Origin of the sequence: Lactonifactor sp. BIOML-A5 (genome assembly GCF_009677585.1) — a bacterium.
GTDB lineage: Bacteria > Bacillota > Clostridia > Lachnospirales > Lachnospiraceae > Lactonifactor.
Window position 1 is genome coordinate 115343 of record NZ_WKYV01000002.1, and the last position, 57671, is coordinate 173013.

Annotated in this window: 46 protein-coding genes (2 of these 46 running past the window's edge); 6 read left to right on the forward strand and 40 right to left on the reverse strand. The window is 47.5% G+C overall.

Annotation, left to right across the window (positions count from 1 at the left end; all coding sequences use genetic code 11):
• From GKG41_RS02025 to GKG41_RS02110, 18 genes are all read right to left on the reverse strand, one after another.
• A protein-coding gene (locus tag GKG41_RS02025; RefSeq protein ID WP_154256738.1) for a DUF6198 family protein crosses the window boundary here: on the reverse strand, positions 1-136 show its beginning. 551 nt of this gene lie to the left of the window's left edge; the window shows 136 of its 687 coding nt (coding positions 1-136); its start codon is at positions 134-136; the stop codon falls past the left edge of the window.
• Between the two features lie 9 nt (positions 137-145).
• Positions 146-901 carry a creatininase gene (locus tag GKG41_RS02030; protein WP_154256740.1) on the reverse strand — a complete coding sequence of 252 codons (756 nt, stop codon included), beginning with the start codon at positions 899-901 and terminating at the stop codon, positions 146-148.
• Positions 902-923: 22 nt separating this feature from the next.
• Complete coding sequence (locus GKG41_RS02035; RefSeq protein ID WP_154256742.1) at positions 924-2759, reverse strand: hypothetical protein; 1836 nt, start codon at positions 2757-2759, stop codon at positions 924-926.
• A complete protein-coding gene (locus tag GKG41_RS02040) occupies positions 2728-3744 on the reverse strand; it encodes a glycosyltransferase family 2 protein (protein ID WP_154256743.1) in 1017 nt (338 codons plus the stop codon). The genes GKG41_RS02035 and GKG41_RS02040 overlap by 32 nt, the downstream gene beginning before the upstream one ends.
• Positions 3741-4667, reverse strand: coding sequence for an NAD(P)-dependent oxidoreductase (locus GKG41_RS02045; protein ID WP_154256745.1), 927 nt, complete (start codon positions 4665-4667; stop codon positions 3741-3743). Before GKG41_RS02045 ends, GKG41_RS02040 begins: the two co-directional genes overlap by 4 nt.
• Positions 4664-6505 carry a thiamine pyrophosphate-binding protein gene (locus GKG41_RS02050; protein WP_154256747.1) on the reverse strand — a complete coding sequence of 614 codons (1842 nt, stop codon included), beginning with the start codon at positions 6503-6505 and terminating at the stop codon, positions 4664-4666. The genes GKG41_RS02045 and GKG41_RS02050 overlap by 4 nt, the downstream gene beginning before the upstream one ends.
• Before the next feature lie 12 nt (positions 6506-6517).
• Positions 6518-7831, reverse strand: a complete 1314-nt coding sequence (locus tag GKG41_RS02055; protein WP_154256749.1) for a phenylacetate--CoA ligase family protein — start codon at positions 7829-7831, stop codon at positions 6518-6520.
• Positions 7832-7833: 2 nt separating this feature from the next.
• Positions 7834-9030, reverse strand: a complete 1197-nt coding sequence (locus GKG41_RS02060) for a hypothetical protein (RefSeq protein WP_154256751.1) — start codon at positions 9028-9030, stop codon at positions 7834-7836.
• Between the two features lie 25 nt (positions 9031-9055).
• Positions 9056-10369, reverse strand: coding sequence for a phenylacetate--CoA ligase family protein (locus tag GKG41_RS02065; protein WP_154256753.1), 1314 nt, complete (start codon positions 10367-10369; stop codon positions 9056-9058).
• Positions 10359-11720, reverse strand: coding sequence for a lipopolysaccharide biosynthesis protein RfbH (gene rfbH / locus GKG41_RS02070; RefSeq protein ID WP_154256755.1), 1362 nt, complete (start codon positions 11718-11720; stop codon positions 10359-10361). The genes GKG41_RS02065 and rfbH overlap by 11 nt, the downstream gene beginning before the upstream one ends.
• Complete coding sequence (gene rfbG / locus GKG41_RS02075) at positions 11705-12784, reverse strand: CDP-glucose 4,6-dehydratase (RefSeq protein WP_154256757.1); 1080 nt, start codon at positions 12782-12784, stop codon at positions 11705-11707. Before rfbG ends, rfbH begins: the two co-directional genes overlap by 16 nt.
• Positions 12784-13560: a glucose-1-phosphate cytidylyltransferase gene (rfbF, locus tag GKG41_RS02080; protein WP_154256759.1), complete on the reverse strand. Its 777-nt coding sequence runs from the start codon at positions 13558-13560 to the stop codon at positions 12784-12786. Before rfbF ends, rfbG begins: the two co-directional genes overlap by 1 nt.
• Positions 13561-13899: 339 nt before the next feature.
• Entirely contained in the window at positions 13900-15384 is a 1485-nt protein-coding gene (locus GKG41_RS02085) for a glycoside hydrolase family 32 protein (protein WP_154256761.1), read from the reverse strand.
• Positions 15385-15398: 14 nt separating this feature from the next.
• Positions 15399-16742, reverse strand: a complete 1344-nt coding sequence (locus GKG41_RS02090) for a glycoside hydrolase family 172 protein (protein WP_154256763.1) — start codon at positions 16740-16742, stop codon at positions 15399-15401.
• Between the two features lie 22 nt (positions 16743-16764).
• Positions 16765-17595: a carbohydrate ABC transporter permease gene (locus GKG41_RS02095; RefSeq protein WP_154256765.1), complete on the reverse strand. Its 831-nt coding sequence runs from the start codon at positions 17593-17595 to the stop codon at positions 16765-16767.
• Positions 17596-17598: 3 nt separating this feature from the next.
• Positions 17599-18471 (reverse strand): sugar ABC transporter permease, encoded by an 873-nt coding sequence (locus tag GKG41_RS02100; RefSeq protein ID WP_154256767.1) that lies wholly within the window; start codon positions 18469-18471, stop codon positions 17599-17601.
• Positions 18472-18546: 75 nt separating this feature from the next.
• Positions 18547-19869, reverse strand: a complete 1323-nt coding sequence (locus tag GKG41_RS02105; protein WP_154256769.1) for an extracellular solute-binding protein — start codon at positions 19867-19869, stop codon at positions 18547-18549.
• Between the two features lie 248 nt (positions 19870-20117).
• Complete coding sequence (locus tag GKG41_RS02110; RefSeq protein ID WP_154256771.1) at positions 20118-21101, reverse strand: LacI family DNA-binding transcriptional regulator; 984 nt, start codon at positions 21099-21101, stop codon at positions 20118-20120.
• A 281-nt stretch (positions 21102-21382) separates the two neighbouring features.
• Here GKG41_RS02110 and GKG41_RS02115 point away from each other — a divergent pair, with 281 nt between their 5' ends.
• Positions 21383-22828, forward strand: coding sequence for an HD domain-containing protein (locus GKG41_RS02115; RefSeq protein WP_154256773.1), 1446 nt, complete (start codon positions 21383-21385; stop codon positions 22826-22828).
• A 98-nt stretch (positions 22829-22926) separates the two neighbouring features.
• Here the strand turns inward: GKG41_RS02115 and GKG41_RS23690 are convergent, their stop codons facing one another.
• From GKG41_RS23690 to GKG41_RS02125, 3 genes are all read right to left on the reverse strand, one after another.
• Positions 22927-23058, reverse strand: coding sequence for a hypothetical protein (locus GKG41_RS23690; RefSeq protein ID WP_279235161.1), 132 nt, complete (start codon positions 23056-23058; stop codon positions 22927-22929).
• 19 nt (positions 23059-23077) lie between these two features.
• Complete coding sequence (locus tag GKG41_RS02120; protein ID WP_154256775.1) at positions 23078-23593, reverse strand: hypothetical protein; 516 nt, start codon at positions 23591-23593, stop codon at positions 23078-23080.
• A 122-nt stretch (positions 23594-23715) separates the two neighbouring features.
• Positions 23716-24210 carry a hypothetical protein gene (locus GKG41_RS02125; protein ID WP_154256777.1) on the reverse strand — a complete coding sequence of 165 codons (495 nt, stop codon included), beginning with the start codon at positions 24208-24210 and terminating at the stop codon, positions 23716-23718.
• Between the two features lie 169 nt (positions 24211-24379).
• Here GKG41_RS02125 and GKG41_RS02130 point away from each other — a divergent pair, with 169 nt between their 5' ends.
• Complete coding sequence (locus GKG41_RS02130; protein ID WP_154256779.1) at positions 24380-24964, forward strand: TetR/AcrR family transcriptional regulator; 585 nt, start codon at positions 24380-24382, stop codon at positions 24962-24964.
• A gap of 7 nt (positions 24965-24971) precedes the next feature.
• The gene (locus GKG41_RS02135) at positions 24972-25748 is read left to right on the forward strand and encodes a nucleoside phosphorylase (protein WP_154256781.1); all 777 of its coding nucleotides are present in this window, start codon (positions 24972-24974) and stop codon (positions 25746-25748) included.
• On the opposite strand, the gene GKG41_RS02140 is transcribed toward GKG41_RS02135, so the two are convergent.
• The 3 genes from GKG41_RS02140 to GKG41_RS02150 all read right to left on the reverse strand — a co-directional run bounded on the left by GKG41_RS02140 (position 25745) and on the right by GKG41_RS02150 (position 29812).
• Positions 25745-26386: a Crp/Fnr family transcriptional regulator gene (locus GKG41_RS02140; RefSeq protein WP_154256783.1), complete on the reverse strand. Its 642-nt coding sequence runs from the start codon at positions 26384-26386 to the stop codon at positions 25745-25747. The genes GKG41_RS02135 and GKG41_RS02140 overlap by 4 nt on opposite strands.
• A 343-nt stretch (positions 26387-26729) precedes the next feature.
• Positions 26730-28544, reverse strand: coding sequence for an aryl-sulfate sulfotransferase (locus tag GKG41_RS02145; protein ID WP_154256786.1), 1815 nt, complete (start codon positions 28542-28544; stop codon positions 26730-26732).
• A 50-nt stretch (positions 28545-28594) separates the two neighbouring features.
• The gene (locus GKG41_RS02150) at positions 28595-29812 is read right to left on the reverse strand and encodes an FAD-dependent oxidoreductase (RefSeq protein ID WP_347563264.1); all 1218 of its coding nucleotides are present in this window, start codon (positions 29810-29812) and stop codon (positions 28595-28597) included.
• Between the two features lie 130 nt (positions 29813-29942).
• Between GKG41_RS02150 and GKG41_RS02155 the strand changes: the two genes are divergently transcribed.
• Positions 29943-30089 carry a hypothetical protein gene (locus GKG41_RS02155; RefSeq protein WP_154256788.1) on the forward strand — a complete coding sequence of 49 codons (147 nt, stop codon included), beginning with the start codon at positions 29943-29945 and terminating at the stop codon, positions 30087-30089.
• Between the two features lie 48 nt (positions 30090-30137).
• Here GKG41_RS02155 and GKG41_RS02160 read toward each other — a convergent pair whose 3' ends face one another.
• From GKG41_RS02160 to GKG41_RS02210, 11 genes are all read right to left on the reverse strand, one after another.
• On the reverse strand, positions 30138-30521 hold the full coding sequence (locus tag GKG41_RS02160; RefSeq protein ID WP_154256790.1) for a DUF1801 domain-containing protein: 384 nt from the start codon (positions 30519-30521) through the stop codon (positions 30138-30140).
• Between the two features lie 163 nt (positions 30522-30684).
• Entirely contained in the window at positions 30685-30882 is a 198-nt protein-coding gene (locus GKG41_RS02165) for an HPr family phosphocarrier protein (protein WP_072850517.1), read from the reverse strand.
• Between the two features lie 211 nt (positions 30883-31093).
• Positions 31094-37651, reverse strand: coding sequence for a bacterial Ig-like domain-containing protein (locus tag GKG41_RS02170; protein WP_173015505.1), 6558 nt, complete (start codon positions 37649-37651; stop codon positions 31094-31096).
• Positions 37652-37677: 26 nt separating this feature from the next.
• Positions 37678-39681, reverse strand: a complete 2004-nt coding sequence (locus tag GKG41_RS02175) for a glycoside hydrolase family 31 protein (RefSeq protein WP_154256794.1) — start codon at positions 39679-39681, stop codon at positions 37678-37680.
• Positions 39682-39719: 38 nt separating this feature from the next.
• Positions 39720-40568, reverse strand: a complete 849-nt coding sequence (locus GKG41_RS02180) for a carbohydrate ABC transporter permease (RefSeq protein ID WP_154256797.1) — start codon at positions 40566-40568, stop codon at positions 39720-39722.
• Complete coding sequence (locus GKG41_RS02185) at positions 40568-41467, reverse strand: sugar ABC transporter permease (protein WP_154256799.1); 900 nt, start codon at positions 41465-41467, stop codon at positions 40568-40570. Before GKG41_RS02185 ends, GKG41_RS02180 begins: the two co-directional genes overlap by 1 nt.
• 82 nt (positions 41468-41549) lie before the next feature.
• Positions 41550-42824: an ABC transporter substrate-binding protein gene (locus GKG41_RS02190; protein WP_154256801.1), complete on the reverse strand. Its 1275-nt coding sequence runs from the start codon at positions 42822-42824 to the stop codon at positions 41550-41552.
• 160 nt (positions 42825-42984) lie between these two features.
• Entirely contained in the window at positions 42985-44520 is a 1536-nt protein-coding gene (locus tag GKG41_RS02195; protein WP_154256803.1) for a response regulator, read from the reverse strand.
• 33 nt (positions 44521-44553) lie between these two features.
• On the reverse strand, positions 44554-46368 hold the full coding sequence (locus tag GKG41_RS02200) for a sensor histidine kinase (protein ID WP_154256805.1): 1815 nt from the start codon (positions 46366-46368) through the stop codon (positions 44554-44556).
• Positions 46369-46629: 261 nt separating this feature from the next.
• A complete protein-coding gene (locus tag GKG41_RS02205) occupies positions 46630-47271 on the reverse strand; it encodes a TetR/AcrR family transcriptional regulator (RefSeq protein WP_072854108.1) in 642 nt (213 codons plus the stop codon).
• Positions 47272-47421: 150 nt separating this feature from the next.
• On the reverse strand, positions 47422-48831 hold the full coding sequence (locus GKG41_RS02210; RefSeq protein ID WP_154256807.1) for a trimethylamine methyltransferase family protein: 1410 nt from the start codon (positions 48829-48831) through the stop codon (positions 47422-47424).
• A 587-nt stretch (positions 48832-49418) separates the two neighbouring features.
• Here GKG41_RS02210 and GKG41_RS02215 point away from each other — a divergent pair.
• On the forward strand, positions 49419-50669 hold the full coding sequence (locus GKG41_RS02215) for an MFS transporter (RefSeq protein ID WP_173015506.1): 1251 nt from the start codon (positions 49419-49421) through the stop codon (positions 50667-50669).
• Positions 50670-50995: 326 nt separating this feature from the next.
• Entirely contained in the window at positions 50996-52246 is a 1251-nt protein-coding gene (locus GKG41_RS02220; protein ID WP_154256811.1) for a CapA family protein, read from the forward strand.
• Between the two features lie 50 nt (positions 52247-52296).
• Here the strand turns inward: GKG41_RS02220 and GKG41_RS02225 are convergent, their stop codons facing one another.
• The 5 genes from GKG41_RS02225 to GKG41_RS02245 form a co-directional block, all read right to left on the reverse strand.
• Positions 52297-52821 (reverse strand): nucleoside recognition domain-containing protein, encoded by a 525-nt coding sequence (locus GKG41_RS02225; protein ID WP_154256813.1) that lies wholly within the window; start codon positions 52819-52821, stop codon positions 52297-52299.
• A gap of 66 nt (positions 52822-52887) precedes the next feature.
• Positions 52888-53919, reverse strand: a complete 1032-nt coding sequence (locus GKG41_RS02230) for a DnaJ C-terminal domain-containing protein (protein WP_154256815.1) — start codon at positions 53917-53919, stop codon at positions 52888-52890.
• 239 nt (positions 53920-54158) lie between these two features.
• Positions 54159-56732, reverse strand: a complete 2574-nt coding sequence (locus GKG41_RS02235) for an ABC transporter permease (RefSeq protein ID WP_154256816.1) — start codon at positions 56730-56732, stop codon at positions 54159-54161.
• A complete protein-coding gene (locus GKG41_RS02240) occupies positions 56729-57409 on the reverse strand; it encodes an ABC transporter ATP-binding protein (protein ID WP_154256831.1) in 681 nt (226 codons plus the stop codon). Before GKG41_RS02240 ends, GKG41_RS02235 begins: the two co-directional genes overlap by 4 nt.
• A gap of 89 nt (positions 57410-57498) precedes the next feature.
• Positions 57499-57671, reverse strand: partial view of a HAMP domain-containing sensor histidine kinase gene (locus GKG41_RS02245; protein ID WP_154256833.1) — the 3' portion only. Its footprint extends 781 nt past the window's final position; 173 of the gene's 954 nt are visible here — the last part of the coding sequence; its start codon lies beyond the right edge, outside the window; it ends in the stop codon at positions 57499-57501.

A 57671-nucleotide genomic window follows, 5' to 3' on the forward strand; every position in this document is an offset into this window, starting at 1 on the left:
GGCTTAAAACGTATGGAATGCTGGAGATAGGAGAGGTTCCCAGATCCGCCTTTGTAATACAGCTTACGCCCAGTGAAGCGAAGAACAGACCTGCCAGGAAAAATAAATAACGTTTTATTAGTTCTCTCTTTTCCATTTATCCCCCTCAATCCCCGGGCATTTCTTTAAGGCAGATATTTACCAGTTCCGGTATCACAGCCGCTACGATCTGCTCTCCTTTTTCCGATGATGAGGAATAGGCACTGGCCAGAGCACCTGTCTCCGGGACATCCCCCTTTTTCAGAGGGTACCTGAAATAGGGCAGTGCCTCTGCCGGCTCCGCCTCCGTCATCCGCTCCAAATGGCAGAGCTGAGGCGCAAAATACATCATCAGGGAAGTCTCTGTCACCGCCGCATGTTCAAATGCCCAGCCAGGAAACGGTACCTGGTCAAATATCTTTTCGATCACTTCCTCGGACAGAGGATCCCACCAGTTAGATTCCACAAGCAAGGCAGCTCCCTTGGTATCTCTGTTGACAAGATCCATTGCCTCTACAAGAAAAGCCTCATTTTCGAAATGGGCGTTCATAATAAAAATTTTTGTAAATCCGTCTCTGACCAGCTCCATCAGCACATCATAAACCAGGCGAATTACGGTCTCGCCATTTAAGTCAATAGTCCCCGGAAATAAGGGTCCTCCCCCGCTCAGCGGTTTTGACTTATACCCATAAGACAAGGGCGGCATCACCACACCGTCTATTTTTTCTGCCAGCCGCAGGGCAAACTGCTCTGCAATCACTGCGTCCGTGCAGATAGGCAGATGCAGGGCATGCTGTTCCACAGCCCCAACCGGCAGGATGACTACCCTGTCCTTTTTCGCCGCAAATTCCGGCCAGGTCATTTCTTCCATACGATATGTCATAGCTTTTTCCCCCAATCCTTTCCTATTTGTCAATCCCCCGTATTTTCATAATCAGCTGCTGATCCGTGGGGTTTCCGTTTTCATCCAGGGCCACTTCGGTCTCATCCTCCCCTGCCTCCTTATAGTAGCCTGAGATACACCCGATCTCCACTGCGGGACTGGTAAGCTCCAGCTCATACAGCTGCCCTTTTTCCACCTCCACTGGCCCCTCAATCACAGAATACAGAGCATCCTCACTGGTAAAGGGAAGCGTATCTACCTGTCCTTCATATACTACCGTTCCATTTTCATGGCTGCGCACCACTACGTTCATGTACGAATCGTTTATCCGGTAATGCAGGCACATTTTCATCTGGATATCTGTCAGTGTATTGCCGTCGGCATAGAACAGCTGCCGGACGCTGGAGTCTTCACTCACATCCACCTCCACACACTCCGCCAGTTCGGTGGAAGAGTTATCCTTGAAGATCACTTCCCCTCTCACCACACTGGCCAGGCAGAGGAAGGCCGGTACCGCGAAAGCCAGAACACCCACCGCAAATGCGGCGCGGAGCTGGTTCAGAAGTCCTCTGGATACCTCAGTTCTCTGATTGGTGTGAAATCTGGGATGGTTAAAGACAAAATATGCCAGCAGGACAACCCAGATGGCCGTGGCCAGAAGCGTCTCATCATGAAATCCATAGATATCCCACATACTTGTGGCAAATTGCCGCCCTTTTATCAGATATTTAAAGATTCCCCCTGTCAGCACACCGGCGCCTACCAGGGAATGACTCATGAATATATACATGGCTGCCATAAGAATATTAGTAATCATAACAAAAAGATTGCCGTTTTTATTCCGGAAGATGCTGAGCAGCAGGAAGGGAACAATCAGCAGAAGCCACTGAGGGTTCCAGTTTGCCAGTCCGAACAGGGTAAAACTCATCCCTGTGGTGAGAAAAAGCGCCCAGGACTGAAGTTCTCCGGGAGCTGTGGTTTTTCTCTGATACGCCCAGACCAGAAGGAAGGCCGCCATCGCCATCATCAGGTTAATCCCTGAGATGAACCCAACATCAAAACCATTGTCTACGAAGTCAAGAGCCCCAAATCCCAGAACACTCCTGTGGAAGTAAGGGGAACTCCAGTTTGGCAGTACTTCCGCAGCCAGTGGAGCCAGGGCAGGAACGGCATACTTTATGATATTCCGGATTTTCTTCTCTTTCAGAACCAGCAGAATCAGAAAATAGGCGAGGGCCTGATACTTGAAGGTGGCAGCCATTCCGAAGGCAAGGGCAAACTTCAGCATATCCCACTTTTCACCCTTAAAGTAAAAGTATAAGCCCACTACCACAAAAAATACAGTAAAGATGTCGTACTGGCTGAAGATAAACTGGCTGTACACCCCAATGGGGAAAATGATAAACGCATACTTACAGAGTCTTGCTTTTTTCTCCCCAAATCCCAGGAGCAGTGCGATTTTATAGATTACATGCGCTGTAATAAAATACAGAAGCACCGGAAGGAGCTTATACCACATGTTGCTCACAAAGGAATTCACGGTATTGTCCGCAGGGGCCCCCTTCAGTAAATAGAGAGGCAGGTTCCACACAGCAAACGCAATGAACGTACTGGGCATGTAATTGGCATAAAAATTTCCGGATTGCTCAAAGCTTGCCTTATAAAAGTCAAATGGATGCTTATAGAGCAGGAAGGAACGGTTTCCTGTCACTCTGATATCCCCGTGCACAAAGGCAATGTACAAAAAAGCCAGCACCGCAATAGTGACTATAATATCTAATTTGCTTATTTCTTCGCTTTTCAGCAGGGGAAGTCCCTTCCACCTGCTAAACAGCGTCTCTCTGTCTTTCTTCTTCACAATTCTTCTCCTCAACTAACGCTTCTTCTTCGGAACCGGAAGTTCCGTCCTCAAAATTAATTCTTTCCTCCTCTACTACCAGCGGCCTGTCCAGCACCCTGGTATTAATGCTGAGTACATATTCCCCAAGAAAACCTATAAAAAATAACTGAAGGGCACCCAGAAAGAATACTCCAATAAGCATAGGGGCAACTCCTGCGGAAAACCTGTCCCAGTAGATTAATTTCATAATAAAGTAGAAGAGACCGGCCAAAAAACTCAGTCCGGCCACCAAAAAGCCCAGAAAAGTAGCCATACGCATCACAACTTTGGAGTAGGAAGTAATCCCCACCATGGCGTAGTCATACAGGCTGTAAAAATTGTTTTTACTTTTTCCTGCCTTTCTCTTCTGCTGCTCATAGGGAATGGCTTTATAGTCATACCCCAGTTCCGCGATAATCCCTCTCAGATACGGCATGGGATCGTGGAGCTGCCTCACCACGTCCACAAAGGATTTATCATAGAGGCCAAAGCCGGTAAACTGTTCAATATGATCAATATCTGTGATCCGTTTTACCAGTTTATAGTAGCAGGCCCGGATAGCATACATAATGCGCCTCTCCTTGCTGGATTTCTTAATGCCTATTACAATCTTATGCCCGTTTTCCCATTCCTGCACAAACTTTTCAATCATTTCCACGGGGTCCTGGAAATCCGCACACATTCGGATGGCACAGTCCCCGGTGGTCTGTTTCAGACCATATACAGGCGAGCGCATCTGTCCGAAGTTTTTTGTGTTGAAGATCGCCTTTATTTTTTTATTTTCTCTGCACAGATCCCGAAGATAGTTTTGGGTCTGATCCTGAGAGTGATTATCTATGAATATAATTTCATAGTCGTATCGGGAGAGCTTCCGGGTAAAGACTTCTGTTATAGCCGCTGCCAGAGGCTTTACATTCTTCTCTTCATTGTACGTTGGAATAATCACGGATATTTTCTTCTTCATTTTACATTTTTCTCCTTAAACCACTCTACTGTTTCCTTAATCCCCCGCTCAAAGGTATATTCAGGAACAAACCCCACATCTTCTGTAAGGGTACTGATATCTGCGCAGAGGTTCATCACAGCTCCCGGCGGATATGGACGTTTCCCTATGCCGGGACGTACCCCGGGTGCCGCTGCATCCCGCATCTCATAGATGTATTCCTTTAAAAGACGGGCTTTTCCGCTTCCCACACAGTATACGGCACCGTCTCTTCCCCTCTCTCCTATGAGATAATACGCCCTGCCTGCGTCCTTGCTGTACAGATAATCCCATCTCTGCTCTCCGGGGGTAAACTCTCCCGGCTGCCCTCCGAGGAATTTTTCTATACTGCTCATGATCATAGAACTTTCCTTGTCATGGATTCCATATACACTGAAGATCCTGGGCCAGATACATTCCATACCCAGCTCCCGGCAAAGGAGAAATGCCAGCTTACCCGCTGCCAGCTTGCTGACTCCATAGGGTGTCTGGGGGCTGACCGGGGCCCCGGGGCCGATCCGTTCCCTATCCAGCACTCCGTATTCCGCCTGGGATCCCGCGCCGATAAACCTGCGGCACCCAAGTGTCTTTGCCGCCCGCACCGCATCCAGGGTGTACTGAATATTATTGCTTTGGAGCTGTACACTTTTATCCCTGGACGCACCGGTATTCCCCCAGGCAATATGATAAAAAGTATCGCAGGAATCTTTGATGAGATCCGGCAGCCGCTCCAGTTCTTCCAGGGGACAGTGGATGATCCTCAGCCGCTCATGAGGGGGAAGGCGAAAAAGCTTGGGGGAGTCCTCCCGCACCGCCGCGTAGACCAGCAGCCCCCGGGCCAGGCATTCCTGCACAAGGGCTGCCCCTATCATACTGGTAGATCCGGTTATTATAATTTTCTTCACGATTCTTCCACCTCCAGGGGGATGTACATATTATCTTTCAGCTCCTCCCGGTCCAGGAAGGGATACATGTCCTCCAGCGTCGCAGATACCATGGTGCCGTCGGGAAGCTGCCGGGAAGCGGTCTTTGGCTCTGTCTTCTGATATTTTGTTGCGTATACCTCGCAGATACAGGGGGGTTTTGCCCTCAGAGCGGCCTTCAAATCCTCTCTCAGAGTCTTCCCGGATCTGCAGCTGCAGTAGGGATATCCGTAAGCCTCTGCCAGTTTTCGCAGCTCCGGAAAACTGAGATCCCCGCTTTCCTCTCCCACTCCGACCAGCGGCTCTCCAAAATAATTTCTCTGGGTCTGCCGGATGGAGTGATACCCCTGGTTATTAATGACAAAGATCCGTATAGGGAGCCGGTTGTGGAGAATGGTCTGCAGCTCCTGAAGGTTCATCTGCAGACTTCCCTCCCCTGTGACACAGATTGTCTCCCTTCCCCCGGCAGCGCTGACACCGATGGCGGCAGGGAGGCCATACCCCATAGAAGCCGTATTGGGGTTGGTAATGAACCTCTGGTTCTTTTTGATGACAGATGCCTGACTTCCCGCCACACGGGCGGTGCCCACGCTCACTACCATCTGGGCTCCCTCCTCCAGCAGGTCCGTTAGCTCATGATAAAAGGCATAGATATTGGTATATCCGGGTTCCAGGTCTTGGTAATGTTCCTCTTTCACAACCGGATATTTCTTTTTCCAACCAAGGCACTGTTTCCTCCATTCTTCCCCGGAAAACCACGGGTGTCCGGGAGAACATCCCCGCTCTCTCACCTCCGTCAGAAGCTTATGTATCAGGTCCGCGGCATCCCCGCATACAGGAAGGCTGACATGGAGATTGGGCTTTTTCAATTCCTCCCCGTCAATATCATTTAAGATAGTATAAGCACCCCGGGCCCAGCTTTTATATTGGAAACCAGTCTGCACAAAGCTCTGGCGGCTGCCCAGAGAGAGGAGTACATCACAGTTCTGGACTGCAAAGTTTCCCGCCCGGTCCCCGGTCCCCCCGTTTCGCCCCGTATACAGAGGATGGTCCGTCTCCATGGCATCCACGCTGCTCATTCCTGTAACTACAGGTATCCCCAGATGTTCCGCCAGAACATGGAATTCGCGGATTGCCCCGGACAGCCTTACCCCATTTCCCACAAACAATACGGGGCGGGAAGCTGTCTTTATCTTCTCCAGAATCTGTTTCACCGTATCCTCCGGCACGGCGCAGGGCAGCTCTCCGGCGTCTTCTTCCGGGTGGTAGGGAAGCAGCTCCTCTGTCTCTATGACCGCACCCTGAACGTTCAGAGGCACATCCAGCCACACAGGCCCCGGACGCCCGTGAACGGCCAGATACAAAGCCCGTTCCAGATGATAGCGTATGCTGAGAGGGTCCGTCACCATCACCGCATATTTGGTCATAGGGCCTGCTGACTGCACGATGTCATATTCCTGCACCCCCATACTGCGGAGCCCCAGCCCCGTACTTCTCACCGTAGTGTCATACCGCACCTGACCGGACAGAACCAGCATGGGAATGGAATCCATCCAGCCGCACAGCACACCTGTAAGGGCATTGACTGCCCCCGGCCCTGAGGTAACGCACACGGCCGCTAACCGGTTATTCACTCTGGCATATGCCTCCGCCGCCATGGCCGAAGCCTGTTCATGGTGGTTATAGATGCACTTCAGCTCCTGGTGATGGCCGAAGGCATCGTTTAAATGCATGGCACCCCCTCCGGTGACGGTAAACACATGCTTTACTCCCCATTGGGAGATATAATCTGCAATGTAATTGGATACTTTCTTTTTCATACTGCTGCCTTCCTATTTCTCTTTCCAGCGGTTCTCGCATACCATACGCTTCCCTGAGGCCTGTATGGGTATCTCATCTACGTAGGTTACACGGATGTCTGCTTCCTCCCCCAGATATCTGCGGTACAGCCCTACCACTTCTTCTTCTTTTATCTTTTCACGATCTGCATTTAGAAGCAGCTCATACCGGGTTCTGTCCCACTGGATGCATTTTGCCTGATGGACAATGCCTTCCAGATGGATCAGTACATTCATAAATACGTGTATGGACAGCGGCTCCCCTTTGCAGTTGAAGAGCAGAGACCCTCTTCTGCCGTAGATTTCCGTGAGTGTGCCGTGTACTCTTCCTTTTTTATCTGTTTTCAGCTCCATAATCCCGGTGTCTCCTGTATCATACCGAATCATGGGAAACATTTTATTATAATAATCTGTGACAACAATCCGGCCCAGCTCCCCCGGAGAGGCTGGCTCATCGGTGTCCAGCTTCAATATTTCTACATAAAAATTATAGAGATCTATGGTGTATCCCTTCTCCTCACCCAGCTGAATGGCAATAAATCCATTTTCATTATTACCGTAAGAGCGGACAGGAGAGAAACCGAACTCCTCTGTGAGAAGGTGATACGTATCCCAGGGAAGGGCCTCCCCCATGGCAAAGATCATTTCCACACTCCAATCCTTTACCTCGATCTGATTGCGGGATATGTAGCTGGAGAGCGCGGTCAGCGCACTGGAGTAGCTCACCAGTACCTGTATCTTTTCTCTCCGGATCCGCCTGCAGATACGGGCCAGGGCATCATCCCCCATATTGGAGATGTCAATCATCAGCAGATTATTTTTAAATGATTTCCACCTGCTGATGGTATTCTTTCCCGGGATCCATACCCGGAACTCCCCCCTTTTCATCCCCATCCGGAACCCATTCAGTTCCATGCAGGAGATAAAGTTCATATTTACACGGTTCATTTTATCGCCGTCGCATATGACCGTGAAGGGAGTTCCCGTAGAGCCGCTGGTGCTCAGGGAATATATTTTCCCTTTATCCCGGTATCCCTCACAGGGAATCTCCTCATAATGTTCCAGGTAATCCCCCTTGTTCAGCACCGGGAAATCCTGAAGGCATTTTGCCCCCTTATACTTTCTGTAATAAGGAGAATTCTCCCTGGCATAATCCAGAAGCTTTTCTATTCTTCTGTCAATATATTCCGGGGTGACCCCCTGGACAATTTCTCGTTTATTTACTTCTTTTAGCCGGTTCAGCTTTCCCCCCTGAAGGGCATCCAAACCATAAAACGCCCACCGGCGCAATACTTCACCTACCTGCATATTCATCCTTTCCTGGCTTTCGCCACACCCAGTAGTATTACTGCCCCTACCCTGAGGCAGTTGGCCGCAAGAGAAGCCCAGGCAAACCCAAGAATACCAAATGCCTTCGTCCCTGCAGCTGCCAGTACCAGCAGAAGTACAAAATGTGCTGCCTGCAGCCACAGCTGCCATCTCTCATCTGTAAAGGTCAGCACAAGTATAAATAAAAATGCCGAGAGCAGTCCCAAAATCTGCGTCAGATTGGTAACCATAATCAGTCCTTTTACGGATTCATACAGATTCCCGTAGAACAGCCGGATAAAAATGGGTGTGGCAATCTCGCAGAACAGAAAAAACAGAGCACTGACTCCCAGTCCGGCGGCCACCCCTTTTAAGAACTGTTTCTTGGTGAGGGTCTCTCTGCGCTTTGTCAGATAGGATATCACAATAGTATTCACCGGCGCAATTAACAGCACCATGGTTTTTCCGATTAAAGAAACTACGTAATATTCCGTAACCGCCACATTTCCCATCAGCCGGTTCAGCACCAGGCGATCCATATTCAGGGTAGTATTGGTGATAAGATAAGATAGCGTAAGGAACAGTCCCCGGTGTATCACCACGGAAAAGCTGGCGCTTCTGGAAAAAAATCCTCTGAAAACGGTACCTGAGATCCCCACATACAAAAGGGCCAGAGATTCCCCCACAAGGAAAATCAAAAACCAGCTTCCGCTTGCGCGGTAAAGAAAAAAACCTCCCAGATACCCCAGAGAAATCATCAGATAGTAGATAAAGTACCTCTTGTAGTTCAGGTTCAAGCGGTATTCCACATCCCCGTAGTACCGAAAAATTGTAATCATTAACAATAGAAATGTGGCTAGATAGGCAGAAGGAGTGTGCAGTTCCTTCCCTGAGCAGCCCAGCGCCGCCGCACTTCCCACCACACCGAAGATCAGGATTGTCCAGTCATAATCTCCGTTCGTTACCGGATAATCCCTTCTCACCACCAGACGGCTGGTATTCAGTGACTGGCCTACAGAAGGGCAGAGTATGCTGACAAGCCCCATAATATACAGGAGATTTCCCAGCTGCTCTGCCCCCATCTGACGGTTCAGCAACGGATAGATCACAAGCTGCAGAACGCCGTTCATCAACAGCATTCCGCCCATGGTATACATGGTATTGGTTATAATTGTTTTGTTCTGTCTCCCCACTTTCACTTGTGATTTACCTGCTTTCTGTACTTCATTGCCGCCGGTACTTTTCACAGCGGTTTTCGATATATTTTCTCTTGCCGGACTGAAGCACCGGAATCTCATCCACATATTCTATAGTGATTCTGGCTCTCTCCCCCAGATGGGGCTGGATTCTCCCCAGTATCAGGGGCTCGTCAATCTCGTCCTTATTCCCGTTCAGCCACAGAGTGTATTCGGTCTCTTCCATCTGTATAAAGCGGAATTGACGGACCCCACGGACGTCCCACATATTATTGGTAATAATATAAGGCGTCACCGGCCTGCCCTCACAATCATAGATGAGGTCGCTTCTTCTGCCGTAAAGCTCCGTAAGAAATAGTTGATATCTTCCGTCCTTCACCCGTTTCCTTGCAATGGCAGTATCCCCATTGTCATACCGTATGATGGGAAATGCATAATTATACAAATCCGTTATTACAATACGCCCCAACTCCCCGGGCTCTGCGGGCTCGTCCGAATCCATTTTCAGGATTTCATAATAATAGCTTTCCGTGTCGATGTGGTATCCCTCATCCTTTTTATTCTGTATCCCCATAATTCCATTTTCTTCATTGGAGTACCAGGCCCGCACCGGGCAGGAAAACTGCCTTTGCAAAGCCTCCCGGTCTGCTTTGGGCAGGGCCTCGGAGATGGGGATCACAGCCTTTACCTGAAAGTTCTCTGTGGGGATCTGATGCCCATCGATATAGCGGCTCAGCTCACCCAGCGCGGAGGAATAGCCCACCAGACACTTTACCTTCTTTTTCCGGATGATATCTGTCATCTCTGAAAGGGCGGTATCGTCCAGATTAGAGCTGTCCATCATAATAAGGTTTTCCTGAAGCAGGCGAAGCCTGCTCTTTTTCACATTATTCACCCAGACCCTAAGGAAAGCCTCTTTCATTCCTATATAATAGCCTCCCACTGCGCCGAGGAAAATTCCCCCCGCTGTGTTATGGTCAATCTTGTCCTTATTCTGTATCATCCGAAGAGGCGTCCCTGTGGAACCACTGGTACACATTATCCGGTTATCGGAAGCCTCTCTAAACACAGAGGACTGAAATTTTTCATATTGTTCCCGGAAGGTATCCTTGTTAACCACAGGAAGCTGCTCCAGAGGAGTATCTTCCGGGTACTCTTTATAATACCCGGTAGTTCTTACCGCGTGGGCAATCAGCTTCTGAAGCTTTTCCCGAGTCTCCTCCAGCGAAGTACCGTCACGGAACCCCCTGTGAATCTGATTATAGTATTTCCTGACCTTGCCGCCCTTTACGGCATCCAGCAGCCAGAAGCCATACCATCTCAGCTTTTCATCAATGAGCATTGGATATCCCCTCCTGGTTCACTGCCTCTTTTACTGTCTGTATCATATAATCCAGCATTTCATCTGTCATTCCGGGATACACGCCGATCCAGAAGGAATCCCGCATAATCCGGTCTGTATTCTCAAGGCTTCCCCGAATCCGGTACCCGGCACCTGCGCCCCTCATATGATCAAAGCAGGGATGCTTCACAAGATTGCCCGCAAAAAGCATTCTGGTCTGCACGCCCTTTTTCTCTATGAATGGTACTACCCGATTTCTGTCCACCCCTTCCCTGCAGGTCATGAGGAACCCAAACCAGCTGGGTTCGGAACCCTCACAGGCTCTGGGCAGAATCAGCTTATCCTCCGCATCTGCCAGCCCCGCTCTCAGATATTCAAAGTTGCGGATTCTTTTTTTCACAAAACCCGGGAATTTTTTCAGCTGGGCACAGCCGATGGCTGCCTGCATGTCCGTAGCTTTCAGATTATATCCAAAGTGAGAATACACATATTTGTGATCGTATCCCAGAGGCAGCTCCCCGTACTGACGGTCAAACCGGTGTCCGCAGAGATTGTCCTTTCCGGAGGGACAGCTGCAGTCTCTGCCCCAGTCCCTGAGAGAACGGATTATTTTATGGAGCAGGGGATTGTCCGTATAGACCGCCCCGCCCTCTCCCATAGTCATATGGTGAGGCGGATAGAAGCTGGAAGTACCGATATCTCCTATGGTTCCCGTGAATCTCTTCCCGCCGTTCCACGTATATACCGAACCAAGGGCATCGCAGTTGTCCTCGATAAGCCACAGGTTATGTGTTTCACAGAATGCCTTCACAGCCTTCAGGTCAAAGGGATTCCCAAGGGTATGGGCCAGCATCACTGCCTTTGTCCTGCTGGAGAGAGCTTCCTCAAGCCCGGTCACGTCTATGTTGTACTGGGGAATGGTGACATCCACAAAAACCGGTACTGCCCCGTACTGTACCACAGGGGCCACTGTTGTGGGGAATCCTGCGGCCACTGTGATTACCTCATCCTCCGGCCGAATCTGACGTTCTCCCAAAAGAGGGGATGTCAGGGCCATAAAGGCCAGCAGATTAGCGGAAGATCCTGAATTCACCAGAGAACAGAAGCGCAGTCCCAGATAGCCGGCAAATTCCTTCTCAAACTGTTCTGTGTATCTTCCGGAGGTAAGCCAAAATTCCAGAGCGCTGTCCACCAGATTCACCATTTCTTCATGGTCGTAAACTCTGGCGGCATAGGAAATCCTGTCTCCGGGGACATAGTCCTTCTTTTTATTATGGTACGTATCACAGTAGGCACTGACCATCTCCAGGATCTGGTCCCTGGCCTGCTGCTCTGTCATCTGTTCAAACATGATTCTTTCACCTGCTTTTTCCAATATTCTTTTATCTGCTGTTCCATCACTGCAGCAGCATCCTCTCCCGCCAGGTATGCCTTGGCCCACGCCACGGTTTTTTCAACGGCCTCCTGCACATGCCATACCGGTTTCCATCCCAGTTCCCTCTTGATTCTGGAGCAGTCCAGCTTCAAAAAGTTCGCCTCATGGGGGCCATCCTGAGACTGGTTTATCCAAGTCTGCCCTTCTCCCCAGGACCGGCAGAAAATATCGGCCAGCTGCCCTGTGGTAATGCAGTCTCCCTCCTCCGGCCCTACGTTATAGCACCCTGCAAGACCGGGATCCCCGTATTGCCTCTGTGCAATCAAAAGATAAGCAGACAAAGGCTCCAGCACATGCTGATACGGCCTGGTGGAGCGGGGATTTCGAACCAGTATAGGTTCTTTCTCTTTGGCTGCCCGGATACAGTCAGGAAGGATGCGGTCCGGCGCAAAATCCCCTCCTCCTATAACATTGCCTGCCCGGGCTGTAGATACGGGAATCCCGGCTTCCTCAAGGAAGGACTGCCGGTAGCTGTGGGTTACCAGTTCTGAGCAGGATTTGCTGTTGGAATAGGGATCGTAGCCGTCCAGCTCATCTGTCTCCCGATATCCCCACTCCCACTCCCGGTTGCGGTATACCTTATCGGTGGTTATATTCAAAAATGATTTTACACACCCTGTCTTCCTTACGCACTCCAGAATGTGGACAGTTCCCATTACATTTGTCCCGTATGTGGATACGGGATTCACATAGGATTCCCTCACAATAGGCTGTGCGGCCAGATGGAAGACAATCTCCGGGCGTGCCTCCTCCACGGTTTTCATGAGAAGGGGAAGATCCCTGATATCTCCGGTAACTGACTGCATTTGTCTGCCGATCTTGCTGACAGCAAACAGGCTGGGGTCTGTAGGGGGATCCAGCGCATATCCGGTGACAATGGCCCCTGCATCAAGCAGTATCTTACTAAGCCAGGTTCCCTTAAACCCTGTATGTCCGGTCACGAACACTCTTTTTCCCCGATAAAATTCTATATCTGCCATTAGTTCCACACCTTCCAGGGAGCTCTGCCTGACTGCCACATCTGCTCCAGCTTTTCCTTTTCACTCAAAGTGTCCATACACTGCCAGAAACCGGTATGCTTATAGGCATTCAGCTGGCCTCTTCTGGCTGCCTCCTCCAGGGGATATCTCTCAAAGATGGTGTCGTCATCCTGAATTAAATTGAGAATCTCCGGTTCCAGCACCATAAAGCCGGCATTGATCCAGCCCTCATCCTCTTTTTTCTTTTCTTTAAAATTGGAGATACTTCCGTCGTCCTGGATGTCCAGCACACCGAAACGTCCGCTGGGCTGGGCAGACGTTATAGTCGCCATCTTCCCGTGGGACTGGTGATATGCGAGAAGCTTCCTGATATCCACATCGGCAACTCCGTCCCCGTAGGTGAGCATAAAGGTCTCCTCATTCAGATACTCGCGGATCCGTTTGATACGTCCGCCGGTCATAGTCCGCAGTCCGGTATCAACTACCGTCACTTTCCACGGTTCAGAAATGTTATTATGTATGATTCTTCTGTTTCCCTGTGTCAAGTCAAAGGTCACGTCACTGTTGTACAGGAAATAGTGTGCAAACCACTCTTTTATCATGTGCTGCTTATAGCCGCAGCAGATCACAAATTCGTCAAATCCATAATGGGAATATAATTTCATAATATGCCACAGGATGGGCTTTTCCCCGATCTCCACCATGGGCTTTGGTTTTAGATGGCTTTCTTCGCTGATTCTCGTACCGAACCCGCCAGCCAGTATAACAACCTTCATAGGATACCTCTGTCTTATACTTTTTCTTTTGTTATATTCACTTCTGCATTCCTGCAGTCCTTTTTAGCCTTTGAGGAATAAACAACTAATAGTATAATATAATACTTTCTGTAGAAAAAGGAAGAGGTTTTTTGCATTTTATACATTTTAATCTCTTTTTTCGTCTGGATTAGCAGGGTGTTGCTGTAAAATGCCTAATTATAGTTTTGCATATTATGAAGCTCAAGGTTATATAGTCGGCGAAATGAGCATGGGCAGAGCATGCACATAATGCATTCTCTGCCCACTCCATACCTTCCGGCTGAGGACTCTATACAGGTTTTCCTGCATAACCTTCTCCTATCGGTTGCACTCTTTTAACCCATATGCTTCTATCTTCTTAAGAACGGTCTTTCCTCCGCAGCTGCACAGATATGTCTCATTTTGAGTGCTGCCCGCATAAATATTTAAAGAATGATTATTCCGATACTGATTGGCAAAAACTTCAACAGAGCTCTGGTCTGATAAGATATGAATATCTAATTCTTTTTTATCCTGGAGATATAATGTGCTCTCAGACACTCCCTTGCTCCAGCCATCTGAGTTATTTCTGTCCACGGACATTTTACTTTTTATAAAATCAAAGGTACATACTGTCTGCTTTCCCTCTCCGCTGCGCAGCACAATCTCCAACTGTTCCGCATCTGTCTGTTCAAGATCAACCTTAAGCTTACACTCAAAGGATACGCCGTCTCCGGCTTTTACTATAGTTTTTTCTTGCTTTATTACTATATCTTCCTGCTGCCATGCATCTGTGCGTATTGTTTCAATTTCCCTGATCGGCACAAACTGTAACGTATGATCTTCCAGAAGACGTACCTCTCTTGGAATATTATAAGAGCCGCACCATCCCTCCCGGTAGGTCGGTCCCCAATCCTTCCAAAATGGCATCCAATCCCACGCATTTGCCCAGCCGACGATGATTCTGCGTCCGTCCGGGGCCTCAAATGACTGCGGTGCATAGTAATCAAACCCCCAGTCAATTTCTCCATTCACATGATAATCGAATTTACCGGTCTCATAGTCAAAATCGCCCACCAAATATACAACGGTACGCTCTCCTGCTCCCATTGGTGAGAACATAAGTACATATTTGTCACCAATAGGATAAAAATCCGGACACTCCCACATATAGCCCCATTCGCCCCGGCTTTCAGCCAGAACATTAAAGAACTCCCAATGCAGCATATCCTTTGAGCGGTACAAAAGCGCCTGTGCTCTATTGCTGCGGCTTGCTCCGCATACCATATAATACGTATCCCCATGTTTCCAGACCTTGGGATCCCTGAAAAAGTCGGTAGGTACTCCCTCTGGTGCAGTCAGTACCGGATTCCCTTCATACTTTTCAAAATGAATGCCATCCCCGCTATAGGCAATACACTGTGTCTGTTCAAATCCATTTCCATTATTAGCCGTGCCAGTAAACATCAGAAATAATTTCCCGTCATGCTCGATCGCGCTTCCCGAAAAGCAGCCTCCCCGCAGATGATTGTCATAAGCCTCAGAGGGTGCCAATGCCAGCGGCAGATACTCCCAATGCAGCATATCATCGCTTACGGCATGCCCCCAGTGCATACAATCCCAGAATCCGTAATAGGGATTATACTGAAAGAAAAAATGATATTTTCCTTTATAATAGATCAGTCCATTGGGATCATTCATCCAACCCGTCTGGGGCATAAAATGATAATGCTGACGCATCTCACCATTTTTAACTATCTCCTTTTTTGCATCAATCTCCTGCTGGGCCTTCTCAATATTCTGTTGCATCAGTTCTCTAGACATAAGACTCCTCCACGTTATCTATATTCATCACGAAGTTTTTTGGCAAATTCTGTATTAAGCTTAGACTCACGACGTGCTTTTTCTTCTTTTATTCTGAATTGTTTCTGTCTTGCGGGACTGTATTCTTCCCAACGATTTGCCCATGACTCTCTTGCGGCCTTCATCTCATCTGTCATCTCCGGCAGATTAAGTTCTCTTGAAGGCAGAGTCGGAACATTCGGAAGTCTTTCTTCCACGGGAAGAATCGTAATTTCCTTACTTGTGGGCAGGGTCTGATACCAATAAGCGGTAGAACTCCAATCGTCGGATAAATGATTTGCATGTCCATGCTCAATTGTTACCCTTAAACTCTTTTCAAAGCGAACGGGATCCGTAATATGAAATCTGTATGATACCTGGAACCCATCGGTATCGCCCTCATGGACAATTGTTCCAAAGAATGGATATGCATTTCTTTGCATTCCCCAGGCATGATTAAAATAGTCCTCTGTTCCCGTGCCGTTAAGGCTTGGATATTCTTCTCCGTCAATAAAGAACATATCGTTGCCCTCGCCCCACCAGCTTCCCTGGTAATGCTTCACTGTCAGATTACATCCCACATAATGGCCCGTCCCCTCTACATCCAGAACCGTATAATTCCCTTCGCCTTTCAAGTTTGTTACATTATTTACTTCGGGCGAATTGGTCTGCACATCCGGACCCCATCCGTCACAGGGATTTTCACGTCTCCAGCAGGCATGAAAATATGCCGTCTCTTCGTCCAAAGGCTCTCTATACATCTCATAATCAATATTGAAATATAAGATGAATGGCAAATCATTTTCATTCACGATTTCAATCTTTGCTTTTTTATTAAATGGCATGGGGAAATAACATGATACAGAGCAGGGTGCCCCATAACGTCCGGCTTCTTCTGGTTTTAGAGATACGTTAAACGGAAGAGAGCTAAAGTTTCCCGGATAGCAGTTACCTATACAGAAGAAATCTCCCAAAGGCGCAAGGACACTTGGAGTATCCTGATCATCCCATGTTATTTTAATCAGTGCCTTTCTATAATAAAAGGGATCATAATCATCCCAGATAACACCAAGCGCCGGGTGAATCTCCATAACCGGAGCCGCAGATGCATTCAGGACCGGATCCAGAATACTTGGCGCCTTTACTTTTCGGCAGGATGAAGTCATCCATATATGTGTGATGCACCCAGGCCCTTCTACTTCACCCAGTACAATGCTTTCTTTCGCCGGTATCTCCCAGTAATCCTGATTTTTCCCTCTCTGATCCCAACTTGCAAGTCTTCCGTTTCTGGCTTTCTTAATTGTTGTTAAATCCTGAAATAATCCTGATACTTTACTCATAGTTTATTCTCTCCTTTTCGTTTTAGCCTTTTACTGCGCCGGCAGTCATACCCTCTACAATATTTTTCTGGAAAAGTCCATAGAATATTAATTCCGGAATAATGATCATAACGCTTGACGCCACAATTCCACCGTAGTCTACGGTATACGTTCCCTTAAAGAAGGATGCACCCATGGACAATGTATAATCCGAAGCATCCCTTAACATAACAGATGCAAACGGGAATTCATTCCATATATAAAGGACATTAAATATTACAATCGTAGCAATTACCGGTTTTGTCATGGGCAGAATCACCCTCATCATCAGATCCCATATAGAACAGCCATCTATGACAGCCGCCTCATCTATCTCCGCAGGCAATGCCTTCAAATATCCCACCAACAATAATGTATTAAACGAAATAGATGTTGCAACATAAGGGAAAATTAACGCCATCTTTCCTCTTAATCCCAAAAACACATTAATCTTATATACAGGAAACAAGAGAATAAATGGAGATATGGACAATCCCATGATTAAAAACCCATATAATAATTTCCTTGTTTTTGCACTTTTAAATTCCATTCTTGCTAATACAAACGAGCTTAAAAACGTAATAATCAGCTCTGTAACCAGGGAAACAGCACATACAAATATGGTATTTCCATACAATTTAGGAAAATTCAATACCTCCAGTGCATGCTTATAATTGTCAAAATTCAGTGTCTTTGGCAGGGACAATGGCGAAGATAATATCTCTGAATTTGTCTTAAAAGAGAGAATCAGCATCCATATAAAAGGAAATACAACCAGTACTGTACTCAATGCCATTAAAACATACATACCTGTCCTTTTTCTTTTATTGATCATATCCTATCCCTCCCTTTCCCTTGTCAGAACCGAATAAACAGCTGTTATCAAAAGAGAAAGTAAAAACGTCACTGTCGCCAGAGACATTCCATATCCATAATCACTGCTGGAAAACGTCTGTGAATAGCTGTATGTTACCAGCGTCTCTGATAAATGATTGGGCCCTCCTCCGGTCGTCTGCTGAACAATTTCAAAGATCTTAAATACTCCTGTGATAATCAATACTGCTACCGTAGAAATCGTTGTCCGCATCATGGGAATAATTACATAGCGTATTTCCTGAAGACCACTTGCCCCGTCAATCTTAACAGCCTCCAATATATCCATGGGAATCATCTTAAGCCCTGCGATAAAGATTGTCACAAGATATCCCAATTGCTGCCAGAAATAAATAATAGCGATACTGTACGGTGATAAAGACTCACCGCCAATCCATTTTTGTTTCAGCGCACCTGCTCCCACTGCGTCCAAAAGGTTATTTAAAATACCGATATTCGGATCCAATATATAAACCCATATGATACCTACAATGATTGGAGCGATAATGGCCGGCGAAAAAATTAATGCTTTTGAAAGGTCAACGGCTTTCAGCTTATGATTCAGCAGCAACGCAATCAAAAAGGACAATGTAAGCAATAACACAAAAGCCAGAATAAACATAACCATCGTGTTCCTGAATGAGATCCAGAACAATTCATCCTGAAACAGCCTTACATAATTTTTTATACCCGTAAATCTTGGTTTTCCGATTCCGGAATACTTTGTAAAACTATAGTAAACAGCAATAGCAATCGGTAATATAATAAAAACGCTGTACACAAGTAATGTGGGAATCATGAGACCAATTTTATATCTTTTCTTACTTAACCAATGCATACGGTTACCCCATTTCTTACAGAAATATCTGCCAGATGCCATTTCATCCTAAGCAGCTGGCAGAATCCTTATATATTACTGACTGTTTGCCAATGCTGTATCCATCTTATCCAGCGCTTCAGCGGGTTCATATGTTCCCTGAAGTACTCCGAAAATCCCATCATACAATGCTTCCTGTACTGCCGAGCGAACGGTAAGGTCCGGCGCTGCTTCCGGACTTTCCCAGCCATCTGCAAGTGCTTCAAGCATTGCGTTCATAGCATACTGTGAATCAGATGCTGCCACACCCTCATAATTGGTTGCCGGGAAAATAGAGCCTTCATAGGATAATTCTGCCGCTTCTTCTCCATAATAGAAGCTGAGGAATTTATAAACACCCTCTTTTAAATTATCGTCATCCGCAACCGCTGCACTGACACCAATAGGTGCAGACGGAACTTTCATCGCAATATTCTGTTCCGCCTGTGTGTCCGTAAACTTTGGTCCCCACCAGAAACCAATTTTATCGCCAATGTTCTCATCAAACTCTGCGCAATCCCACTGGCCGGTCCCGAACATTGCTGCACTTCCCCCGTCGAAAAGCTGTTTAGCATCAAAATATTCAATGGTCGCCATGTTGTCTGGGAAAGCACCTGCGTCTTTCAGGCCCTTTAACTTTTCAAAACAAGCAAGCAGTTCTGCATTATTAAATTTATCTGATCCGGATAGAATATTCTCAATATTATCTTCCCACCCATATCTGGCCAGAAATTCATTAAACTCCCACATGGCAAAACCACTGTTCTTACTTCCAATTGCCAATGGAGTAACTCCACTTGTCTTTAATGCTTTGATCATTTCAACAAACTCATCATAAGTTGTATCATCTGTGGGATAAGAAACTCCTGCCTTATCAAAGAGTTCTTTGTTATAAAATATACCCTGTACGTTACATTGATATGGAAGACCAAATTGTCCGTTATCGTCCTTAAACGCTGCCTCCATTCCCCCCAGAGCCTTCTTAATCTCAGTATTTTCATCTAAAAACTCTGTGAGATCCATCAACACACCTGCTTCACTGTACTCGGAAGCTTCAGATCCCTCAATCCAGAAAATCTGCGGAAGTGTTCCGTCTTCTGCCTTCAGCTTCATATTTTTTGAATGTGTTTCTGTGTCAGCCGCCTCAAATTCTACTTTGTATTTCCCTTCATTTGCTTTATTAAATGCCTGCACAATATTATATGTAACCGGCTCCTGTTCTTCCGGGTTTGCCACATGAATGCCAAATTTAATAACTGTTGCACCGCTTTCATCTGTTTTAGTTTCGTTACTGCTGTCTCCGCAGCCCGCCATAAGGCTCAATGACAATGTACTTACCAACATTGCAGAAAAAATTTTTCTAAGTTTCTTTACTTTCATAATTATCCTCCTTAAAATTAGTGTTGTGGAACCCGTTCCATACCTGATAAAAAAATAAAATATGTCCCGAATCTTTTTGTAAGCGCTGTGGAACGCGTTCCACAACACTTACAACACGAATGTGCACTATTCGATTTCTTTAATCTCATTATATTCTTTCATTCCCCGATGTCAATGTTTTTTTATGTCTTATACAATATTTTGTACATAATTACAAAATTTTCTAATTACTTTTTGTTGCTTTTCTCTTAAACAATTGTTGTTTTTCTCTTCTTTAATTCTACATTCAATATAATATTTTTGTCTTTATAAATTTTGCCATTAATTAATTTACAAATTAAGCGGGCAGATTCTTTTGCCAGCCCTCCTATTGGCTGAACGATTGCTGTTAATTCCGGTTCAACCATTTCTGTAATATATGTTCCATCGTAAGCCACAAATTTTACATCTCTTGGAACCTTTTTATGCCTTCTTATTACTTCATTCATACATTCTATGGCCAGCCTGTCAACCCCAAAAACGCCGTCAAAGTCTATATTTTGGGACATAACATCCTTTACTGCCTCTCTGTAATACTGAGCGTCCAGCCGATTCCATTCCAGTTCATAGCAAATTGTCCGGATATTATTTTCCTTCATAATTCTCTCGAACTCATAATGCCTCTCATGATAGGGAGATTCCACCTTTGTATTGCCAATAAAATGCAAAATCTTTTTACATCCATTCTCAATTAAGGTTTCCGCCGCAAGCCTTCCGCCTTCCTTATGGTTAACCGCTACCACCGGTATCTCTTCTCCAAGGTAACGATCCAAAGCAACAATCGGCTTATGGATTCTCTTGTATTCTTCTACCTTCAAAGAATGGACGCCTGTAATTACCCCGTCAACAATGTGCCGATTCAGCATATCTAAATATTCCAGTTCAGCATTACTTTCTTTTTCTGTATTACACAGCATCATTTTAAATCCGGCATTATACAGCTCTGACTCTACGCAATCCACAAATTCTGCGAAAAAAGGGTTAGAGACATTCGGCACCAGCACTGCAATAATTCCTGTCTTTTTATGATAAAGATTCCTTGCCAGCTCATTCGGTGTATAGTCGAGCTTTTTCATTGCATCTTCAATTTTCGTTCTTGCTTCTTCCGATACATAACCACTGTCATTTAGAAATCTTGATACTGTACCGACCCCTACCCCCGCCTCTTTTGCAACATCTCTGATGCTTGCCATATCTTTTCTCCTTCTTTCTTATCTGCAAATAATCGCTGCTATAACGAAGTATAATTCCCGTGAAATCAAGTTGTCAATATACATTTTCTCTATTTTGTTCTGTAAGATTCACAGCCATCCGGCGAAGGGTGCAATATTCTGCTTTTTGCGCGAATCCCCGTGTATTGCCGGAAGGACATATATTGTACTGGATCTCACAAGCACCTGATGATAGAATAAATACAAAATAATAGCAATAACCGAGCCAAATATGATAAAAAGACTGGATATGAGGTGAACCGATGAGTGGATATGACATCCGTTTTGTAGACAAGATTCTGGACAATGTACATGGATTTATTGAATATACTGCTGTGGAGAAGGAGATTATAGAGCTCCCCGTCTTCAAGCGCCTGCAGAGCATCAAGCAGCTGAGCCTGACCAATTGGATCTTTCCCGGCGCAGAGCATACCCGTTTTATCCATTCCCTGGGGGTTATGTACATTGCCGACCAGATGGCCATACAGCTGAACTATACAGGGGAGGAGCGGCAGCTGGTGCGGCTGGCAGGCCTTCTTCACGATATCGGGCACTATCCCCTCTCTCATGTGGGAGAACAGGCTTACAAATCACTCCCCCGGGATCCGGAAAATATTCTTGTGAATCAGAAGCACAAGGTACAAAACAGTCTGAATGGCCTGGATCATCCCAGCCTGGACTACATGCAGGAATCTCCCAATCCATTTCACCATGAGCACATTACCAGAGAAGTCATCCGCCATGATGAAGATATTATTAGAATTATTGAGAAACACCGCGGGGGATCCTCCCTGATTCAGATTGATAATATTTGTGACATTATTACCGGAAATGTGGAGCGCAATCCCGGCATCTCTGGCCTGGTGCAGCTGATCCACTCGGAGCTGGATGCCGACCGAATCGATTATATTATGAGGGATGCCACCTTTTCCGGAACCAGCTACGGCGGCTTTGAGCTGGGTCTGTTTCTCAGGAGTCTGGCCAGAACCATGTATCAGGATGCGGAGATCATCGGTGTTCACTCGAAAGGGATCTCCATTGCCGATCAGTTTCTTATGAACCGGTATTTTTCCTACACTCAGGTTTTCTTTAACCGCCACGTGGCGATCCTGGAATTCATGGCCCGTTCTCTGACGGAGGTGTTTATTTCCAGGAATACCAGTGAATACCCCTCTCCGGATGTCCTGCTCCAATATGTCAAAAAGCACAGTGGGAAGACAGAATTTCTGTATTTCACAGACCGGGCATTCTGGGACAGCCTGCATCATGTATCTATGGGGTATTCCCCTTATGCGGATATCTTTCAGGAGCTCCTGCTGAAATATCAGGAGCTGGATCTCACAGAGAACAGGGAAATATCCATTACGTTTAACAGCAAAGAAGAATTAATGAAGCGTCTGGAAGAACATCCCATCTATCAAAACCTCCTGGATGATGCCTGTGAGACAGTTCCCATCCTGCATCTGGGAAACTTTACCGGCCAGCTGCCCCGGGAAGTCTTCTGCAGAGAGCTTGAACGTCTCGGGAATACCTCTGGCCTCACGGAGGGGGATATCCGGCGGATGAAGATACGGCGGATGCAGGAAGGCATTACTGTAATTGAAGAGGGGAAAGCGCCTTCACTGCTCTGTGACAGCCCGGCCTCCCTTATGTCCGGCCTTTATTCCACCCGTTTCTGTATCCTCAGAGAATACGGGCTTCCCCGGTAAGGGAAGCCCGTATTCATTAAGCATCTAGATGCATTTTTTTCGAAAGCAGACGATCCCGGCTGCTCCCAGTATACACACCAGCAGCCAGACAGGCGCCTTCATGACGTCCCCGGTATCTGCTGTTTTTGCGTACCCAGTCTTCCCATATCCCCATACCCCTGAGGGGGACCACACGCCTGCTCTGTTTTGCCCTTCTTTTGGATAAGCAGGTTGTTGTGACCCAGGTTCATCAGGAACGATCTCCCTGTTTCATTCGGCGTCTGCCACCGCAATTCCATAGGTAAGGCTGCCGGTATAGGTAACTCCTTTTACTGTCGTAGGTCCGATCTCGGGAATTGCTCTGTATGTCTTTGTCCCGTCTTCTGTGAAGGACACAATCTCCTGTCCTTTGGCCACAGATACGTTTGCAATGGACTCTATTAAGGTGCCGTCCGGTCTCTGAATCTTATACCCCAGGATTCTGTTTATTCCACCGGAGTCCCTGCCGCTCAAAACCAGCTGGTCAAAAGAAAAGTCTGTCCCTGCCACGGTCACGGAAACCTTCTGCCCATCCTGAAGATTATTTACATCTGTCACTGTAATATCCACGTCTGTTCCATCTGCAGCCATAGTAACGCTGGACGGAATACTGACCGTATAGGAAGGCTCATTGGTTACTGTACAAGTGAATTGTGTCTCTGAACTTTCCAGATTTGCCGCGTAAACAGATCCGGATGTCCCTAAGATAAGGCCCATGGTTAACACTGCTGCTAATTTTTTTCTCATAAAAATATTTCCTCCTCATAATATATGGAATTTGCAGACGGAGGCAGGAATAACTCCCTCCGGACTTGCTGTTCTATTAAAACAGATAACTCCCGGGCGGATATCTGTATTAACCGTTCCTTTCACTGTACTGAAAGATTGGTATGTACCACTGCATTATTCATCCTCTCCTGCGTATCCAGGGAAAATGTGTGAACCTGAATCGCTGCCTCATGTTCTCCTGCCTCCAGGCCTCGGGCCAGCGTAAGATTCTTAATGGCTTTTCCTGGTTCGATAAGGTCTGACGTATAAAGTATTTCCCCTGTTTCATCCAGTGCGATGACAAACTGAAAATAGCAGGGATTTTCTTCTGGGTTAGCAAGGGTGAGCTGTACCTCTTTTTCATCTGCCGGAAAAGTAATTGTTCCATATCCGGGTATCTTAATGCCTGAAGTTTCTGCCTCTGCCTGGCCTTCCAGCTGATTTTCCCAATCCTCTGCATCCATATCCAGGACCATGCCGTTTCCGGTCTGAACAGGGGATACCTGGGCAGGCCGGAAAAAAAGCCAGAACACACCCCCTGTAAATAAGAGAACTATCAGTAAAATGACCATTATTTTCTGCCTGGTAATCTGCATTTTCTTTCACTTCCTCTCCTTTACTGAGACAAGTATATGCCGGACGGGTTAAATACCTTGTGGGGATGGAGTAAATAACCTGTAAAAGTTTTAAATAAATCCTCTTGACTTTGCGACACATATGTCTCATAATATAGAGACATTCATGTCGCTTATTGGAGGTTGTACTATGGGAGAGAAGGGAAGAAGAACCAGGCAGGCAATCTGTCAGAGCGCCTGTCAGCTGTTTGCAGAAAAGGGATTCAAAGATGTGACAATGAAAGACATCTGTGAACGCACGCACCTGAGCCGGGGAGGCCTGTACCGGCATTACGGTAGTACACGGGAGATTTTCATAGAAATCGTGGACTCCCTTATGAGACAGCAGGCCGACGATTTCGGCGGTAAGATGGAACAGGGTGTTCCCGCAGGTGACATCCTGGATGAGGTGCTGAAACGCTACGAATCGGAGATGGCAGATGCCGGGAGTTCATTAAGTGTTGCACTGTATGAGTTTTTCAGCAGCCCTGAATACTCCGGGGATGACCATTCCATGTATGAGCAGTACCGTCAGTCTGCAGAGATGTGGGAACGTTTACTGGAATACGGGATAAAAAGAGGCGAATTTTTGCCTGTGGATACGGAGGCAGTGATTGACTTGATACTGTTCTCCTATCAGGGGGTACGCATGTACAGCAAGCTTATGCCGGTAGATCCCCGGATACCAAAAAGAATCCTCAGCCAGATCCGGCTGATACTTACAGGAAAGGAGTGAATCCCCTATGACGTCTGTATTTTATAAGAAGGAGCTGCCCTCTGCAGCCGTAATTAACCCGGAAGACTCTGTCCAGCCAGTAAACGGTTTTCCGGAGGTATGTATCTCTACCTTTTCCAAAGCTATCATTGATAAGTTCGCATCCATGGACGGCGTTCGGATTATTGCCTGGTTATATACTGCCAACGGCAGAAATCCAGTCTATGAGATCACCTACGGAGGCAGAAGATTAGCCTTTTATCTCTCTCTGGTAGGTGCTCCGGCCTGTATCTGCGGGCTGGAAGAGATCATTGCTATGGGCGGAAAACGCTTTGTCTTTTTCGGATGCTGCGGAGTCCTGGACGAAAAAAAGGTGGGGAATCGTCTGATCCTTCCCACCGGAGCTGTCCGGGATGAGGGCACCAGCTACCATTATTATCCCGGAGATATGCAGTTAAAGCCTGATGCAGCGAGCAGCCTCATCCTTCAAAGCTGTATGGACCGCTGGGGCTGTCCCTATACGTCCGGAATGATTTGGACTACAGATGCCATATACCGGGAGACCGCCCCCCGGATCTCAGAGCGCAAAAAAGAGGGCTGCATTGCTGTTGATATGGAGTACTCCGCACTGCTGGCAGTATCCAGATACCGAAAGGTTCCTTTCGCCCAGTTTTTTTACGGTGCGGACAGCCTCGACGGGGGCGTATGGCAGCCCAGGGATCTGACAGATTACGGTCTTTCCGGAGCAGATAATTATATGGCACTTGCACTGGAATGCGGTCTGGCGCTCTCGTCTGCACCCTAAAGCAGACCGGAAAGCCCCTCCGCATCCAGCAGTTTCAGCCCCCGGGGATTTCTCCGGAAATATCCCAGGGCCTCCATCTTCTTTAGTTCCTGATTCAGGGAAGATCTGCTTACGTGCAGCTTGTTGGCCCATACAGTCTGTGACACAGGGAGGGGAATCTGTCCGTCCTCATAAAGATGATCCATCCCCACCAGCCAAAAGGCCACTCTCTGACGAATGGTCTGATAATTCAGACAGTTAAGCTGAAGCTGATTTTTCAGCCCCCTCTGAGAGACGTAGAGAAGGAGTGAGTACATCATCCGGGTATCCTCCTCTATCATCTCAACAAACCTGGAGGCAGGCATCCAGGCTACTGTAGTTCTTTTGGCCGCCACCAGATTATAGGTGTAGGATCTCCTGCCAGAGAAGTATAAAAATTCAGGTAATATATCCTTTTCCTCAAAGTAAGCACTGCACATCTCTTCCCCTCCGGCGGTATCTGTCTCCGCTTTCAGGATTCCGTCTGTTACAATCCCAAAGGCATCGATGGGATCCCCCAGAGAATAGATGATGCTGGCTGCTTTATAGGTTTTGTATTTCAGATACCGGCTGTAGATTTCGTGTTCCCGGCAAAGATCGGCAAAGGGGGGCTGATGCATGTTTCCTTCCTCCTGATGGAAAACTTACCCACGGGCACCTCTCAACGCATCCCCTGCAGACAGGCGCACTGCGTTTGCGGTACATTAAAGGTTAACATCATCATACTCTATATCCGGGGGGAATGCAATCTGTCCTCAAAGTGTACTGCACAGATGCCCCAGGACAAAACCGGCATACCCGGAGAAGATTTTTCCGGCAGAGCAGGCCGAAAACAGCGAAAATGGGGCAGGTTTTGCCTGTCCCATATAAGGGGTACTCCCCAGGGAACGCCGGCTTTGTCTTAGAGCATCTCTATGGCAGAGGCCCCAAGGGGCCCTGCCGCCAGGCAAGAGCCCCGGAAATTCAAAACTGCTGCAGCCCTCTGTCCAAAATATCACAGAGATCGTCGTAGTCTTTCTCCCCCTGGAATCTGAGGACTTCTTTTCCTCTGCAGAATACCGCCACCACAGGAATACCGCCTATATGCAGGGCTTCTGCCAATGCCTTATCGGCATCTACATCCACAAAGCAGACCTTGAACCGCCCCTGGAATTCTTCCTGCAAAGCCTCTTCCAGCACCGGATGAAGTGCCTTGCAGTGGACACAGCGCTCCGCCCCAAAAAGCACAAGGACAGGGATTTCTTCCTCCTTCAGCACTTCCCCTTCCCATTCCTGCATCGTGATCGGCCGGAAGAAGTCGGTGTCTACGGTAAACACCTTCTCCCGTTTTGTCATATCTTCTTCATCGTCTGTAGCTACGCACAGGGCAACATCGTCATAGTAGGGCAGAGTCCCTTCCACGTCAACCACTGTTTTGGCCCCCAGGGCTCCCGCACCCGGGACACGGAAGGCAGTGTTGTCTACAGGGACTATGGGGATCTCCGCAGGCCTTGGCTCCTGGGGCACATAGTCGTAGGGATACCGATATGCCCTGTAAATCATGTTGTTTTTCGGGCCCTTTTCATTGTGGGAATAGTAAGGGGAAATCCATTCCCATACAATCTCATATTCCGGCGTCACCTCGAACACCCTTCCGTCCGATCCCTCCGTGACCAGTGTATTTCCGTTTGGCAGGCGCTGGGCGCTGCTCACATAAGGACTGTAGAATTTGCTGGCATCTGTGGGAATAGCGTGCCCCAGTTCCTTGGGCGTTAATTTCCATACCACCTCCAGCGTGACCGGATTCAGCTCCAGCACACGGCTGTAGTCCCTGAGCGCATTTTTGGTTCCGATCCTGGAGCCGGGATTGGGCGTACCGTATCCGGCCCAGCCTCCGTTGTCAAAGACGAGAAGATTACCCTCCCCTGGCAGTCCTTTGGGAATCATATGAAAATGATGCTGACCGATGATCCACCCCAGCTTCAAGAGTTCAGGGGCGGCCGTGAAGTCCGGTCCTATCTTCCAGACAATGTTTCCTGTTTCCTTATCAAGGATTGCCAGAATATTAGCCTCTCTGCAGTCAAAAATAATATTCTCCGGCTTGAATCTCTGATCCCCCGAATCATACCAGCGGTTTGGCCCCAGATAGCTCATACAGTTAATGTGGAGATAATCACCCACGCCTCCGTCGGAGGTTCTGAGATTGGGGTCCCGAAACAGCACATTTCTGGCTGCCTCGTCAAACCCCAGCTCCTCAAAATGTTCGCTGACAGACCATTTCCAGAGTATATTCCCCTCCCAGTCCACTTCTATCATTGCATCGTCCAGAAGTTTTTTGTCGGAGATCCCCGGATTCCTGATGGTCTGATGTACCAGAATCAGGGTATTTCCATCCAAAGGCTTTGCGTCCATTCCCGGCACATAATAGCCTACCGGGTTCCCTTCCCTCTGGTAGTCATGGTGCTGCCTTGCCATCCAGCGGTGATCCCGTCCCGGGTCATCAATCTCCTCAAAATGATCAAAACTCCAAACAATATTACCGTCGTAATCTATCTCAATAAGATTTACCCCATCCTGCATGCCGTAATCGGGGTGGCGGTATCCGGAAAGTCCCATTACGTATCCCCCCGGAAGGAGTTTAGGCGGCATGGCATGCATCTTCCATCTCCTGATCTCATTTCCGTTCATGTCAAACAGCAAGACTCCGTCGTTAATTAGCGGAACTATCGTATATCCATTCCAGCACTTTTCCGGCTGGTATACAGTTACCCCGTGGGGAAAAACAAGCGGCTGTCCCATAATTCATATCCTCCATTCTTCCTGCCTGCTTCTCAGGCTATATTCACCTTTTATTTAGACAGCTGAAAGCTCTCTGTCTTTATCAGCTGTCCATTCTCATAATATGCTGCCGCCACAGTCTCTTTCAGGCCAAGCTCCTGATAAAGCAGACTCTGCCGTGTAATATCCTGGCGGTAAACCTTCTGGCTTTCCCCCAGCATTCTCTCCAGCTTTGTCACCTTTTCAATCTCCTCGCTGTGGTAGGGATTATAGAATACAAAGACTGTCTTTCCTGAATCCGGACTTAATATCCCCCGAATCTGCTCTAATTCACTGGTATATCGGCCGGAAGCCTCTGCTGCCACAGCCCCGTCCGCGGCAGATGTCACAATCTGCCTCAAAAATTTGCGGGTACAATCCCCAACTGCATAGAGCCCCGGTATACAGGTCTCCATCTTATCTGTCACAGGAATGTACCCGGAGGAATCGCAGTGTACCAGCTCCTTTACAAAGTCTGTCTGGGGCACCATGCCCACAAAGGAAAAGAGTCCTTCTGTCTTTACCTCCCTCATTTCTCCTGTCACAACGTTCTTCAGCATCAGGGATTCCACCCAGTCCCTGCCCCGGATTTCAGCCAGCGTTGCATTCCATACAAAATCAATTTTGGGGTTCTCATAAGCCTTTTGGGCTGCTAACTCATTGCAGTCCAGATGTCCTTTCTCGTGGAGAACAATCACCGTAACCTTTTTAACCAGACGTGTGAGATAATCCGCCTCCTCAATGGCCTGATCCCCGGCTCCCAGCACATAAATTTCTTTATCCTTAAAAAATTCCCCGTCACAGGTGGCACAGTAGGCAACCCCATGGCCGGCAAACTCTTCCTCCCCGGGAATCCCCAGAACCCGGGGCCTGGTTCCCAGATCCAGAATAACGCATGCTGCCTGAAAATCCCCTCTTCTTCTGGTATGGACGGTGAAGATATCCCCCTCTTTTTCCACCCCTGTAACTGTGGTCCGCTTCATAGAAACCGTGGGAAAGCTTTCCGCATGCTCACGGAATCTCTGCATCAGCCCTTCCCCGCTCTCGCGGACTGTTCCGGGATAATTTCTAATCTCTGCCGTTGTGTTTACCCTGCCTCCGTAGCTGCCCTTCTCAATCAGCAGTGTCTTTCTGCCGGCCCGGCCGGCATATATGGCAGCGGTCAGACCTCCCGGGCCCCCGCCTATAATGATTACATCATACTGTTCATTCATACTTACCGCCTCACTCTTCTTGATTTCTATTCTCATTGTAATCCCTTCAGAAAAAATCACCTGTTGGCGCTCCAACAGCAGCCTAATATTTTATAAGTTTTCTGCGCTGACCTCTCAGCTGTAGATCTGTTAGGATAAGAATCATGTACAGAAAGGAGGCTTTGCTTTGGCAAATACAAATCTGCAGCTTATAAAGTATATGAAAGAAATGCAGGAGAAACACAAAAGGCATAACCTGCCATCCCTGAGGAGGGCAGGTTATGCCTTATCCAAACAGCTCCACCGCTTCCTTCATCTTCCCGATGATATTTAACGGAACAGGGCGCGCAGTGGCCGCCAAATGCACTCCTGGGAGCATTGGCTAAAATCGTACTGTAGTCTCTTTCTTTTTCCCATCCAAAATTGTAAGCTTCTCTTTCTTCCTGAATTGAATCATTTTGCGAATCAACGCTTCCGGCAGTTTCGTATCATAAGGAAACTGCACTGTGTTCTTCTTGTTTGTCTTATAGACAGCCAGATCCTCCCTGAATTCTTCCAGTGTACCCGGGCTTGTATAGAATCCCAGGTGCTTCTTATTCGCTGCAATCTGCAGCAGATACCCGTTCAGATAATAAGCCGGGGCGCCCCAGGCTATCTTCTCAGTACATTCCGGTATCGTGTCCAGGATTATGCGCCGCATCTCCAGAAGATACGCCTGCACCGGCGGTTCAAAGCCTTCTATATATTCCTTTATATCTGCCTGCATGGTTCCTCCTTTGTCTCTATGCGTATCTGCTTCTGTCTCTAGAATACAAGAATACCATGGAAAAATCTACTGCTTTTCATCCAGAAACGCAGCTTTGAATTTACAAAATAAAAAAGCCAAGGCATCTATAAACTTTCATTTATGCCCCAGCTTTCTTTAATTCCTATACCGCGCTGTCCCCGGTGTGCATGCATACCTCGACCTTGTGGTTTGTACCCACAGCCAGCGCTCCCAGTAAAGATTTTCCGTCTACTACTATATGACCATACTTTAAATCAACATCAAAATCATATTTCTGAACAGATTCCACAAACTGAACAATCTCTTCTGGAGAATGAAAAATAATCGTTTCTGTCTTCAAATTTTCACCTCTTCAATTATTGCTTTCTTATTATTCTATCCAGATTTTCCTGAGTTGAAACTCAAAATTTTAAAAGTATGGCGGATAACCCTATCATTTCCTGCCTGCTTAGTCTTTAATCCAGACACATAAGAAAAACCGCCCCGGAGTTTCATACTCCGTAGCGGTTCCTCACTTTTGATAGGTATTGAATCAAGTTTGATTGCTGCTGTTATCTTGTCTTTGTCCAGGCGCCGGAACTGTTCACATAGTAGTTTCCTATCCATGTACTGGTGGCCATGGCCCCGCTGCTTCTCAGGTAATACCAGGTATTTCCCACTTTTACCCAGCCTGTAGCCATCGCTCCGCTGCTCTTCAGATAATACCAGGCGCTTCCTACTTTTGCCCAGCCGGTCACCATCGCTCCGTTGTTCTTCAGATAGTACCAGGTGTTTCCATCCAGTACCCAGCCCGACGCCATGGCTCCACTGCTCTTCAGATAGTACCAGGTATTTCCATCCTGCAGCCAGCCCGTTGCCATGACTCCGTTACTTTTCAGATAATACCAGGTACTTCCCACTTTTGTCCAGCCTGTGGCCATGGCTCCGCTGTTTTTCAGGTAATACCAGGCAGTTCCATCCTGCAGCCAGCCCGTTGCCATGGCTCCGCTGTTTTTCAGGTAGTACCAGGTACTTCCCAGCTGCAGCCAGCCCGTCTGCATCACACCGTTTTCGTCACAGTAGTACCAGGTCTTGCCATCCAGCACCCAGCCCTCGGCACGGTAACCGTATTTATCAAAGTAATACCAGTCTCCGTCTATCAGCTTCCAGGTGTTCTTTGGCCAGGTACCGTCTCCGTTGTTATACCACCAGCCGTTGCGGTCTTGCTCCCAGTGGGGGGATTTCGCTGCTTCCTCCACCGTAACTGTGAACTCTGCGGCGGCTTCCCCATAGGTTACGGTAATGGTCTTTTCTCCCGGAGTGGATGAATCCAATTCACTCACGGTGTAATTCGTTACCTCTTCCTGGCTTCCGTCTGCATAATAAGCGGTTACAATCATTCCTTCTGTGTCCAGTGTTTCCCCTGCCTGATAGGTAAGTTTATCCGGAGCCTTCACTTCAATCTTTGTCACTTCCGGTTTTGGAGCTTCTGCTACCACTGCCATGAATTCTGCAGCCATCTCTCCGTAGGTAACCGTCACATAGTGGATGCCCGGTACGGTTGTATCTAATTCTGTGATCTGGTAATCCTCTGGAGTGAGCTCCGTATAGCTGCCGTCTGAGTAGTGGGCATATACGGCCAATCCAGTGAGATCCAGGGCTTCCCCAACCACATATTCTGTCTTTACCGGAGGGGTCAGCACTACCTTAGATAACACTGGTTCCGGTGTTTCTTCTTTTACATTTACCGTGAATTCTGCCTTCATCTCCTGATAGGTTACGGTGATTGTCTGTTCCCCTGCCTCTGCGGAATCAAAGCCTTCCACCGTATACTCTTCAGAAGAAACCTCTTCTTTTACCTTGTTGCTGTAGACAGCGTTTACTACCATACCGGCGGGATCAAAGTCTTCTCCTACCAGGTAATCTGTTTTGTCAGGTACAATCACTTCAATTCCTGTGAGCACTCTCTCCTTTACCAGGATCGTGAATTCTGCCGTCTTTTCTTGATAGGTTACGGTAACCTTCTGTTCCCCTGCCTTGCAGGTGTCCACTTCAGAAACGGTGTAATCTTTCACTTCGGCTTCTGTATTGTCGGAATACTGGGCCATAACTTTCAGGCCAGTGCTGTCGAAGGGTTCCCCGATCTCGTATTCTGTTTTCTCCGGAGGTGTCACAGTAATTCCTGTAAGAGTCTTATCCGGTTCTTCCTTTTCCTTTACGGTTACAGTAAATTCTGCAGTCTTTGTCGCCTCACCCTCTGTGTAGCTGACGGTTATAGTCTTCTGACCCGGAGTTTCGGAGTCAAAGCCTTCCAGGGTGTAGCTGCCTGCTTCCAGTTCCTGCTGGCTGCCGTCACTGTACTTTGCAGTAACTGCCAGTCCCTCCAGCTCCAGTTCTTCCCCGATTTCGTATTCGGCCTTTGCAGGAGGAGTTACTTCAATCGAGTCCAATACTACTTCTTCCGGTGCTTCTTCTAATTTGTAAATCTTAATGTAATTAACAGTAACGCAGGCGTCCGGGCAACTCAGATGAATATCCAGATTTCCGTCTGTTACCTGTATCTGTTTTTCAATTACATTTGTCTTATTCATGGGTATCCCAACCGTGGGAGTGTCTGTAGCCAACCCCCCGTTTAGGGTAATTGCTGTCCTCCACGCATTGCTCCACGGATTGCCGATCCCCACCTGTACCAGATAGGTGCCGTTTTCCAGCTCATAGCCATAGTCGATCCCTGGCCGCTGACCTGCATCCGGGAATGCCACGTCCTGACCCCTTGCATAGCGGAAAGTGGATTCCTTGGGCTGATTATCGCCGGTACTGCGCTCATCGGCCCACGTGTATTTAGTGAATATTGCCTTGGACCCTGCAGGTGTGCCTGTGGTGTCTAGGTCTGAATCCTTTACCTTCAGTCCCCACATCCTGCCGGTGCCGGGATCTGCCTGATACAGCTGCTCGGTTACACTGTTACCGTATCCGAATTCCTCACCCTCGCTCAATGTGGAGGGATCGTGATCTCCGCAGTCTGTGAAATATGCCAGTTCCATCTTGGGCGGCTCTGTCCATTTCTCTATGGTGATATAGTTCATATTAATGGTGGCATCCTTAGACAGAGCATACACATCCAGGAATTCCTCCCCCTGTGGGACTGTCACCTGTCCGCTTACCTCAACAGCGGCGCCGCTGCTGATATTCAGAGGGGTTTCATTTAATTTGGTCTCCCCTGCATATACATCGGGATTTCCGGAGTTGTTCCACTGATTCCCCATGCCTGCGGTTACCCTATAGTCTCCCGGCTCCAGCTGGAAGCGGTATTTGACATAGCGGGGATTGATTCCGTTTTCCACCTGATTATGCGCATAGCGGAAGGATGTTTCTTTGTCCTGCAGGTCTGCTTTATTATTTTCATTAGCCCACTGGTAAGTAGTGTAAGCGCCTTTGCTTCCGGAGGGCGCTGCAATAGCCTGATCCTGTTCTGAGGTTACCACACCCCACTGATATCCCGTACGGATGTCCTCTCCAAAAATCTGATCCGTAACTTGATTGCGTTTTCCAAATTTTTCTCCGGGGCTGAGTGTATCCGGATTGTGATCTCCGCAGTCTACAAAGTATTCCAGTTCCTGTGAAATCAGGCTTTCATCCCTCTGATATACTCTTTCCAGTGAGAAGTTATCCAAGTATAAGGTTCCTTTAGTAAGCCCCGCAGCATCTGCTTTAATTAAGACATCGCCCTTATCCTGCAAATTGATAACCATTGTCTGTTCTTCATATTCTTCCGAAAGATTCATTGCCTGGGTGGTCTCTCCTGCACATAACAGAGCTTCTCCCTCTGTATTCTCTCCCTTTGCATAAACATGAAGGATATATTTTCCTGCCTCCAGCCCCTGAAGGGTCTGGGAAATACTGCCCCCCTCAACGCGGGCATAGTAGCCTTCGTAGCTGTTTGCAATTTCTTTTGCCACGGATACCGCATCCTCGCTGCTCGCTTCCCAGCCATAGGTATTCCCTGTACCAAAGCCTGCATTAGTGATGTACACATCCCGGTGTTCGCCGCTGGCTTCTTCAAAGTATACTTTTACCTGTACATCTGCCTGTACATCCGGGATCTCCAGGGTATAGGCACCGTCTCCCTGTTCCTGTACCTGATCTTTTTTAGATACGCCATCCACCAGCACATCTGCCAGTCCCTTTTCCGGAGCCATCGTTACCAGGAAGCTGCCTCCCTGCTCCACTGCATTTTTGTCAACGGTAGCATAACCAGCCGCAGTAGTGGTTACCTGAATGCTGTAAGTATCAGGTACTGCAATCGGTGTATCCAGAGTCAATGGCGTCAGAATAAACCGGTCAAAGTTAGGCGCATAGTTGTCTAATACATTTTCTCCCGGTGTGGACTGACTTCCTCCCCATTTTACGGTCCAGCTGTCATCGTTGAAAATCTTAATTACATTATCTCCTGCGTCAAGACGAACCTGAATGGATTTCTCTTTAAAGGTATCGTCTGAGAAGGTATTGATAAAGAAGTATCTCTGGGGATCCTGTCCATTTACCTGGAAGGATGCATATTTGTCAATGATCTTGGTATTGTAAGAGTGTGTACCGCAGATATCATTGTTGGACTGGAACACCTGGAGTTCATAGACACCTGCCTGGGGCGCATTGTAGCGGATTTCCAGATATTTGTTGATATCCGCCGCCGCATTGGCATCGCCTTCCATACCGGCCACATATTTGCCGCCGGAAGCCATGCTGCTGTCTCTCACTTCAATGGAAGAGCCACCCGGAATGCAGTCCTCTGCTTCAATTGCCGTTGGGTATTCTCCCTGGTCTACTGCCTGTACCTTCATATAGTCCAGTGCCATATCCGCATCTGCATCTGCGTCAATGACATTGATGCCCTTCTGCAGATAAACGGAAGCCGTTGCTTCTCTCCACTGTCCCTGGGCAGCTTCCGCCGAAACGGTCTTACTCAGTCTGTCCAGCGTAGTCGCCGTATTGCCTGTATATATATGGATATTGCCGGCTGCCGCTGACTGATAGCGGAAGGTCATGTTGTACAGTCCGCTTTCCTCTACGACTACGTTCCACCGGATACCTCCGCCTTCTCCTACTGTTCTCTTATCCAGTCCGGTTACATATCCATTGCTGGAGTACCCGGAAATGCTGTTCTCAGTTTTCACTGTTGTGTCCGTATTTCCCAGGAGAATATTGAAATCTGACTGTTCGGCCTCATAGAGATCCCTTGACTTTTCCAGAGCCACATCCTTGGCTCCCGCCCAGGTTACAGTCAGTGCATCATGCCAAACCGTGCCATCTCCCATTGTCTGAATCTGGATGGTGTGGGTGCCTGCTGACAGATCCCCGTATAAAGTATGAATACCTGTCATATTTTCCAGAAGTGTATTCTTCATCATTTCCTCTGACGGTTCCTGTCCATCAATGGAAAATCTCTGCATAATGTTCTGGGGGTTGTGGGTACTCATATTATTTCTGGTAGATCCCGTTCCGTTTCCGTAGATAAAATCCAGTTTATATTTTCCGTCTACAGGGACCTCTATGGTGTAAGTCATAACTGCATCCTGAGGCATGGAAACAATGGAACCGTCAGAGAGATAGTAGTTGGGGTTGAACGTCTCCCCTTTGGTGATGCACCCGGTTCCCAGTTCGGCCTGTTCGGCCTCGTACACCTTCTGATAACGGTTTACCATTGCATCTGTCAGTTCTTCTCCTTCAGACACCTTTGTTATCGTAACATTATAGGCCGTGGAAAACTTCATGTTATTCAGAGATAAGGCCACACTGCCGTCCTCATTCACAGGAAGAGCCCCTTCCATGATAACCGGTGTCTGGTTCTGTGCCCCGTGATATCCGGAAAAAGCGGTAGCCTGTACTTTAACATGTACCATGCCCTGTCCCTTGAATGCCTCTGTGTTTCCCACGTTCAGCAGATTTACGTTGGCAGATCCATCGATTCCTCCCAGAAGCGTGGTAGCGCTCTGTTTTGTGTTGTCAATGGAAGCTACACCATATAACTGTTCGTAGCTGGTATTGGTAGATACCTTTACTGTCTCTCCGGACATATCCCCGTACCATTTATACAGCCACCATGCTCCGTTCCCCTCATTGGCATCCGCTGTCAGGTCGTTCAGGTTATTGGCCTGATGCCAGAAAGGAAGGCACCCGTATACTTTTTCATCCTCCAGTCGGGCAATCCAGTTCACCAGACGCCCGGGAACACCGCAGTCAGAGAAGTCGGCATACTCGTTGATGCAGATCTGCGGAATCTCCGGATCCTGATCCGTATGGTTCGCTTCCTTCCATTTTGTCCAGTTTGTAGAATTCCAGATAGATTTAAAGTCCTGCATCTCCCATTTCAGTCCATTCAGCTTATCCACCTGGAGATCATGCCAGGTTATGATATCGGGCATACAGTTATTATCCGCACAATACTGAATATGTCCCCGCATATTGGTTCCGCTGAACTGGGTATTATAGGCTGCGCTGTTGGGGCCGGCAATGGTTGCACCCGGATCCCCTGCCTTGATTGCCTCATAGTAGGCTTTCCAGGCTGTATTCGTATCAGTGCCCTGGATAGGAGTACCTTCGTTAATGGGGATATAGACAATTGCTTTGTCAATATCCACATCCTTCAGATTGTCATCCTTATGGTCCTCTTTCCAGGCTTCCTTCCACTCTACCACCGCAGGGGCAATGATGGTCTCCAGGACATTTGCATATTCTTTGTAATTGGCAGTTACACCAAACACTCCGTAATAATTGCTGTTGTACATCATGACTTGCTCTCCCCCGGATTCCAGGAAGGTCTTGGCCACGTCAAGGGCATCTCCGTAGGGGTGTTCTGTTCCCAGCGCACCCTTTGTACACAATACCTTCGGCTTCAGGGGCACCAGTGTATTCGTGGTAGGCACATCCTCGCTGCTGACCCCGTACAGGAATCCGGCAGCACCGTGAAGAATATCCCCGGTTGTGTCCCCAAAATCCACGGTCAGGGCAGGCATCTCGGCTGCCTGCGCCTCAACGCTTCCCAGCCCCGTGGAAAAAGCACCTCCGGCAGCCATTGCTGTGCTCAACAGTCCGGCAACAGCCTTTTTCCAGAAACTTTTGGTTTTCCTCATCTTCTTTTCTCCTCCTTTTCTCTTCATTAGCTATCTATGGGTAACGGCTGACAGTCATCCTTCAGAAATACCGGAATGGTATCCCTTCCGCAAACTGCTTCAACCCGCTGACCGCCTTTATATCTTCTTCCTGTAGCATACTCCGTCCAGACTGGTCCGGCAGGGAGATAAACACTTCTGACAGTAATTCCGGGGTAAAGCACCGGAGCAACCAGAATATCACTGCCGTAGCAGTATTCATCCTCAATCTTCCAGCACTCCTCATCCTCCGGGAATTCATAGAACAGTGTCCGCATCACCGGAGTCCCTTTTTCATGGGCTTCCGCCATCAGTTCCCGGGTGTAGGGACGGAGAGCTTCACGAATCTCCATATATTTCTTACAGATCTCATAGACCTCCTCCCCATAGCTCCAAACCTCATTGGCTGCCCCGGAACAACAGGTTGCCCCTCCCGTGGTGCCCACCTGGGGCTGTCTGGGTTCCCGATCACCGTGGAGACGCATCACCGGACAGAAAGCGCCCCACTGAAACCAGCGGACGAACAGCTCCCGGAATGCTTCATCGTTGGGATTCCCTCCGTGAAATCCCCCGATATCAGTCGTCCACCAGGGGATCCCCGCAAGTCCCATGTTCAGGCCGGCAGCCAGCTGGTTTCTCATGCTGGAGAAACTGGAAGCAATATCTCCGGACCAGACAAGGGCTCCGTACTTCTGGCTTCCTGCCCAGGCACACCGGAGCAGATTGACAATATTCTTCTGTCCCTCTGCCTCCATTCCCTCATAGAACGCCCGGGCATAATCCACCGGATAGATATTGCCAATCTGGAGATTTGGCCCCAGATAGTACCGGTAGTTGTCAAAATCATAGGCGGTATACTCCGGCTCCGCCTCATCCAGCCAGAAGATCTTGATTCCTTTTTCATAGTAGTTCTTTCTGGCTTTTTCCCAGATGTATTCCCTGGCTCCAGGGTTGGTGGCGTCAAAATGAATGGTAGCCCCCTCAAAGTCCAGCCCCACCCGGAAGCCCCGGTCTGTGCGGATGAGATAGCCTTTCTCCAGCATCTCCTGATAGTTCTCACTTTCTCTGTCCACCGTAGGCCAGACAGATACCATAAGCTCTATTCCCATATCTTTTAGTTCCCGCACCATCCCATCGGGATCCGGCCAGTACACGGGATCGAACTTCCAATCTCCCTGTTTGGGCCAGTGGAAGAAATCTATAACGATCACATCTATGGGCAGGTTTCTTCTCTTATACTCCCTGGCCACAGAAAGCAGTTCCTCCTGGGTCTGATAGCGCAGCTTACACTGCCAAAAGCCTAAGCCATATTCCGGCATCATGGGCACGGTACCCGTCACACGGGCGTACTGTTCCTCAATCTCAGCCGGAGTATCCCCCGCTGTCACCCAGTAATCCATCTGCTTGGTGGAATAGGCCTCAAAGCTGGTAATGTTCTTGCCTAACACAGCCCGTCCCACTCCGGGATTATTCCAGAGGAACCCATACCCTCTGGAAGACAGGGCAAAAGGAACACTGGCCTGTGAATTCCGGTGGGCCAGCTCCAGGTCCGCTCCCTTAAGGTCAAGGTAGGGCTGCTGATACTGGCCCATCCCATAAATCCTTTCTTCAGGGTCTAGGGACTCAAACCTCAGAGTCAGATGGTAATCGCCCCCCGGGATAGGCTGAAACTCCCTGGCCTCCACTTCAATGGCGCTGCATTTGCTGTCTGTTACATCCTTTCGGTTCCTCATATACTCCTCTAACAGAAGCTTTCCGGCCCGGTTATAGATGAGAAGCTTTCCGGCCCATGTTACGACTGCTCGGATTCCTCCGTTTTTCAGTTCCGCCTCCCGGCTTTCGATTCTTATCTCTGTCTCCTGCTCCGGCTGTGGGAGGAGGGCCCAGTCAGTGTCCTCCATTGCCCGGTTTTTGGTGGCCCGGATGCGCAGACTGTTCTCTCCCCAGGGTTCTATCCACATCGTTTCCCCGTCATAGGTATAAATCAGCCTTCCATTTTCCTGTCGAAACATTTTGTTCTCCTTTCCGCTGTACCGGCATGCCGACTGCGTCAGCCTTTTACTGCTCCGCTGGTCATGCCGCTTATGATGTATTTCTGCATAAAGATAAAGATCAATGCCACTGGGATAATTGTGACTACCGCAAAGGCGGTGAGGTAGCTCCACTTGGTTCCGTACTGTCCCATAAAGTTAAAGATTCCTGCTGTGATAGGCCGTTTCTGCTGGTCGATGATAAAAGTCATGCCGTAAGCCAGATCCCCCCAGGCATACAGGAAGGAAAAGATAGAGCATACCATAACCCCCGGCTTTGCGATGGGAATCAGTACCCGGATAAATGCGGTAAACCGGTTGCATCCGTCTATATAGGCGGCCTCCTCCAGTTCCTTAGGGATCGAGGCAAAATAATTTTTTAAAATCAGAACTGAAAATGGAATTCCTATAGTAGCATCTGCCAGGATGGCTGCCACAGGTGTGTTATACGCGTGTATGTTCTTGAACATAATAAACATTGGTGTCAGAAGCACAGACACCGGAAGCATCTGGGTTACCAGAAATCCCAAAAGCACTACCTTTTTCCCCCGGAACCGGTATTTTGCAATTCCGTAGGAAGCGGGAACTGCCAGGATTACTGAGATTACCATGGCCCCTGCCGCAATTAGGAGACTGTTTCCAAAAGAACGGAACATGTTAAAGTCTCCGGTTTCTACCTGTGCCGCATACGACTTTGTATTCAGCACGTGGGGAAACAAGGTGGGGGGAACCTGGAAAATCTCCTGCTCCGTCTTCAGGGATGTCACTATAATCCAGAACAGCGGGAACAGCAGTACACACAGTACAAGAAGCGATGCGATACACAGGATCACATTCTTTCCGCCGGTTATTCTTTTCTCGTCTCCCATTATTCTTCCTCTCCTTTCGTTGTCATCCGCAGGTAGAACATACTGATAATCAGCAGAATGACAAACAATACATTTGCCACTGCGGAGCCCTTGCTGTATTTGAACATTTCAAAGGATAATTTATAAGAATAGGTGGAGAGCATATGGGTGGAATTCACCGGTCCCCCTCCCGTCATTACATATACCAGATCGAAGACCTTAAACGTATAGATAAAGCCTAAAATCAAAACGGATTCAATGGTGGGCTTCAGCAGCGGTAACGTAATCTTAAAAAAGGACTGGATTCTGCCGGCTCCGTCTATGGATGCGCTCTCATACAATTCCTGGGGAATGGTGGTGAGTCCTGTGGAAATCAGAATCATATTGAAGGGAATTCCGATCCACACATTGGCGCATACAATGGCAAACATTGCCGTATTCGTGGAGGTCAGCCAATCTATGTTTTCCTTGATAATCCCCAGTCCCTGGAGGATATTATTGAGAATCCCCACATCTGTGCCAAAGATAAATTTAAAGATAAGTGCTGTCACCGTGATAGGAATCATCCAGGGCATCATCAGAAGTCCCCGCACCGTCTTTGAAATCTTAAAATTCTGGTTGAAGAAGATCGCCAGGGCGAATCCGATGAGAAACTGGAACAGTAAACAGCATACGGTAAATAAAAGTGTGTTTCCCAAAGATTTTATAAATACAGGATCGTGAAAGATCTCTATGTAATTGGCCAGGCCCGCAAATGGCTTGTGAGCTGCGGTCAGTGTTTTCATGTTTACGTCCTGAAAGCTTAATATTATGTTGTCTACAATAGGATATCCTACGAATATAAGCATGTATAGAAATGCCGGAAGAACGAACAGATATCCGATATTGTCATACTGAAAAAACCGCTTCACTTTTTTCAAAATAACGCCTCCTCATTAATTTTGGGCAAAGATATGGAGTACACAGATCTTCCGCATACTCCGTATCTCTATGTATCCGCTTTTATTTTTTTACAATACTGTCAATGGTTGCCTGGGCATCGGCTGCTGCCTTGTCCGGTTCAGCTGCTCCTGTCATTACCTGATTAAAGGCCAGTGAGATGGCATCGGATACTTCCGGCCATTCTGCCAGAGGACCTCTTGCTTTGGCATAGTTTAATTCTTCTGTAAACTTTTGCATAACTGCATCATCTGTAAACTGTGTCTCTGCAATGGTTTTATCTGCTGATATGTAGCCGAATTTGTCCATCAGATAAGTCACCTGTTCCTGTTCTGTGGCATATTCCAGGAACTTAAGGGCACCCTCTTCATTGCCGCCGGCAATTACTGCATAGTTTTCACCGCCTAAGGCAGAGGCATATTCGCTGTCCTTGGGAATTAAGGTTACATCCCAGTTCAGGTCCGGTGCCTCTTCTTTCATAGTTGGAATCTGCCATGGACCATTGATCATCATAGCCACATTGCCGGAGATAAACTGGTTCATCACATCTCCCTGTGTCCAGTTGATGCACTCCTTGCTCATAGAGCCGGAATCAATGAGATCCTTTGCTAAAGTCAGGGCTTTCTTGCCTCCCTCTGAGTCGATGGTGTAGGAATCCGTGCCGGTGGACCATACCCACGGCATAAAGTTAAAGGTCCCCTCCTCGTTTTGAACGCTGCAGAATGCCAACCCTGTTACCTTGTCCTTTGTGAGAGCCGCTGCAGTATCTTTCAGTTCATCCCAGGTTGTGGGCGGAGTTAGGCCGGCCGCATCCATCATATCCTTGTTATAGTAAAGTCCCAGACAGTTTACTCCGAAAGGGACCCCGTAGAGACTGCCGTCTATGGTACAGGAATCCACCGCGCCCTGATAATAGCTGGATACATCAAACTTCCCTGTCAGATCTGCGAAGATTCCCATGGAAGCATAGGATGCATGGTCCGGGGAGTCCAAAATGGCAATATCGGGAAGCTCATTGGCAGATGCCCCGATGGAAAGCTGTTTCTTAAAGTCTGCAAACGGAACGTACTTGGCAGTTACCTGTATGGCATCCTGGGATGCGTTATAATCCTGAATTACCTTATCCAGGGCCTTCTGGTGTCCCTCTGTCTCCCAATAATACCAGATGGTCACGTCCTCTTTTTCTCCTGCCTCCTCGCCGTCGGACTTTGCCGCTGTCTCCGTACTGCTTTCCTTTGTGTCCTCATTACTGTCATTGCTTTTGCTGTCGCCGCACCCGGCAAGCATGCCCATGGCCATTGTCGCTGCTAAAAAAGCTGCTACTACTTTCTTTCTCATGAATAAATCCTCCTTATATTTGTTTATCAAAGAATGTCATTGCTGGAATGGCTTTCTGTTTTCTATGGTCTTATTCTATCTCAGATTTCCCGGTTCCAAAACTCTAAATAACTGAAAAAGGGTAGACATTTCTAAAGTAATCGGAAATGTCTACCCTTTTTTATTGATGCCGCTTTCTGTACTCTGCCGGAAGTTCTCCTGTCACCTCCTTGAATACTCTGCTGAAGTATTTGGGATCCGAATACCCCACGGCGGAGGCAATCTCATAGAGCTTCATCCGGGATCCTATAAGCAGCTCTTTTGCCTTTTTTACCCGGTACTTCTTCATATACGAGGAAAAATTACTTCCTGTCTCCCTGTGGAACTGCATGCCCAGGTATTCCGGCGTGATCTTCAGCTGCCCGGCGATCTCATCCAGCGTGATGCCCTGCCGGTAGAATTCGTGGATAAGGCTTTTCGTCCTCTGAATCAGATAATTGTCGTCTCTCTCCCCTTCCACAGGGATTCTGGCCGTCACCCCGGCAAGAATCTCCTCCAGTTCGTCATAGGTGACTGCAGACATAATATCCTCCAGAAGCTCCTGCTGTCCAACGGCTTTCAGAGGTTCAATATCAATTTCCTTTCCCACATTCAGGATACTCCACAGAAAGCGTACGTAGGATTCCTTAATCTCCCTGGGAGCATAGACAGTTCCATTGGCAAAGTACTCCCGGAAGGCCCTCCCCACCTGCTGAATCCTTTTTTGCCTGCCGGCACAGAGTTCCCTCCGCATCTCCTTCTCCAGCTCCACAGGGTAGGATAGCGGCTGGGTCTGCACCTGCGTAATCTTGGGATAGACAATAAGAACCGAGCTTCCCAGAACCAGCGCCCAGTCCATATACTTCTGCAGGGTCTGAAACGCGCCTGAGAGGCGGCTTAGTCCCTGAAAAGCATACCACCCCGCGCTCACTGCTCTCTGGCCTATCCCTCTGTGGTGTACCAGATAGTTGCTAATTTCACGTTCTGCCTTTGCCAGATCCCCCCACCGGTATAGCAGAACCAGGATCTCTGACTTTTCAGGAAGGTGGAACAGACAGTGGGGCACCCCGCCCATTCCCTTCAGCATAGTCTCTATCTCAATAGCCGTATGTTTCCTTTCTCTCTCATATTGCTTTCCCAGATAAAAACTAAGCAGCGCAAACTCTCCTCCCGGATCTATCCCATACTGTCCGGAAAGATAGGTTTCTAATTCTCTGTCCGCTGCCACCGTCCCCATGAGAAGCCCAATACAAATGTTCTCCAGAGACCGCAGCTTCTCCGGATGTTCCCCTTCGTTTCTCCTGGCCTCCTTTAGCTGATCCTCCACATTTTTTAGGGATTGAGCCAGCTCTCCCACCGCAACAGGCTTCAATATGTATTCACTTACTCCCAGGTGAATGGCCTGCTGTGCATAGGCGAATTCTGAATAGGCGCTGAGCACAATCGCCTTTATCAGAAGACCGTCCTTATGAAGCTCCTCCAGCATCTGCAGCCCGTCCATCTCCGGCATCTTAATATCTGTAATCACCAGATCCGGCCTGGCCGCTTTTACCAGTTCAAGTCCGGCCCAGCCATTTTCTGCCTCCCCCACGATCTCGTAGGATGGGTCTATCTTTCCCAGAAGCTTTGATATTCCCTCCCTGATTCTGATCTCATCCTCTACAATGACAATCCTCATTTTCCCACACTCCAGTCTTTTTCTCTCCCGTCCCTATTCCATTCTTGGTATCCACAGCGTAATCTCTGTCCCTTCTCCCGGACAGCTCTTAATCTCTGCCTGCGCCTCCTTCTCATAATACATCTTTAAGCGGCCAATGGCATTGCTGACCCCGATATGGGTTCTCTCCTGATCCTCTGCCGTCTCACCTGCGGCTAAGCGGTCTGCCTTCTCCTGCGGCATCCCTTTTCCATTGTCCTGTATCCGGATCCGGATGCGGTCCTCATCCCCGTCAATGGAGATTTTCAGAATATGCGTCCGGTTCACTCCTTCAAATCCATGGAGAATGGCATTCTCCACAAAGGGCTGGAACAGCAGTTTATGGATCCGGCATCCCAGTATCCCGGGCTCTGCGTTTATCTGACACTCAAAGGTATTTTTAAGCCTTGTCTGCTGCAGAAATATATACTGACGGAGCCACTCCACCTCTCTGCGTATCTCCACCATGGAGTTGCTCTTATCTAATCCGTACCTGAGTATCTGTGCCAGAGAATTAATGGTATTGCTGATCTCGTATTCATCCTTATCGATTGCCATCCAGTTAATGGTATCCAGAATATTATATAGAAAATGAGGATTAATCTGAGCCTCCAAAGCAGCAATTTCTGCATTTTTCTGACGCACAACCGCTTCCCGCTCCTTATCCATAGACTCTTCCACCTTACTGAGCATATGGTTAAACTGCCTGGCGATCAGCTCAATTTCTGTGGGCATACGCTTCTCATCCGGAATCCTCTGGGCCAGTCCGCCCTCCTCCACATTCTTCATAGTAGCGACTACTCTATATATGGAGCCTGTGAGATGGGCAACCGTAAAATGTATGATAATAACCAGCGCTGCCCCGGAGAGAATAACAATCAGGCATATAATGGTTCTCTGCTGCCGCAGCTGACTCAATGTGGCCGCCTGATTAGATGCATTGACAAAGGTAAAATCCAGCTTTTCATCATAATAAGCCTGAACAGCCAGGTGCTCCCCCGACATATAGCCCTCTGCCTCAAGGAACTGCTTTGCCTTTCTTACTTTTTCATCCTGTGTATCCTTTTTCCCCCAGAGTTTTGTACCGCAGCGGGCCGGATCATCAAAGGAACAGATCCTACCCTCCCCGTCCGCGATAAAGTTCATGGTTTGATACCGTCCATCCTCCATGCGTACGGTATCTTCATTGCAGATATCATTCAGCATTCTCTCATCAATGCTGACGATTACAACTCCATTTCTCTTCTTTACCTTTTTATAATCAATAATCCTGTTTGCCATATGAAATAAATAATAGTCATTGTTTCCCTGGGTAGTCGCGTACTGTGTGGAGTACATCACAGTGCCCGCTGTCCCTGATATCTGCTGAAATATTTCTCTCTGGGACAGTCTGAACCCGTCCAGCCAGGAATTCTTTGTGGTGGCAGCCGTAATCATATCATAGAAGACCGCCTCTCCGCTGGCTGTCAGTATGGTGATGGACTGGATATCCGGCTTTGCACTGGCATATCCTCTTAAAGCCCGGCGCAGCTGGTTCTTACTCACCGCCAGATCCTGGCCGGAGTTGATCTTGTCTGTCAGGGCCACAATGTTTTCATCCGTAAAAATCTGATAGAGCAGAGCATGATAGGCTTCAATGGATACAGCCGCTGTTTTGCTGGTCTGTGTCAGATTTGCATAGGTAAAAGTCTTCACATTATCGTTTACAATGCCGGAGGTGTTCTTATAGGTCCATATCCCTATGCCAATGAGAGGAATGATAGACACAATGATAAAAGACAGGACAATCTGTGTCTTAAATCCCCGGACAGCCTTTCGGATTCTTTTCATAGGTTTTCCCCTTTAGAGTTATTTCACAGTTTTTTTATATTTTGTATCATGTCACATTCTTCCTCTGTCTGCAATATATTATTGGAAATTTATGTTTCTGATTGCCGCTTTACTATCATTCTACCTGTATTGTCAAAAGTTAAAAGTCTAAATTTCCAAAAAAGGGGAGACATTCCTAAGATTCCGGTGGTAAACCAAAAAACTGCCGCCCGCCGGATGTTTGTCCTATCCGGCGGGCGGCAGCCCTATATTTTATATCAATTATTTAATTCGGTATCTTACGATCAGAGAATCCAGCATCTTCATAAACCGTTCATGGCCTTCCTCCGCCATCCCCGGCTGTCTGTAGACATCTTTGTATTCCATCAATACCCCATGGAACAGACAGCACTCCAAATCGCTCAGAAGCATGGCATCATCAAAGGTAAAGTATCCGGTCGAAGCTGCTCTCCGAAGCATTATCCGGTTTCTGCCCTGCAGGTCGTCATTAAAGAACACACTTGCAGAAAGGCCGTCGGAATGAATCCATTCATCCGGAAACAACTGGTAGTATTCGAAGATCGTGTCCCCAAGGTTCTCTTTGTACTTGCCCCAGAAGAGGGTCTCAAAAACATGAATATTCTGAAATGCATATTTAGAAAAAGACTCCCACATCAGTACTCCCATGTCCAGGGCGTTCATATTGGAGTTGAATATCTTCTGCAGATCTACCATATAGTCCTCCAGGAACTTTATGGAGGCAAACAGCAGCAGATGATCCAGATCATTAAAGTGCCTGTAAATAACTGTACTGGTACAGTTAGCTTTTGAAGCAATGGTGCGTATCTTAGTATCCTCGGGACCTACGTCCTTCAGAATCTCATATGTTTTTTGTATTAGTTCTTTCTTTTTGTTCTCTGCCATAGCGGCTCTCCCTAAACTTACTTAGAATATTATGACAACTGCGCCCCAAACGGGCGCAGCCATCATCAAGCTATCTAATTTTATACCAAAAAATTAATAAAAGCAAGTTCTTTCAGGGAATGTTCCTACTCTCTATAGCCTGCGTACGTTTTAGAGTGCCTCAATATATTTTCTGAGATCTGCGTCAACATCAGCCGGTAAAGTAGGCTCGCCGTAATCGGCAACAATCTGTTTCCATTTGGCATTGGCAACCTTTTCAATCGGCGTGCAGCCTTCTCTGTGCCACTGGTCGTAAGTCTGCCGGTTGCTGAGTCTTGGTCTGTAGAACTCATCTCTGAAGTTATCCAGTGTATGATCGTGGGTGAGGAAGATGCCCCTTGGGCCTACTTCTTCAATAACATCATAAGCGAGGGTTTCTTCGTTTACAGTAACACCCTGGTTGATTCTCTTGAGGTAGCCAATGATCTCGTCGTCAACAATGAGTTTTTCGAAAGATGTAGTACTGTAGGTATCAATAATTCCGGCTGCATGGAGGATAAAGTTTCCGCCTGCCATCTGAGCCATCATCAAGGTTATGGCTGACTCATAGGCCGCCTGAGAATCCATCATCTTAGAATCAGAAAGGGCACCGCTGATACGGCATGGAATCTGATAATACTTACACAGCTGTCCGTTAACCAGAGATACTACCGCATCCTCCGGCGATCCGATAGCCAGAGAGCCCGTAGCCATATCCGCATTGGAACCTGAAGCAGAATATACAATGGGTGTTCCCGGATTCACGCACTGGGCCAATACAATACCAGCCAGAACTTCTGCGTTCTGAAGCGATACCAGACCTGCAAGTGTAGCCGGTGTCGTCATTCCTGCCATAGACAGGGAGTTAACAAGCTGCGGCTGTCCTGCTTCTGCATAGGCAATGATAGCGCCTGCCATATTGTTGTCGTAACTCAGAGGCGTCAGGGTACAGGGGATGGATGCCATTACCGGTTTGTCTTTAATTGCATCCATGCCGCCGAACAGCATAGAGGCCATCTCAATACACTGTTTTGACTTCTCATATCCGTATACGCTGCCCATCAGCGGTTTATCGCTGTATTTTAAGGTATTGTACACCATCACCTGAGCGCGGATCTTTACATCAACATCATTGGGTTCACAGGAGATATGGCTCTGAATATCAATATTATCCAATTTATCACAGATTTTTACTATGTTAATAAAATCATCCAGGGTACCGCTGCGGCGTCCTTTGTCCATATCCGTAACAAACGGTGATCCGTAAGGTCCCACATACGCAGTCTTTTCGCATGTAATTTCAACATTCTTTTTAGGGTTTCTAGCATACATTGTAAATGAAGAAGGTACGTTCTTCAGCTCTCTCTCCACCATCTCTCTGGGGAAACGAATCAGATCGCCGTCAACCTTCGCACCTGCTTTTTTCAGGATTTCTTTTGCAGGTTCATAGGTAAAAATGATACCTACATTTTCCATTATTCTGAGAGAGTTCTCATGAATCTGTTCGATTTCATTCTGTGTTAATAATTGATATCTCTGCATTTACAAATACCTCCGTTTTCATTAAATAGGGGATTCCATTTGCTTCATTCCAAATCCTGCTATGATGCAATGCCGGCTCTTATATCCGGTTTTTCTTAACCACCTCCACACACGATACGGGCCCTCGGTGTGCCCCCCTGCCGCATGCACCGGTACCCTTATATCACTATGCGTAAAACAATATTTACATACCATTTGATAACAACATCATATCCCATTATGTTATCATTGTCAACATATTTTTACTGATATATTTCTTGTTTTTTATTAATTGTATGTTTAATTAAACCACTTCCATCTATTTATTAGGTTTTTATTTCACATGTTCATTGACACAGCATCCCATTTATGTTACCATCTTGTTATCATGATAACTATATAATTATGTTGCAGCACCGGCAGGCTTAATTCTGCTAACGCATTCTGCCTTTACCACAATCAGGCTGCCGGCAGCAAAACCGTTATCATTCAGGCACCGAACTATTATAGAAAGAATGGGGGGGGATACAAAGACAGCCAAAAACTAGGAACCTAACGTGCAAGGTATGTTTGTACCGTCAACCTGGCGGTGGAATGGAGACAATTTTATGAAAAAAATGGGTTTTAAAAAATTAATGATTTTTATTATTTTAAGTGCCACTGTTGCCCTCGCCTACCAGATTCCATATCTTCGGTACACATTTTATGATCAGATGACTGCAGCCCTGCATCTGAACGATACACAGATGGGACTGATGGCAACGGCAGTATCCCTTACCAGTACCCTCTGCTATCCCATCGGAGGCATATTTGCAGAAAAATTTTCCTGCCGGAACCTGATTATAATTTCATTGGCAGGACTGGCTGCATGTACAGTTGTCTATTCTATGACAACTAACTTCGTACTTTTGATGATCGTCCATATTCTGTTTGGATTCTTTGGGATTGCCACTTTGTGGTCTGCCTATCTGGCAGGTATCCGCTCTCTTGGAGATGAGGAGAACCAAAGTACTATCTTCGGCAGCAGCGAAGCTACCCGCGGTATTCTCCAGGCAATCTGCGGTTTTATTTTCCTGGGAATTATGGGTGCCGCCGCCTCTGTTGCCACAGGTTTCCGCTTTATACTCTTAGCAGGAACTGCTATCTGTGTAATATTTCTGGTTCTGGCATTTGTCTTCCTGCCGAAAGGCAATCTGAACGGCGACGAAGAAACCCAGGACAGCGGAAAATCTTATTCTATGCTGGATGCCCTCAAGTGTAAAGGGGTATGGATCACCATCGGCCTGGTTGCCTGTGCATATATTTCCTGGACACTGGGCAACGGCTATCTGACCACTTATACCGTGCGGGTACTCGGCGTTTCAGAGTCAACAGCCTCTACCCTCGGCATTGTCAGAAGTTATATTATTGTATTCCTGGCAGGATTTATCGGCGGCTGGCTGCTGGATAAGTTTACCTTCAAAGGAAAGGGATTCTTTGTATTATTCACAGCAGTCATTGCAGCTACGGCAGCAATGATACTCACCAACAAGGTGGTGCCGGTGTGTATTGCCATTACACTCATTCTTGCATTTATCGCCAATATAATGAAGTCCACCTACTGGAGCACTATGGGGCAGGCAGGCATACCCATAAAGATGACAGCAGTTGCCACTGGAGTTGTATCCTTTATAGCCTTTATTCCTGATTTTGTTATTCCTCCCATTGCCGGCGCATGGCTGGACCAGGCAACCAAAGCAGGGAATGTGGAAGCAGGCTTTAATAAAATCTTTATTCTGCTCTTCGCTTTCTCAGCAGCCGGACTTATCGTGTCAGTTATCTTAACAAGACAGACAAAATCACTGAAAAAGCAGGCATAAGATTTCGCCAGACATACTGCTATGCAAACAGCAAAAGGTGCAGAACTAACCTACGGGTTATGTCTGCACCTTTTTTATTGCCCCCCGCCAGCCTCTGCCCTTCACTTTTGTTAATATCTTTATTGCATTTTTATTTCTTTTGCCGACAAAAAAACATGCTAATATGACAAAATATTTCTAATTTTTTATATGTTTTTGTTTTTCTGTTTCATTACTCTAACGTTTTTAGCAAACAGCTTGACAATCAAATCATTTTATACGATTATATTGCCAACATATGGAAAAGCGCTTTTTTAAATATTACATTTACAAGTGAGGACACCATAATGAAGGAGAGAAAAGAACGGCTGCGGGAAAGGGAACAGGAGAAACGAAGGGAGGAGCGGGAAGATCAGGTAAGGCGCCAGAAGCTATATGTGCTGGCAGGCATATTGCTGGTACTAAGTATCTCTGCTGCGGCATTCCTGATAAAAGGCTGCGGAGACAGAAAGGCAAAAAACCCCGGACACACCGCACAGCAGGCGTCATCCCAGAGCAGCTCATTGGATGAGACCCTGACCCTTCTCGCGGCAGGAGATAATTTATTTCACGGCCCCTTAATAGAAACAGGAAAACAAAAGTCCGGCGGCTGGAATTATGACAGCATCTATGCCCATGTAAAGGACAAAATTCAGGCAGCAGATCTGGCTGTTGTCAACCAGGAAACTGTTTTTGTAAAAGACCGCTCCGAACTATCGGGATATCCGCTTTTCGGGACCCCAACAGAGGTGGGGGACGCGCTGGTCAATGCAGGATTCGATGTCATCCAACAGGCCAGCAACCATACCTATGATAAAAAAGAGCAAGGGGTTTTGGATACGCTGGATTTCTGGAGGGATAACCATCCGGGTATTGCTGTTCTCGGCATCCACAGCAGTAAAAAAGATCAGGAAAAGATTACTGTGGTGGAGAAAAAAGGTATTAAAATAGCTATGCTCAACTATACCTACGGGGTAAACGATAATAATCTCCCCTCTTCCAAATCTTATCTTATTGATATCTGGGACGAAACGAGAGTAGAGAACGATATTAAACAGGCAGAGAAGGAGGGGGATATTACTGTCTGCTTTCTCCATGCAGGGGAAGAATACTCTAAAAAGCCTACAAAAGATATGGAAAAAAAAGTAGATTTTCTTCTGCAGAACGGCGTTGACATTACCATCGGTGCCCATCCCCATGTACTGCAGGGGTATGAAATGAAAAAGAACCGGAAGGGCCACCAGATGCTTGTGTATTACTCGCTGGGAAACTTTGTGTCCACCCAGCAGAGGCCGGAGGCACTCCTTGGGGGACTTGCGGAAATTACACTGGTAAAATCCGCAGAAGACGGGAGTGTCAGTATCCGGGATGATTACGGACTCACCCCTATAGTTATGCAGTATGATGACGATCCCAGCGCACGAGCTGTCTATCTGCTGGAGGACTATACGGAGGAAATGGCGCAAAAGCACCGCATACACGTCTATTCCAACGAGGAATTTACTCTGAAGCGGCTGCAGGAGATGGCCGGGGAAATTACCGGTAATGTATACTCCTGACAACGCAAAAGTGCACAGGACGCCGGCCTTAGGCCGGTCACCTGTGCACCTTACATCATTCCTGCCAGTATCACACTGGCAATTATCCCTGCAACAGTAGCCATCAGTGCACCTGTGAGGGTGTATCTTGTTTTCTTTACCTTTGCTGTCATAAAGTAAACAGACATGGTATAAAAAATCGTCTCTGTGCAGCTCATCATAATGGACGCTATCAAGCCTATCTTTGAGTCGGTTCCAAATTCCTTAAACACATCAAGCACCAATCCGGTTGCCGCACTGGAGGAGAACATACGAACAATGGCCAGAGGCACCAGCTGGGACGGGAAACCTATATATCTGGTCCACTGCCCTATGAGATCTCCCAGGAGATCCAGGAAGCCTGACGCTCTTAAAATCCCCACGCCTACCATAAGGCCCACCAACGTGGGCAGTATCTGAACCACTGTCTTAAGACCGTCCTTTGCCCCTGTGACAAAATCCTCGTAGACATTCTTTTTCATGAGAATGCCATAGCCCACAATATAAAAAATTACCAGCGGAATAATCAAGTCTGAGACATAGAGTAAAATCTTCAATATAACCCCTCTGAACTGTCTTGTCTATTTATTTTACTCCGCCGGCCGTAAAAAAAGAACTCTCTTTTACGCTGCACTTCCATTTCCGTTGTTCCGTTTAGGGTTTCCAGCCGCGCATGCATGTTCAAATTCTTTTAACTTCTGCCTGGCTTCCGGATTCAGAGTTCTGGGCACCTGAATCTGTATTGTCACATACTGATCCCCACGCACATCCGGATTCTTCATAGAGACAACCCCTTTTCCCCTGAGGCGGATCTTAGTCCCGGACTGTACGCCCTCACGAATCCTGCACACCACATTTCCGTCAATGGTAGGAACCGTAACCTCCCCGCCGAACACAGCGGTGGTAAAAGGCACTTCTGCTGTGGTATAGATATCCATGCCTTTCCGGCAAAACCCTGCCTTTTCACCCACATGCACCTTCAGAAGCAGATCCCCCGGTTCTCCTTTACCGAGCCCGGGAAGCCCTTTGCCCCGGAGCCGAATGCTTTTGCCATTCTCTATCCCTGCGGGAATATGAACCTGGAGTGACTGCGCTTTGTCCCCCGGTGTCTCCGGATTCTGAAGCGTGATGATCTTGTCGCACCCAAAGGCCGCTTCATCAAATGTGACAGATAACTCCGCATGAAGATCCGGACCTTTGGACCGAAAACCTTCCCCGGAAAACCCTCTGCCGTAAAATCTGCCGGTGCTGTCAAATCCATCTCTATGAAATCCGCTGTATCTTTTTCTGTCTCTTCCTCCGAAGGCATCTCCAAAAATATCCCCGAAAATATCGTTCATATCGCCGCCCTCAAAATGAAATTCCCGGTAGCTGCCGTCAGAGCTGCTGTATGCATTTCCATATCCCCCTGTTTCCCCGGGCGTTCCCTCCAGACCGGCATGACCGAACTGATCATAGAGTTTCTTTTTCTCCGGATCGCTCAAAACCGTGTAGGCCTCAGTAGCTTCCTTAAATTTTTCTTCTGCCGCTTTATTTCCTGTATTTGTATCAGGATGATACGTTTTCGCAAGTTTGCGGTATGCTTTTTTGATTGTCTGCTCATCGGCATCTCTGCCAATTCCCAAAATTTCGTAATAATCCCGTTTTCTTTCCATTACTGCCACCTCCCTGCTGTGCAGTCAAAAATATTCCCCGGGAAGATTCCCGGGGAAACACAATATATTCTTATATGAAATACCCGGTATCCTCATAAGCTGCTGTTCTTATTCAATACCCGACCGCCGAATATAATTCTATAGTGCAGCGATACTTTGCGACTTACGCTTGTTGTTATATCTGTAATATAACAGCTATACTTTCATTTGTCAAGAGAAACGGCGAAAATTTATAAATCCTACTCTGCCTTTCCCATCCCTTCCACAATCTCACGTGTTTTCCAGGTTTTCAGGATTCCCAGGGAAAGCAGCATGCTTATAAGCAGGGCAACCAGCGATACCAGAAAAAAAGCAGGGAAGTTATACTGAAAGGGATGGCCAAAAGCACGCATGTCAGAGATTCTGTAGAGATACCTAAGTGCCGGCTGAGATATCAAAAACGCCACGGCTATGGACACCACGCACAGAATCGTATTTTCAAACAGCATCATTCGTTTTGTCATAGCCACACTCATTCCAATGGCCCGGAGCATACATACTTCTCTGGTCCTTGTCTGCATACGGTACCTCAGGTTATTTATCATATTGATCATCACTAAAACAAAAGCAATGACGGATATACCATAGACATAAACCATCTGTTTCTGATAGAAGGTTTCATTCTGCCGGATTTCCGAAATCAGGCTGCGGGCAGACACATTATCATTTTGACTGCTAACCTTAATCAGCTGTCTTTCCAGCTCCATCTGCCGGGACAGTGACATTTGGTTCCCGCCGTCCGCATACATACACTGGATACCGCTGTCTGGGGCAATCTTTTTTATCTGCTCATCGCTGGTGATCAGCAAAGGGTAGACCGTCCGGTTGCAGTCGTACATATAGGCAAAGGATACTATAGCCGCAACCTTATATGTTTTATACTCATATTCTGCCTGGGTATCTGTCAGATTGTCATACTCCAACGTGCCAGTATCCAGATCCTTCCTGTATTTTATCTGTATCTCATCCCCCACACGGTAGTCCATCAGGGGCGTGCCTTCTTTGTAGAAACCCGGATTTTTATTCTCCTTCGTGTCATCCGTTCGGAGCACAGAGAGAATCACCTCGTTCTCCCCGATCTCCTCCGGGTCAAAATCTCCGGAAATTACATGGCTTTTCAATGCCGTCAGCGCCTCGTTGTTGTATCCGTACAGGATAGATTTGTAGATCTGATTCCTCCCGTCATATCCCGCGTCCCCGTATCCGTATGTGTCTCTCAGCCTTTTGTTGTGTTCCTCGTAATAGCTGTCGTTTCTTTTCTTTCCGGCTTCATCCACAACACGCACCGGGATGCCGGATGCTGTCTTCACTGCTGTAATCCCCGGGATCTGTTCCATCTCCCGGGCGCTTTCTCTGGATATCCCCTCCCGGGCGGCGGCAAAAGCCTGCATTGTCATAGCATACTGTCCGTTTAAATACCACATTTCCTCTGTATCATTGCGGTATGCCTCCAGGGTCTGTGCCCGGTAAGCAAGGCCCGTAAATAAGGTAACTCCCAGACATACCGTGAGTACCACAAAAGCGCTGGTCTTCCTATCCCTGAAAATATATTTGCATGCCATCTGAAGAAGGGTGCCTGTCTTGCTCTCGGACTTCTCTAAGGCAAAAACGCTTCCGCTTTTCTTTTCCTCCCTCCCGGAACGCCCCCCGGATATGGTTTCTGTCACAGATGCTGACGCGATCTTTCTCCCTGTCATCCACCCCACCGTTCCAATCAGCAAAGCAGTCACTGCCACGCAGATAAGAATCAGCCACACAGGAATCACCGGAGCAAAGCTTACCTTTTCATTAAATAGATAGATTTCCATACCCCGATCGCCGGAGATCGCACTAATGAAGACTGACACCAGCAATCCCCCGACGATCCCCGCCGGAACCCCTGCGCAGTAGATAAGAAAGAGTTCGGATAAAATCATTCTCTGGAGCTGCCTCCGCTTCATTCCCACTGCCCTTAAAATGCCGTACTGTTTTTCTCTGGTTATAGTTGCAATGCGGTAAATCCCATAGAATACTACCATACAGATCACGAGAATTACACCGATCACCTTAACATCCGTCCAGTATAAATCCCGGAAATCTTCCCTCGCAGGACAGGTTCGTATCTGACTGCTTTGTATCCCCAGCTCTGTGCGCAGCTCTTTTATCCTGGAAGTATAACTCACCCCCTCCTTAAACTGCAGATACACAAGGTAAGAGTCTTCCGTTTGCTTATCCAGAGGGGTATACAGTTGGATCACTCCATATTTTTTATTACCCAGCATATCGGACAAAATGCCAACCAGTGTAACCTTCTTCGGCTCCCCGGTTTCCGGATCTGTGATGGTAAAGCTCTGGTTGACCGAGGGTTCTATCCCCAGATTTAAAAGAGCCCATTTCTCTGCGGCTACTTCCCCTTCCTGTTTGGGCAGTCTGCCCTCTATGGTCTTTGCCATCATGGTAACCAGCGTATCATCCCCCTTGACGAGAAACATGGTCTGATGGTTGCGCTGAAACGTATAGCGCCCCCCCTGCTCCACTGCCAGCCGCTGAATACTCCTGTCCTCTTTCAACTGCTGAACTTGCTGTTCTGACAGGTCCTCTATATAACAATCTGAGGGGGTAAACTGCGCCTTTGCCTGTATGTTAGCAATTCTGTGATTGGTATGCAGCAAAACCAGCATGGCAGTCAGGAGTGTAAAGGTCAGGGCAAAACTTAGAAAGATAGCCAGGGTGTTCTTCTTATAACTTTTTATAAATTGCAGGTGCAGTCTGCTGTCAGTTTCTCTGCCTTTCATTCTCCCACCTGCCTTTTCACAAGCTTTCCGTCCTCTATCCGCAGGATCCGATCCGCAAGCTGTGCAATTTCCTCATTGTGGGTAATCATCAGGATGGTCTGCCTGTACCTGGCGCTTGTTATTTTAAGCAGCCCCAGTACATCCTGACTTGTTTTTGAATCCAGATTCCCCGTAGGCTCGTCAGCCAGCACAATGGCGGGTTTTGCCGCCAGAGCCCTGGCAATGGCAACTCTCTGCTGCTGGCCCCCGGACAGCTGGCCGGGAATGCTTTTTCTCTTTTCCCGAAGTCCCAGAATCCCCGTGATCTCCAGTACGTACTCCTCGTCCACCCGCTTTCCGTCCAGTTTCAGAGGTAATATAATATTTTCCCATACATTTAACATAGGGATTAAATTGTACTGCTGAAAAATGAAGCCAATCTTCCTGCGCCGGAAGACGGTAAGCTCATCATCCGACAGCTCCTGAAGTTTTCTGCCGTCAACCACCACTTCTCCCCCGGTAGGAATATCCAGGCCCCCAACCATATTTAAAAAGGTAGATTTTCCGCTTCCCGAGGATCCTACGATCGCGGCAAACTCTCCTTTTTCTATGGTCAGATCAATGCCGTCCAGGGCACGAACCTGAGCCTCCCCTTTTCCATATACCTTTGTCAGCCCTTTTACTTCCAATATATTCATGTTTTCGTTCTCCTCCGCAAATGAAAATAGTCTGTATCTTATATACAGACTATACCATGCCAATATCTCAAACCTGTTTCCGGAATGTCTCACTTCTGAGATATTTCTTCTTTCAGCAGAAAAAGAGAGAACACACTGCCCTTACCCTCCCTGGAAGCAAGTTTTATATATCCACTCTGGGCCTTCATCACTTCCCTGGCAAGATACAGCCCGATCCCCAGTCCGGGTTCCCCGCTCACCCCGGGGGATCGGTAAAACCTGG

Bases quoted from the DNA above. Each gene is read 5' to 3' on its own strand.
- GKG41_RS02030 (WP_154256740.1), bottom strand. From the start codon at position 901: ATGACATATCGTATGGAAGAAATGACCTGGCCGGAATTTGCGGCGAAA.
- GKG41_RS02040 (WP_154256743.1), bottom strand. From the start codon at position 3,744: ATGAAGAAGAAAATATCCGTGATTATTCCAACGTACAATGAAGAGAAG.
- GKG41_RS02050 (WP_154256747.1), bottom strand. From the start codon at position 6,505: ATGAAAAAGAAAGTATCCAATTACATTGCAGATTATATCTCCCAATGG.
- GKG41_RS02055 (WP_154256749.1), bottom strand. From the start codon at position 7,831: ATGCAGGTAGGTGAAGTATTGCGCCGGTGGGCGTTTTATGGTTTGGAT.
- GKG41_RS02065 (WP_154256753.1), bottom strand. From the start codon at position 10,369: ATGCTCATTGATGAAAAGCTGAGATGGTATGGCTTCTGGCTGCTGGAT.
- rfbH (WP_154256755.1), bottom strand. From the start codon at position 11,720: ATGTTTGAACAGATGACAGAGCAGCAGGCCAGGGACCAGATCCTGGAG.
- rfbG (WP_154256757.1), bottom strand. From the start codon at position 12,784: ATGGCAGATATAGAATTTTATCGGGGAAAAAGAGTGTTCGTGACCGGA.
- rfbF (WP_154256759.1), bottom strand. From the start codon at position 13,560: ATGAAGGTTGTTATACTGGCTGGCGGGTTCGGTACGAGAATCAGCGAA.
- GKG41_RS02085 (WP_154256761.1), bottom strand. From the start codon at position 15,384: ATGTCTAGAGAACTGATGCAACAGAATATTGAGAAGGCCCAGCAGGAG.
- GKG41_RS02090 (WP_154256763.1), bottom strand. From the start codon at position 16,742: ATGAGTAAAGTATCAGGATTATTTCAGGATTTAACAACAATTAAGAAA.
- GKG41_RS02095 (WP_154256765.1), bottom strand. From the start codon at position 17,595: ATGATCAATAAAAGAAAAAGGACAGGTATGTATGTTTTAATGGCATTG.
- GKG41_RS02100 (WP_154256767.1), bottom strand. From the start codon at position 18,471: ATGCATTGGTTAAGTAAGAAAAGATATAAAATTGGTCTCATGATTCCC.
- GKG41_RS02105 (WP_154256769.1), bottom strand. From the start codon at position 19,869: ATGAAAGTAAAGAAACTTAGAAAAATTTTTTCTGCAATGTTGGTAAGT.
- GKG41_RS02110 (WP_154256771.1), bottom strand. From the start codon at position 21,101: ATGGCAAGCATCAGAGATGTTGCAAAAGAGGCGGGGGTAGGGGTCGGT.
- GKG41_RS02115 (WP_154256773.1), top strand. From the start codon at position 21,383: ATGAGTGGATATGACATCCGTTTTGTAGACAAGATTCTGGACAATGTA.
- GKG41_RS23690 (WP_279235161.1), bottom strand. From the start codon at position 23,058: ATGAACCTGGGTCACAACAACCTGCTTATCCAAAAGAAGGGCAAAACA.
- GKG41_RS02120 (WP_154256775.1), bottom strand. From the start codon at position 23,593: ATGAGAAAAAAATTAGCAGCAGTGTTAACCATGGGCCTTATCTTAGGG.
- GKG41_RS02125 (WP_154256777.1), bottom strand. From the start codon at position 24,210: ATGCAGATTACCAGGCAGAAAATAATGGTCATTTTACTGATAGTTCTC.
- GKG41_RS02130 (WP_154256779.1), top strand. From the start codon at position 24,380: ATGGGAGAGAAGGGAAGAAGAACCAGGCAGGCAATCTGTCAGAGCGCC.
- GKG41_RS02135 (WP_154256781.1), top strand. From the start codon at position 24,972: ATGACGTCTGTATTTTATAAGAAGGAGCTGCCCTCTGCAGCCGTAATT.
- GKG41_RS02140 (WP_154256783.1), bottom strand. From the start codon at position 26,386: ATGCATCAGCCCCCCTTTGCCGATCTTTGCCGGGAACACGAAATCTAC.
- GKG41_RS02145 (WP_154256786.1), bottom strand. From the start codon at position 28,544: ATGGGACAGCCGCTTGTTTTTCCCCACGGGGTAACTGTATACCAGCCG.
- GKG41_RS02150 (WP_347563264.1), bottom strand. From the start codon at position 29,812: ATGAGAATAGAAATCAAGAAGAGTGAGGCGGTAAGTATGAATGAACAG.
- GKG41_RS02160 (WP_154256790.1), bottom strand. From the start codon at position 30,521: ATGCAGGCAGATATAAAGGAATATATAGAAGGCTTTGAACCGCCGGTG.
- GKG41_RS02170 (WP_173015505.1), bottom strand. From the start codon at position 37,651: ATGAGGAAAACCAAAAGTTTCTGGAAAAAGGCTGTTGCCGGACTGTTG.
- GKG41_RS02175 (WP_154256794.1), bottom strand. From the start codon at position 39,681: ATGTTTCGACAGGAAAATGGAAGGCTGATTTATACCTATGACGGGGAA.
- GKG41_RS02180 (WP_154256797.1), bottom strand. From the start codon at position 40,568: ATGGGAGACGAGAAAAGAATAACCGGCGGAAAGAATGTGATCCTGTGT.
- GKG41_RS02190 (WP_154256801.1), bottom strand. From the start codon at position 42,824: ATGAGAAAGAAAGTAGTAGCAGCTTTTTTAGCAGCGACAATGGCCATG.
- GKG41_RS02195 (WP_154256803.1), bottom strand. From the start codon at position 44,520: ATGAGGATTGTCATTGTAGAGGATGAGATCAGAATCAGGGAGGGAATA.
- GKG41_RS02200 (WP_154256805.1), bottom strand. From the start codon at position 46,368: ATGAAAAGAATCCGAAAGGCTGTCCGGGGATTTAAGACACAGATTGTC.
- GKG41_RS02205 (WP_072854108.1), bottom strand. From the start codon at position 47,271: ATGGCAGAGAACAAAAAGAAAGAACTAATACAAAAAACATATGAGATT.
- GKG41_RS02210 (WP_154256807.1), bottom strand. From the start codon at position 48,831: ATGCAGAGATATCAATTATTAACACAGAATGAAATCGAACAGATTCAT.
- GKG41_RS02215 (WP_173015506.1), top strand. From the start codon at position 49,419: ATGAAAAAAATGGGTTTTAAAAAATTAATGATTTTTATTATTTTAAGT.
- GKG41_RS02220 (WP_154256811.1), top strand. From the start codon at position 50,996: ATGAAGGAGAGAAAAGAACGGCTGCGGGAAAGGGAACAGGAGAAACGA.
- GKG41_RS02230 (WP_154256815.1), bottom strand. From the start codon at position 53,919: ATGGAAAGAAAACGGGATTATTACGAAATTTTGGGAATTGGCAGAGAT.
- GKG41_RS02235 (WP_154256816.1), bottom strand. From the start codon at position 56,732: ATGAAAGGCAGAGAAACTGACAGCAGACTGCACCTGCAATTTATAAAA.
- GKG41_RS02240 (WP_154256831.1), bottom strand. From the start codon at position 57,409: ATGAATATATTGGAAGTAAAAGGGCTGACAAAGGTATATGGAAAAGGG.